The organism is Kosakonia sp. SMBL-WEM22, assembly GCF_014490785.1.
Taxonomy (GTDB): domain Bacteria; phylum Pseudomonadota; class Gammaproteobacteria; order Enterobacterales; family Enterobacteriaceae; genus Kosakonia.
This window is the reverse complement of the sequence record NZ_CP051488.1, coordinates 1,495,818-1,553,488: the sequence shown is the minus strand read 5'-3', so window position 1 is coordinate 1,553,488 and position 57,671 is coordinate 1,495,818. Positions and strand designations below refer to the sequence as shown.

At 56.2% G+C, this 57,671-nt stretch carries 51 protein-coding genes and 5 tRNA genes (2 of these 56 cut by a window edge); 14 read left to right on the top strand and 42 right to left on the bottom strand.

Features of this window, described 5'->3' with window-relative positions; all coding sequences use genetic code 11:
* Positions 1-248, top strand: partial view of a 2,3-diphosphoglycerate-dependent phosphoglycerate mutase gene (gene gpmA, locus HF650_RS07435; RefSeq protein ID WP_023479514.1) — the 3' end only. The gene continues 505 nt to the left of window position 1, outside the view; only the last 248 of its 753 coding nucleotides appear in the window; its start codon lies off the left edge, out of view; it ends in the stop codon at positions 246-248.
* Positions 249-489: 241 nt separating this feature from the next.
* Here gpmA and aroG read toward each other — a convergent pair whose 3' ends face one another.
* The gene (aroG, locus tag HF650_RS07430; protein ID WP_187801815.1) at positions 490-1,542 is read right to left on the bottom strand and encodes a 3-deoxy-7-phosphoheptulonate synthase AroG; all 1,053 of its coding nucleotides are present in this window, start codon (positions 1,540-1,542) and stop codon (positions 490-492) included.
* A 319-nt stretch (positions 1,543-1,861) separates the two neighbouring features.
* Between aroG and HF650_RS07425 the strand changes: the two genes are divergently transcribed.
* Positions 1,862-2,245: a YbgS-like family protein gene (locus HF650_RS07425; RefSeq protein ID WP_187802631.1), complete on the top strand. Its 384-nt coding sequence runs from the start codon at positions 1,862-1,864 to the stop codon at positions 2,243-2,245.
* Positions 2,246-2,359: 114 nt separating this feature from the next.
* Positions 2,360-3,292 carry a CDF family zinc transporter ZitB gene (gene zitB, locus HF650_RS07420; protein ID WP_187801814.1) on the top strand — a complete coding sequence of 311 codons (933 nt, stop codon included), beginning with the start codon at positions 2,360-2,362 and terminating at the stop codon, positions 3,290-3,292.
* Here zitB and pnuC read toward each other — a convergent pair.
* From pnuC to sdhC, 26 genes are all read right to left on the bottom strand, one after another.
* Complete coding sequence (gene pnuC, locus HF650_RS07415) at positions 3,289-4,008, bottom strand: nicotinamide riboside transporter PnuC (protein ID WP_187801813.1); 720 nt, start codon at positions 4,006-4,008, stop codon at positions 3,289-3,291. The two genes, zitB and pnuC, sit on opposite strands and share 4 nt — an antisense overlap.
* Positions 4,009-4,053: 45 nt before the next feature.
* On the bottom strand, positions 4,054-5,097 hold the full coding sequence (nadA, locus tag HF650_RS07410; RefSeq protein WP_187801812.1) for a quinolinate synthase NadA: 1,044 nt from the start codon (positions 5,095-5,097) through the stop codon (positions 4,054-4,056).
* 654 nt (positions 5,098-5,751) lie between these two features.
* Positions 5,752-5,827 (bottom strand) — tRNA-Lys (locus tag HF650_RS07405).
* A 122-nt stretch (positions 5,828-5,949) separates the two neighbouring features.
* Positions 5,950-6,025 (bottom strand) — tRNA-Lys (locus tag HF650_RS07400).
* 141 nt (positions 6,026-6,166) lie between these two features.
* Positions 6,167-6,242 (bottom strand) — tRNA-Lys (locus tag HF650_RS07395).
* Positions 6,243-6,244: 2 nt separating this feature from the next.
* A tRNA-Val gene (locus tag HF650_RS07390) sits at positions 6,245-6,320 on the bottom strand.
* 124 nt (positions 6,321-6,444) lie between these two features.
* Positions 6,445-6,520: transfer RNA gene (locus HF650_RS07385), tRNA-Lys, on the bottom strand.
* Positions 6,521-6,684: 164 nt separating this feature from the next.
* Positions 6,685-7,488: a cell division protein CpoB gene (gene cpoB / locus HF650_RS07380; protein ID WP_187801811.1), complete on the bottom strand. Its 804-nt coding sequence runs from the start codon at positions 7,486-7,488 to the stop codon at positions 6,685-6,687.
* 9 nt (positions 7,489-7,497) lie between these two features.
* Positions 7,498-8,013, bottom strand: a complete 516-nt coding sequence (gene pal / locus HF650_RS07375) for a peptidoglycan-associated lipoprotein Pal (protein WP_007373922.1) — start codon at positions 8,011-8,013, stop codon at positions 7,498-7,500.
* 33 nt (positions 8,014-8,046) lie between these two features.
* Entirely contained in the window at positions 8,047-9,339 is a 1,293-nt protein-coding gene (tolB, locus tag HF650_RS07370; RefSeq protein WP_023478234.1) for a Tol-Pal system beta propeller repeat protein TolB, read from the bottom strand.
* 130 nt (positions 9,340-9,469) lie between these two features.
* Positions 9,470-10,780, bottom strand: a complete 1,311-nt coding sequence (gene tolA / locus HF650_RS07365; protein ID WP_187801810.1) for a cell envelope integrity protein TolA — start codon at positions 10,778-10,780, stop codon at positions 9,470-9,472.
* Between the two features lie 39 nt (positions 10,781-10,819).
* Positions 10,820-11,248 carry a colicin uptake protein TolR gene (gene tolR, locus HF650_RS07360; protein WP_187801809.1) on the bottom strand — a complete coding sequence of 143 codons (429 nt, stop codon included), beginning with the start codon at positions 11,246-11,248 and terminating at the stop codon, positions 10,820-10,822.
* 3 nt (positions 11,249-11,251) lie between these two features.
* The gene (gene tolQ / locus HF650_RS07355) at positions 11,252-11,944 is read right to left on the bottom strand and encodes a Tol-Pal system protein TolQ (RefSeq protein ID WP_187801808.1); all 693 of its coding nucleotides are present in this window, start codon (positions 11,942-11,944) and stop codon (positions 11,252-11,254) included.
* Complete coding sequence (gene ybgC, locus HF650_RS07350) at positions 11,941-12,345, bottom strand: tol-pal system-associated acyl-CoA thioesterase (protein ID WP_187801807.1); 405 nt, start codon at positions 12,343-12,345, stop codon at positions 11,941-11,943. The genes tolQ and ybgC overlap by 4 nt, the downstream gene beginning before the upstream one ends.
* 148 nt (positions 12,346-12,493) lie before the next feature.
* The gene (gene ybgE / locus HF650_RS07345; RefSeq protein WP_023478215.1) at positions 12,494-12,787 is read right to left on the bottom strand and encodes a cyd operon protein YbgE; all 294 of its coding nucleotides are present in this window, start codon (positions 12,785-12,787) and stop codon (positions 12,494-12,496) included.
* A complete protein-coding gene (gene cydX / locus HF650_RS07340) occupies positions 12,787-12,900 on the bottom strand; it encodes a cytochrome bd-I oxidase subunit CydX (RefSeq protein WP_187801806.1) in 114 nt (37 codons plus the stop codon). Before cydX ends, ybgE begins: the two co-directional genes overlap by 1 nt.
* 14 nt (positions 12,901-12,914) lie before the next feature.
* Positions 12,915-14,054, bottom strand: coding sequence for a cytochrome d ubiquinol oxidase subunit II (gene cydB / locus HF650_RS07335; protein ID WP_187801805.1), 1,140 nt, complete (start codon positions 14,052-14,054; stop codon positions 12,915-12,917).
* A gap of 15 nt (positions 14,055-14,069) precedes the next feature.
* Entirely contained in the window at positions 14,070-15,638 is a 1,569-nt protein-coding gene (cydA, locus tag HF650_RS07330) for a cytochrome ubiquinol oxidase subunit I (RefSeq protein ID WP_187802630.1), read from the bottom strand.
* Positions 15,639-16,446: 808 nt separating this feature from the next.
* Positions 16,447-17,316, bottom strand: a complete 870-nt coding sequence (gene sucD, locus HF650_RS07325; protein ID WP_187801804.1) for a succinate--CoA ligase subunit alpha — start codon at positions 17,314-17,316, stop codon at positions 16,447-16,449.
* Entirely contained in the window at positions 17,316-18,482 is a 1,167-nt protein-coding gene (gene sucC, locus HF650_RS07320) for an ADP-forming succinate--CoA ligase subunit beta (RefSeq protein ID WP_034811760.1), read from the bottom strand. The genes sucD and sucC overlap by 1 nt, the downstream gene beginning before the upstream one ends.
* Before the next feature lie 123 nt (positions 18,483-18,605).
* Positions 18,606-19,832, bottom strand: a complete 1,227-nt coding sequence (gene odhB / locus HF650_RS07315) for a 2-oxoglutarate dehydrogenase complex dihydrolipoyllysine-residue succinyltransferase (protein ID WP_187801803.1) — start codon at positions 19,830-19,832, stop codon at positions 18,606-18,608.
* 14 nt (positions 19,833-19,846) lie between these two features.
* Positions 19,847-22,654, bottom strand: a complete 2,808-nt coding sequence (sucA, locus tag HF650_RS07310) for a 2-oxoglutarate dehydrogenase E1 component (protein ID WP_187801802.1) — start codon at positions 22,652-22,654, stop codon at positions 19,847-19,849.
* A 363-nt stretch (positions 22,655-23,017) separates the two neighbouring features.
* Complete coding sequence (locus HF650_RS07305; protein ID WP_187802629.1) at positions 23,018-23,734, bottom strand: succinate dehydrogenase iron-sulfur subunit; 717 nt, start codon at positions 23,732-23,734, stop codon at positions 23,018-23,020.
* Positions 23,735-23,750: 16 nt separating this feature from the next.
* Positions 23,751-25,517, bottom strand: coding sequence for a succinate dehydrogenase flavoprotein subunit (gene sdhA, locus HF650_RS07300; RefSeq protein WP_187801801.1), 1,767 nt, complete (start codon positions 25,515-25,517; stop codon positions 23,751-23,753).
* Entirely contained in the window at positions 25,517-25,864 is a 348-nt protein-coding gene (sdhD, locus tag HF650_RS07295; protein ID WP_187801800.1) for a succinate dehydrogenase membrane anchor subunit, read from the bottom strand. The genes sdhA and sdhD overlap by 1 nt, the downstream gene beginning before the upstream one ends.
* A complete protein-coding gene (gene sdhC, locus HF650_RS07290) occupies positions 25,858-26,262 on the bottom strand; it encodes a succinate dehydrogenase cytochrome b556 subunit (RefSeq protein WP_187801799.1) in 405 nt (134 codons plus the stop codon). Before sdhC ends, sdhD begins: the two co-directional genes overlap by 7 nt.
* 635 nt (positions 26,263-26,897) lie before the next feature.
* On the opposite strand from sdhC, the gene HF650_RS07285 reads away from it, so the two are divergent.
* Positions 26,898-28,184 carry a citrate synthase gene (locus tag HF650_RS07285; protein WP_187801798.1) on the top strand — a complete coding sequence of 429 codons (1,287 nt, stop codon included), beginning with the start codon at positions 26,898-26,900 and terminating at the stop codon, positions 28,182-28,184.
* 282 nt (positions 28,185-28,466) lie between these two features.
* Here the strand turns inward: HF650_RS07285 and nei are convergent, their stop codons facing one another.
* The 8 genes from nei to HF650_RS07245 all read right to left on the bottom strand — a co-directional run bounded on the left by nei (position 28,467) and on the right by HF650_RS07245 (position 35,029).
* Positions 28,467-29,258, bottom strand: a complete 792-nt coding sequence (gene nei / locus HF650_RS07280) for an endonuclease VIII (protein ID WP_187801797.1) — start codon at positions 29,256-29,258, stop codon at positions 28,467-28,469.
* Positions 29,259-29,270: 12 nt separating this feature from the next.
* Complete coding sequence (pxpA, locus tag HF650_RS07275; RefSeq protein ID WP_187801796.1) at positions 29,271-30,011, bottom strand: 5-oxoprolinase subunit PxpA; 741 nt, start codon at positions 30,009-30,011, stop codon at positions 29,271-29,273.
* Positions 30,001-30,933: a 5-oxoprolinase subunit PxpC gene (gene pxpC / locus HF650_RS07270; RefSeq protein WP_187801795.1), complete on the bottom strand. Its 933-nt coding sequence runs from the start codon at positions 30,931-30,933 to the stop codon at positions 30,001-30,003. Before pxpC ends, pxpA begins: the two co-directional genes overlap by 11 nt.
* Positions 30,927-31,583, bottom strand: a complete 657-nt coding sequence (pxpB, locus tag HF650_RS07265) for a 5-oxoprolinase subunit PxpB (RefSeq protein ID WP_187801794.1) — start codon at positions 31,581-31,583, stop codon at positions 30,927-30,929. Before pxpB ends, pxpC begins: the two co-directional genes overlap by 7 nt.
* Positions 31,584-31,594: 11 nt before the next feature.
* A complete protein-coding gene (locus tag HF650_RS07260; RefSeq protein WP_187801793.1) occupies positions 31,595-32,338 on the bottom strand; it encodes a type 2 GTP cyclohydrolase I in 744 nt (247 codons plus the stop codon).
* Positions 32,339-32,346: 8 nt separating this feature from the next.
* The gene (gene phrB, locus HF650_RS07255) at positions 32,347-33,759 is read right to left on the bottom strand and encodes a deoxyribodipyrimidine photo-lyase (protein ID WP_187801792.1); all 1,413 of its coding nucleotides are present in this window, start codon (positions 33,757-33,759) and stop codon (positions 32,347-32,349) included.
* Positions 33,760-33,766: 7 nt separating this feature from the next.
* Positions 33,767-34,720: a 2-thiouracil desulfurase family protein gene (locus HF650_RS07250; protein ID WP_034811748.1), complete on the bottom strand. Its 954-nt coding sequence runs from the start codon at positions 34,718-34,720 to the stop codon at positions 33,767-33,769.
* Positions 34,721-34,822: 102 nt separating this feature from the next.
* Complete coding sequence (locus tag HF650_RS07245) at positions 34,823-35,029, bottom strand: YbfA family protein (protein ID WP_054803727.1); 207 nt, start codon at positions 35,027-35,029, stop codon at positions 34,823-34,825.
* 875 nt (positions 35,030-35,904) lie between these two features.
* Here HF650_RS07245 and kdpF point away from each other — a divergent pair.
* The 6 genes from kdpF to kdpE are packed head-to-tail and all read left to right on the top strand — an operon-like array spanning position 35,905 to position 43,692.
* Positions 35,905-35,994 carry a K(+)-transporting ATPase subunit F gene (kdpF, locus tag HF650_RS07240; protein WP_042713160.1) on the top strand — a complete coding sequence of 30 codons (90 nt, stop codon included), beginning with the start codon at positions 35,905-35,907 and terminating at the stop codon, positions 35,992-35,994.
* Complete coding sequence (gene kdpA / locus HF650_RS07235) at positions 35,994-37,670, top strand: potassium-transporting ATPase subunit KdpA (RefSeq protein WP_187801791.1); 1,677 nt, start codon at positions 35,994-35,996, stop codon at positions 37,668-37,670. Before kdpF ends, kdpA begins: the two co-directional genes overlap by 1 nt.
* A gap of 20 nt (positions 37,671-37,690) precedes the next feature.
* The gene (gene kdpB / locus HF650_RS07230; protein ID WP_187801790.1) at positions 37,691-39,739 is read left to right on the top strand and encodes a potassium-transporting ATPase subunit KdpB; all 2,049 of its coding nucleotides are present in this window, start codon (positions 37,691-37,693) and stop codon (positions 39,737-39,739) included.
* A 12-nt stretch (positions 39,740-39,751) separates the two neighbouring features.
* On the top strand, positions 39,752-40,327 hold the full coding sequence (gene kdpC / locus HF650_RS07225) for a potassium-transporting ATPase subunit KdpC (protein WP_187801789.1): 576 nt from the start codon (positions 39,752-39,754) through the stop codon (positions 40,325-40,327).
* A 3-nt stretch (positions 40,328-40,330) separates the two neighbouring features.
* A complete protein-coding gene (kdpD, locus tag HF650_RS07220; protein ID WP_187801788.1) occupies positions 40,331-43,018 on the top strand; it encodes a two-component system sensor histidine kinase KdpD in 2,688 nt (895 codons plus the stop codon).
* Complete coding sequence (gene kdpE / locus HF650_RS07215; protein ID WP_187801787.1) at positions 43,015-43,692, top strand: two-component system response regulator KdpE; 678 nt, start codon at positions 43,015-43,017, stop codon at positions 43,690-43,692. The genes kdpD and kdpE overlap by 4 nt, the downstream gene beginning before the upstream one ends.
* A 345-nt stretch (positions 43,693-44,037) precedes the next feature.
* Here kdpE and pgm read toward each other — a convergent pair whose 3' ends face one another.
* Together pgm and seqA are read right to left on the bottom strand one after the other, a co-directional pair.
* Positions 44,038-45,678, bottom strand: coding sequence for a phosphoglucomutase (alpha-D-glucose-1,6-bisphosphate-dependent) (gene pgm / locus HF650_RS07210; RefSeq protein WP_023479953.1), 1,641 nt, complete (start codon positions 45,676-45,678; stop codon positions 44,038-44,040).
* 24 nt (positions 45,679-45,702) lie between these two features.
* Entirely contained in the window at positions 45,703-46,257 is a 555-nt protein-coding gene (seqA, locus tag HF650_RS07205; protein ID WP_187801786.1) for a replication initiation negative regulator SeqA, read from the bottom strand.
* Between the two features lie 182 nt (positions 46,258-46,439).
* Between seqA and ybfF the strand changes: the two genes are divergently transcribed.
* The 4 genes from ybfF to fur all read left to right on the top strand — a co-directional run bounded on the left by ybfF (position 46,440) and on the right by fur (position 49,053).
* Positions 46,440-47,204, top strand: coding sequence for an esterase (gene ybfF / locus HF650_RS07200; protein WP_187801785.1), 765 nt, complete (start codon positions 46,440-46,442; stop codon positions 47,202-47,204).
* Positions 47,205-47,341: 137 nt separating this feature from the next.
* Positions 47,342-47,623, top strand: coding sequence for a LexA regulated protein (gene ybfE / locus HF650_RS07195; protein WP_187801784.1), 282 nt, complete (start codon positions 47,342-47,344; stop codon positions 47,621-47,623).
* A 163-nt stretch (positions 47,624-47,786) separates the two neighbouring features.
* A complete protein-coding gene (gene fldA / locus HF650_RS07190; protein ID WP_187801783.1) occupies positions 47,787-48,317 on the top strand; it encodes a flavodoxin FldA in 531 nt (176 codons plus the stop codon).
* Positions 48,318-48,606: 289 nt separating this feature from the next.
* Positions 48,607-49,053, top strand: a complete 447-nt coding sequence (gene fur, locus HF650_RS07185) for a ferric iron uptake transcriptional regulator (protein WP_187801782.1) — start codon at positions 48,607-48,609, stop codon at positions 49,051-49,053.
* Between the two features lie 99 nt (positions 49,054-49,152).
* Here the strand turns inward: fur and HF650_RS07180 are convergent, their stop codons facing one another.
* From HF650_RS07180 to nagE, 5 genes are all read right to left on the bottom strand, one after another.
* Positions 49,153-51,810, bottom strand: coding sequence for a beta-N-acetylhexosaminidase (locus HF650_RS07180; protein WP_187801781.1), 2,658 nt, complete (start codon positions 51,808-51,810; stop codon positions 49,153-49,155).
* Between the two features lie 42 nt (positions 51,811-51,852).
* Entirely contained in the window at positions 51,853-53,250 is a 1,398-nt protein-coding gene (locus HF650_RS07175) for an OprD family outer membrane porin (RefSeq protein ID WP_187801780.1), read from the bottom strand.
* Positions 53,251-53,673: 423 nt separating this feature from the next.
* On the bottom strand, positions 53,674-55,341 hold the full coding sequence (gene glnS, locus HF650_RS07170; protein WP_187801779.1) for a glutamine--tRNA ligase: 1,668 nt from the start codon (positions 55,339-55,341) through the stop codon (positions 53,674-53,676).
* Between the two features lie 83 nt (positions 55,342-55,424).
* Complete coding sequence (locus tag HF650_RS07165) at positions 55,425-55,856, bottom strand: hypothetical protein (RefSeq protein ID WP_187801778.1); 432 nt, start codon at positions 55,854-55,856, stop codon at positions 55,425-55,427.
* Positions 55,857-55,970: 114 nt separating this feature from the next.
* A protein-coding gene (gene nagE, locus HF650_RS07160) for an N-acetylglucosamine-specific PTS transporter subunit IIBC (protein WP_187801777.1) crosses the window boundary here: on the bottom strand, positions 55,971-57,671 show its 3' portion. The gene runs 327 nt beyond the window's last position; 1,701 of the gene's 2,028 nt are visible here — the last part of the coding sequence; its start codon lies beyond the right edge, outside the window; its stop codon occupies positions 55,971-55,973.

The window sequence follows — 57,671 nt, the reverse complement described above, 5'->3', positions numbered from 1 at the left end:
TTCTGCCGCGCCTGAAAAGCGGTGAGCGCGTGATCATCGCCGCACACGGTAACTCCCTGCGCGCGCTGGTGAAATACCTCGACAACATGAGCGAAGAAGCGATCCTTGAACTGAACATTCCGACCGGCGTGCCGCTGGTGTATGAGTTCGACGAAAACTTCAAACCGATTAAGCACTACTATCTGGGTAACGCGGATGAGATCGCCGCGAAAGCTGCTGCGGTAGCAAACCAGGGTAAAGCGAAGTAATAAAAAAAAGCCGGACATCAATGATGCCCGGCTTATGATTCTCAGGCCCGGTACGCTTCGCGCTGCCGGGCTTTTTGCTGCGTGATATTGCCGGATGGCGGCTTTGCCTTATCCGGCCTACGGTAACAAACCGCTGGAACCGCGTAGGCCGGATAAGCGCTTGCGCGCCATCCGGCATTAGCACCGCTGCTCTTTTGCCGGATGGCGGCTATGCCTTATCCGGCCTACAAACAGCGCGTTGTTAACCGCGGCGTGCTTTAACGGCTTGCGCTAACTGACGCAGCACCGCGTCGGTATCTTCCCAGCCGATACAGGCATCGGTCACGCTTTTGCCATAGACCAGCGCATCGCCGCTCTCAAGGCTCTGGTTGCCTTCTACCAGGTGGCTCTCAATCATCACGCCCATAATCGCCTTGTCACCGCCCGCGATCTGCTGGCAAACATCGGCGCTCACCTCCAGCTGCTTTTTAAACTGCTTGCTTGAGTTCGCATGGCTGAAGTCGATCATCACCTGCGCAGGCAAGCCCGCTTTTTCCAGCCCTGCTTTTACTTCAGCGACATGCTTCGCGCTGTAGTTCGGCTCTTTGCCGCCTCGCAGGATGATATGGCAATCGCCATTACCCGCCGTGTTGACGATCGCAGAGTGGCCCCATTTGGTCACGGAGAGGAAGCAGTGCGGCGCGCCAGCAGCGTTGATGGCGTCAATCGCCACTTTGATAGTACCGTCGGTGCCATTTTTAAAACCGACCGGGCAAGAGAGACCAGAAGCCAGTTCACGGTGTACCTGGGATTCTGTTGTACGCGCGCCAATTGCGCCCCAGCTCATCAAATCCGCCATATATTGCGGGGTGATCATATCGAGAAACTCCCCCGCCGCCGGCAGCCCGCTATCGTTGATCTCCAGCAGCAGTTTGCGGGCAATACGCAGGCCGTCATTAATGCGGAAGCTGTTATCCATATGCGGATCGTTAATCAGTCCCTTCCAACCAACGGTAGTGCGCGGTTTTTCAAAATAGACGCGCATCACGATTTCCAGCTCGCCCTTCAGTTCGTCACGAAGCGCCAGCAGGCGCGAAGCATACTCTTTTGCCGCCGCGGGATCGTGAATAGAACAGGGACCGATCACCACTAGCAGGCGGTCATCGTTGCCGCGCAGGATTTGATGAATAGCCCGGCGAGCCTGAGAGACCGTTCTGGCAGCGGTTTCGGTAGCGGGGAATTTTTCAAGCAGCGCGACAGGAGGGAGTAATTCGTTGATCTCTTTGATGCGTAAATCGTCGTTCTGATAAGTCATGATCTTTCCAGTGTGAACACGTTTTTTAGAAGAAAAGCAATCTGACCAATCTATCTTGCTCGCGGCGAAGTGTAAACGCGATTTTACACTTCGCACGGATAATTCCTGGAATCAAGAGAAAGCGGTGGGAAAAGTAGCAAGTTGCCACATCCCTACTACACTTTTTAACTGTAAATACCTTTGTTTTACATTTTTTTCGTTATTCCATGCTGCTACTTATGGCAGACATGGCATCTTTCACCACTGAGCGTGCGATGGGTTCGTGCATATTCTGCCGATGTCCCGCGCGGCATTAGACGACCAGCACAGGAGCATCATGATGAAAATGAATAAATTAGCGACTCTTTTACTGACCACCACACTCACTCTGGCAGGCGGCGCGGCATATGCGGCGGATGCATCCTCTTCAAATGGTAGCAACGGTGATGCGAACGCAGCAGCGAACGCAGGCCAGGTTGCGCCTGACGCGAAACAGAACGTCGCGCCAAATAATGTTGATAACAGCAATATTAATACCGGTAACACAAATACTAACTCCACCTCAACGCAGATGGAGCACCAGTCTGGCCACATGAGCAAAGAAGAAGTGCACAAAAACACCATGTGTAAAGATGGTCGTTGCCCGGATGTGAATAAAAAGATTGAAACCGGTAGCGGTGACAATAGCGAAGTCAACACCAAGACTGACGGCACCACCCAGTAAGGGGTGATGCTGAAGTAAGAAGGAGAGCTGAGGCTCTCCTTTTTTTATTCCTTACGGCGCAAAATCTGCAATGATGTAGGCGTTTTCTCAACGGTTAAAAGGATAGATCCCATCATGGCGCACGCTCACTCGCATGGCTCATCGGATGCCAATGCCCGCCGTCTGTTGCTGGCCTTTACGGTCACCGCTCTATTTATGGTTATTGAAGTGGTGGGCGGGATTATTTCCGGCTCGCTGGCGCTGCTGGCCGATGCCGGACATATGTTAACGGATGCAGCGGCCCTGCTCTTCGCCCTGCTCGCGGTGTGGTTTGCCCGCCAGCCTCCGAGCGCCAAACGCACCTTCGGCTGGCTACGTCTGACGACGCTTGCTGCCTTTATCAACGCCCTTGCGCTCGTGCTGATAACAATCTGGATCGTCTGGGAAGCTATCCTGCGCTTCAACCATCCGCAGCCGGTGGCCGGGGGGACGATGATGGCGATCGCCATCGCAGGCCTTGTGGCCAATTTGCTCTCCTTCTGGCTGCTGCATCGCGGTAGCGAAGAGAAGAACCTTAACGTGCGCGCCGCTGCGCTGCATGTGCTGGGCGATCTGCTTGGCTCCGTTGGCGCCATTGTCGCGGCAGTGGTGATTATGGTGACCAACTGGACGCCCATCGACCCGATTCTGTCGGTGCTGGTTTCTGCGCTGGTGCTGAAGAGCGCGTGGCGCTTGATGAAGGAGAGCGTCAATGAACTGTTGGAGGGAGTGCCCGCTTCGCTGGATATCGGTGCGTTACAGCGCCATTTGCGCCGAGCGATTCCGGAAATCCGCGATGTGCACCATGTGCACGTCTGGCAGGTGGGTGAAAAACCGCTGATGACCCTGCATGTGCAGGTGATCCCGCCGCGCGATCACGATAAGTTGCTCGGCGAGATCCACCACTTCCTGGCGCACCATTATGAGATTGCTCATGCGACGGTGCAGATGGAGTATCAGCCCTGTAGCGGCTCAGACTGCCGTCTGGGCGACGTTACGGTCGATCACCATCACGGACATCATCACTAATGTGAAAGCGCGCGAGAGCCTCGCTCACGCGCGCTCTTAATCCACATCCGGCTGCCGTTCAGGGCAATGAAGGTAAGGATCATATATTCCAGCGACATTGCCCATACGCCCTGCAGTGCAAAAATCACCACGCTTATCACATTGATAATCACCCACAGCAGCCAGTTTTCGACATATTTGCGCGTCATCAGGATCATCGCCACGATGGAGAGGACCATCATGCAGGAGTCCCAGAACGGAAAAGCATCAGGCTGCAGCGTTGGCATCGCTACGTCCAGTCCGACTACCTGCATGAGGTTGACGGCGATACGCGTCAGGAAAGCGAACACCGGGTTGATAAACAGCGTCATCAGTCCAATTGCCACCACGCAGGCGGCAAGCCAGCCAAACGCTTTGCTGCGCGGTAACCAGCGGATTTGCAGCTCGGCCTCATTTTGCGAAGTCTGGCGTGACCATGCGTACCAGCCATATATATTGGCAGCGAAGAAAAAGAGCTGCAGCAACAGGCTGGCGTAGAGCTGGATCTGAAAGAAGATGATGGCGAAGAGCGTAACGTTAATCAGGCCAAAGGCGTAGTTGCTGATTTTCTCAAGGCTGGCGAGCCAGATACAGAGTAAACCCGCCAACGTTCCTGCGGCTTCAATCCATGAAAGGTCGTATCCCCCGGCACCGATCGGAATGTGCACGAGGATGTTTTGCGTACTAAAAAAGTCCATTCTTTCCCCAGAGCGTAGTATTACGCGTTGATATCTATGAAAACGTTAAGGTCGAAGTGTAGCTGCAAAATCAAGCATGCGGTTAAGCGGCAGCAGCGCGCGTTCACGCAGAGCGGCATCCACTTCTATTGCATGTGCCGTTCCGCCCTGCTCCAGCCCGTCGGCAATGGCTTTAAGGCCGTTCATCGCCATCCAGGGGCAGTGGGCGCAGCTGCGGCACGTTGCTCCTTCGCCAGCCGTTGGCGCCTCAATCAGCGCTTTATGCGGCACGGCCTGCTGCATCTTATAAAAGATCCCGCGGTCGGTGGCGACAATCAGTTGCGAGTGAGGCAGCGTTTTTGCGGCCTGGATCAACTGGCTGGTCGAACCGACCGCATCGGCTAACTCTACCACCGCCTGCGGTGATTCAGGATGCACCAGGATCGCGGCATCTGGATAGAGCGCTTTCATACGGCGCAGCGCCTGGGTTTTGAACTCATCATGGACGATACACGCCCCCTGCCAGCAGAGCACATCCGCGCCCGTCTGCTTCTGGACGTAATGCCCAAGATGGCGATCCGGTGCCCAGATAATTTTTTCGCCGAGGCTATCGAGGTGCTCAATTAACTCTACCGCAATGCTTGAGGTCACTACCCAGTCGGCGCGGGCTTTTACCGCTGCCGAGGTGTTGGCATAGACCACCACCGTGCGATCCGGGTGCGCATCGCAGAACGCGTTAAACGGTTCGATCGGGCAGCCGAGATCGAGGGAGCATTCAGCCTCAAGGGTGGGCATCAGGATCGTTTTTTCCGGGCTGAGGATTTTCGCCGTTTCTCCCATAAAACGCACGCCCGCGACCAGCAGCGTCGAGGCAGCATGACGAGCACCAAAGCGCGCCATATCCAGCGAGTCGGAGATGCAGCCGCCGGTCTCTTCCGCCAGTTGCTGGATCTCCGGGTCGGTGTAGTAGTGGGCGACCATCACCGCATTGCGCTCTTTCAGCAAACGTTTGATTTTATCGCGGTAAAAGGCTTTTTCCGCAGGATTCAGCGGCGCGGGTTTGGCAGGAAAGGGATAGATTGCGGCTTCAGGATCAAACATTACGCTCATGATGCTCACTCGTTTTGCGTGCTTAACATGATAACCCCAACAGCGCCTGGATAGAGTTCTTTAAGCGGCTGTTGTTTTATATACTAAACAAGATAACCGATTGCAGAGATATTGTCGCGGTGAATTTGTACATCGTGGGGGAATGGATAGCGTGGATAATTGCCCGCTGGCGCTGCGCTTAGCAGGCCTACGAAAACCAGGCACGGAGAGGTGTTGTAGGCCGGATAAGGCAAAGCCGCCATCCGGCAGTGCGCTCAGGGGCAACACAGAATGCCTGCTGGCGCTGCGCTTAGCAGGCCTACGAAAACCAGGCACGGAGAGATGTTGTAGGCCGGATAAGGCAAAGCCGCCATCCGGCAGTGCGCTCAGGGGCAACACAGAACGCCTGCTGGCGCTGCGCTTAGCAGGCCTACGAAAACCAGGCACGGAGAGATGTTGTAGGCCGGATAAGGCAAAGCCGCCATCCGGCAGTGCGCTCAGGGGCAACACAGAACGCCTGCTGGCGCTGCGCTTAGCAGGCCTACGAAAACCAGGCACGGAGAGATGTTGTAGGCCGGATAAGGCAAAGCCGCCATCCGGCAAGAAGAGCGCACGGAATTTTCAAATCGCAGATAGCAGATAGCAAAAAAGCGCCTTTAGGGCGCTTTTTTACATTGGTGGGTCGTGCAGGATTCGAACCTGCGACCAATTGATTAAAAGTCAACTGCTCTACCAACTGAGCTAACGACCCTTTGCAGGGATTCTTCGAAGTGGTGGGTCGTGCAGGATGACTCGGCTCTCGCCTCGCCCGTCTGGGCCGTTGCTGACGCAACGTTATCCTTCACGCTTAACACCTTCACCAATTATCAAAATTGGTGGGTCGTGCAGGATTCGAACCTGCGACCAATTGATTAAAAGTCAACTGCTCTACCAACTGAGCTAACGACCCATACAGGGTAGCGACTTCGAAGATAAATCTTTGGAACCACGTAATGCGTGGCAATTGTGCAGGATGAGTCGGCTTTCGCCGGCGGGCTGTTGCTGACGCAACGCTATCCTTCACGTTAAAACTCTTCACCACACTTAATAGTGGTGGGTCGTGCAGGATTCGAACCTGCGACCAATTGATTAAAAGTCAACTGCTCTACCAACTGAGCTAACGACCCGGTGGTGGGTGATGACGGGATCGAACCGCCGACCCCCTCCTTGTAAGGGAGGTGCTCTCCCAGCTGAGCTAATCACCCGATACTGCGCTGGATACTGCTAAGTGGTGGGTCGTGCAGGATGACTCGGCTTTCGCTTCGCCCTACGGGCCGTTGCTGACGCAACGTTATCCTTCACGTTAAAACTCTTCACCAGACTTAATAGTGGTGGGTCGTGCAGGATTCGAACCTGCGACCAATTGATTAAAAGTCAACTGCTCTACCAACTGAGCTAACGACCCACTTTTGTGCTGCGTCCGGGCTAAGAGATATCCCGTGGCAACGGCGGCATATATTACTGATTTAAGAACTCAGCGCAACAACAATTTCGACGCGTACTGTTTAACTGCTTATGATTCATGCGACAAGACCAGAAAAACCGCGTTTTCTGGTCATGCACTATGCATTACAGCGAAGCAAGCCGTTTTTGCGCCTGTTTCGCACCGTCGGTACCAGGATATTTGCTGACCACCTGCTGGTAAACCGCTTTGGCTTTCGCAGTGTCACCCTTGTCTTGCATAATCACACCAACTTTAAACATCGCGTCTGGCGCTTTCGGCGACTTCGGGAAGTTTTTCACTACCGAGGCGAAGTAATAAGCCGCGTCGTCTTTCTTACCCTTATTGTAATTCAACTGACCGAGCCAGTAATTGGCGTTCGGTATATAGGTTGAGTCCGGGTACTTTTTGACGAAGTTCTGAAACGCGGCAAGCGCATCATCCTGGCGGGATTTATCCTGCACCAGGGCGATAGCCGCGTTGTAATCAGTATTAGCATCGCCGCTTTGCACCGGTGCGCCTGAAGCCGCCGCACCGTTATTTGCGCCCGCGTCTGCGGCCGGAGCCTGCGCTGCCGCACCGCTCTGATCGCCGGAAGGCTGCTGCGCCTGCCCTGCTACACCGCTGCTCAGATTGCCGATCTGCTGCAGAATTTGCTGCTGGCGTTCAACGACCTGATTGAGCTGATACTGGCTTTCCTGGATCTGCCCACGCAGGGAGTCAATATCGGCCTGATTATCAGAGAGCTGCTGCTGAAGTTGGGTTAAAAGCTGGCTGTGAGCGTTGGAAATACGCTCGAGTTGAGTGACGCGGTCTTCGACCGAGCCTGAGCCGACACTACTGATTGGCGCCTGAGCATTAGCGGCCCAGGGGGCCGCTATGCCAACCAGTAACGACAGACTCAACAGATGATGTCTGAAGTTACTGCTCATGCAATTCTCTTAGTAAACCAGTACGGCGCGACGGTTTTTAGCGTAAGCCGCTTCGTCGTGACCCAGTACTGCAGGTTTTTCTTTACCGTAAGAAACGATGGAGATCTGGTCAGCGGAAACGCCTTTACCCTGCAGGTACATTTTAACGGCGTTAGCACGACGTTCGCCCAGGGAAATGTTGTACTCCGGGGTACCGCGTTCGTCAGCATGACCTTCTACGGTTACTTTGTAGGACGGGTTGCTACGCAGGAAGTTAGCGTGAGCATCCAGCATCGCTGCAAAGTCAGAACGGATGTCGTACTTGTCCAGATCGAAGTAAACGATGTTGTTCTGCTGCAGCTGCTGCATCTGCAGACGCGCCTGCTCTTCAGAGGACATGTTGCCGCTACCGTTCATGCCAGTGCCGGCACCCATCATGCCTTCGCCGCTCTGGTCGCTGGTGTTGTTCTTATGAGAAGAACATGCAGCGATTGCCATAACAGGCAGAGCAAGCATCAGGCCTTTCAGCACTTTGTTCAGTTGCATTTCTTTGATTCCTTTATAAATATTTATTTATTATCACAGATACGGAGACCAGGCAGGGAATTTAACCTGTCCATCAGTCGCCGGAATACGCGCTTTGAAACGCCCATCTGTAGAAACCAGGTTCAGCACGGAGCCCATCCCCTGAGAAGAGCTGTAGATGACCATAGTGCCGTTAGGTGCCAGACTTGGCGTTTCATCCAGGAACGTTGACGACAAAACTTGCACGCCACCCGCTTCCAGATCTTGTTTAGCAATGTGCTGCTGACCACCGTCAGAGCTAACCATCACCATAAATTTACCGTCGCTGCTGACATCCGCATCCTGGTTCTGAGAACCCTGCCAGGAGATACGCTGCGCTGCGCCGCCGTTGATATTGATTTTGTAAACCTGCGGACGACCGGCCTGGTCAGAGGTAAAGGCCAGGTTCTGGCTGTCCGGGAACCAGGTGGGTTCGGTATTGTTGCTGCGACCGTCGGTAACCTGACGGATCTGGCCGGAACCGATATCCATCACATAGATGTTCAGGCTGCCGGTTTTTGACAGGGCAAACGCCAGCTTGGTGCCATCCGGCGAGAAAGCCGGTGCGCCGTTGTGGCGCGGGAACGAAGCCACCTGACGAATGCTGGCGTTAGCCAGAGTCTGGATAACCAGCGCGGAACGACCGCTCTCAAAGGTCACATACGCGACTTTTGAACCGTCCGGCGACCAGGCCGGGGACATCAGCGGCTGCGGCGATTTGTGGACGAGGAACTGGTTGTAGCCGTCGTAATCAGAGACGCGCAGTTCGTACGGGAACTGAGTATTCGCGGTCTGCACGACATAAGCGATACGGGTACGGAACGCGCCTTTAATACCGGTCAGCTTTTCAAAGACTTCGTCACTGGCGGCATGGGCAGCATAACGCAGCCACTGCTTGTTCACTTTGAAGGAGTTTTGCGCCAGCACGGTACCCGGCGCGCCGCCGGTGTCGACCAGCTGGTAAGCGACGTTGTAGCTGCCATCGGGATTCGGTGTCACCTGACCAACGATGACCGCATCAATACCGAGCGCGGACCATGCAGCGGGCTGCACTTCCTGCGCGGTGCCCGGCTGCTGCGGTAAACGGGAGCGATCCAGCGGGTTGAATTTACCGCTGTTGCGCAGATCCGCCGCAACGATACCGCCAGCGTCCTCAGGTGCAGCGCCCGGGCCTGCCCACTGGAACGGCACAACGCCAATCGGGCGTGCCGAGTCCACCCCCTGGGTGATCTCGATACGTACTTCTGCATGCAGCACCGCTGCCCACAGCATCAAAAAACCAAATGCAACACGTAATGCCTGCTTCATCATATCTCCCTTATCCGGGCAAAAAACCCGCGATAATTTAGCAGAATTTTAACAAACCAATAAGACAAAACTACCCGCGTTGGAACCGCCTTCGCATACTTTCCTCACGGGCTCGCGAGGAAAGTGTACCTCAAGGTTTGAAGTCCAGCGGCGCATTTTTGAACACTTCATACACAGCCTGACTTGGTGGCTTCGGCATTTTCGCCTGTCGTGCCGCCGCCAGCGCGGCCTGACAGAGCGCCGGATCGCCCCCTTCAGACTGAATATCTAACAGCGTCCCATCAGGAGCCAGTTTGATACGTAACGTACAGGTCTTCCCGGTATAAGAAGATGCATCATAGAAGCGGCTCTCAATCGCCGTTTTAATCTGCCCTGCGTAGTTACTGATATCGGCTCCGGATGCACCGTTGTTCTTAGTGTTACCCGAACCCGCCGGCGCTGCATTGTTGCCTTTCGCTCCGCCGCCCGTTTTCGGTGCATTCTTACCGGAGCTGAGATCGCCAAACAGATTGTCGACACCTTCAGCGGCAGCGGCTTTCTCTGCCGCCGCTTTCTTAGCAGCCGCTTTCTTATCGGCGGCAGCTTTCTCGGCAGCAGCGGCTTTTTCAGCTGCGGCTTTCTTCTCGGCTGCCGCTTTTTCCGCAGCAGCGGCTTTCTTCTCCGCTGCGGCTTTTTCTGCGGCAGCAGCTTTTTCAGCGGCAGCTTTTTCAGCTGCGGCGGCCTTCTCTGCAGCGGCTTTTTCAGCAGCAGCCTGTTTAGCCGCTTCCGCCTGCGCCTTCTTCTTCGCATCGGCTGCCGCTTTCGCGGCTTCTGCTTCCGCTTTCTTCTGTGCGTCGGCGGCGGCTTTCGCGGCCTCCGCTTCGGCTTTCTTCTGTGCATCGGCGGCGGCTTTGGCTGCATCCGCCTGCGCTTTCTTCTGCGCGTCCGCTGCGGCTTTCTTCGCCGCCTCTTCCGCCGCTTTTGCCTGCGCATCCGCTTTAGCTTTCGTGTCAGCCGCGGCTTTCGCTGCCGCTTCTTCAGCCTGTTTCTGCTGCTGTTGCGCCTGCTTTGCCGCCTCTTCCGCCTGCTTCTGCTGTTCGGCCTGCGCGCGCGCGGCTTCCTGCGCCTGCAAACGCTCTTTCTCGACCTGCTTCAGACGCTCCTGCTCGGCGGCCTGCTTTTCACGCATCTCCTCCGCCTGCTGCTGCGCCTGCTTTTCACGCTGCTCTTCCGCGCGTTTGGCGCTCGATTGCTGGTGCTGTTGGCGGTTGTAGTTCTCCACTACCGCGCCGGGATCGACCATCACGGCGTCGATCGACGAGCCGCCACCGCCGCCCGCTGACGCTTCAATATGCTCATCGAACGAACTCCAGATCAGCAGCGCCACCAGAATAACGTGCAGCACGGCTGAAATGAGTATCGCTCGCTTAAGCTTGTCGTTTTGTACGGTTGCCTTTGACACTCTCGGTTCCCAAAAACTGTCCGCCTGTTAAGCCGGTGATCAGATAGGCTGCGTCATCAAGCCAACGGATTTCACACCCGCGCTATGTAACAGGTTCAGCGCTTTAATGATTTCGTCGTACGGCACATCCTTCGCCCCGCCGATTAAGAACACGGTTTTCGGATTGGTTTGCAGGCGACGCTGCGCCTCCGCAATAACCTGCTCCGGCGGCAGCTGATCCATACGATCTTTCTCTACCACCACGCTGTATTGCCCGATACCGGAAACTTCAATAATCACCGGAGGATCGTCATTGGTACTGACGGTCTGAGAATCCGTCGCATCCGGCAGATCGACCTCGACACTCTGGGTGATGATGGGTGCCGTTGCCATAAAGATCAGCAGCAGCACCAGCAGCACGTCGAGCAGCGGCACAATATTGATTTCGGACTTCAGGGCACGCTTGCTCCGCCCACGGGATCTGGCCATGGCTTACTCCTTATTGCTGTCGCTGCTGGCAAACGCCTGGCGATGCAGAATAGCCGTGAACTCTTCCATAAAGTTGTCGTAATTCTGTTCCAGTTTGTTAACGCGCTGGTTCAGGCGGTTGTAGGCCATTACCGCCGGAATTGCCGCAAACAGGCCGATAGCCGTCGCGATCAGCGCTTCGGCGATACCCGGTGCAACCATTTGCAGCGTCGCCTGTTTTACCGCGCCCAGCGCGATAAAAGCGTGCATGATCCCCCAGACGGTACCAAACAGACCGATATAGGGACTGATAGAACCGACGGTACCGAGGAAAGGAATGTGGTTTTCGAGGCTTTCCAGCTCGCGATTCATCGAGATACGCATCGCCCTGGAGGCACCTTCAACAATCGCTTCCGGCGCGTGGCTGTTGGCGCGATGCAGACGGGCAAACTCTTTAAAACCGCTATAGAAAATCTGTTCAGAGCCGCTCAGATTATCGCGACGGCCCTGGCTTTCCTGATAGAGAAGAGAGAGTTCAATGCCGGACCAGAACTTATCTTCGAACGCTTCCGCTTCACGCCCTGCGGCGTTAAGGATGCGGGTTCTCTGGATAATGATTGCCCAGGATGCGATTGAAAAACCAATCAAAATCAACATGATAAGTTTGACCAGAAGGCTCGCCTTCAGGAACAAATCAAGGATGTTCATGTCAGTCACTGCTTAAACTCCGCGACAATAGACTTGGGAAGCGCACGAGGCTTCATTAAGAGTGGATCAACACAGACAACCAGCACTTCAGCTTCGTTCAGCACTTTGTTCTCTGCGTTGACGATCCGCTGCGAGAACACCATAGACGTTCCACGCATTGATGTTATTTCCGTTTGGACGTCGAGCATGTCGTCGAGTCGGGCGGGTGCAAAATACTCCAGCGTCATTTTGCGCACCACGAACGCGACCTGCTCTGCCAGCAGAGCCTGTTGGCTAAAGTGATGATGGCGCAGCATCTCGGTGCGGGCTCTTTCATAAAAAGCAACATAGCTGGCGTGGTAAACCACACCACCGGCATCAGTATCTTCGTAATAGACACGCACCGGCCATCGAAACAGCGTTGTATTCACTTTACATCCCGGTAATGCAAAAAAGGTTAGAGCTTTTAAACTTCGCTACTATACGCGCGGGCAAGGTGCTTTGGAATGGGTTGTGGTAAACGGAGAGTAAAAATTTATGGGCTTTTGCAAGCCCATCGGGATAGCGGATATTTCTTATTCAAAAGAAGAAGAAAAGCAGGCCTGCAAGCAGCACAACATCAGCAATTAGTGGGCAAAACAGCCCCTGCCAGTGCAGTGCGCGAGGACGAAAACCGACGCCGTGGATCACCCCAGCACAAACGGCCCACATCAACAGCAGACCATGCCAGATCTCAAGCTCGCTGGTTTTCGCCGCAAAGCGCGACGGGTCCCAGAAAATGCACCCTGCCAACAGCAGCGCCATGATTAAGGAAAGGGCCCGTAACGGGCCCTTATCCATTACCGCATAAAGCTTTGCGATAACCTTATCCATCAATATTCTTCTTGACCCGCTTTGGTCGCTTCAACGTGTTCCAGCGCCAGCGCGGTGATCACACCAAAAGCACAGGCAAGAAGCGTTCCTAAAATCCAGGCGAAATACCACATATTCAGCTCCTTACTTAGTACATAGAGTGGGTGTTGCTTTCAATCTGCTCTTTGGTGATACGACCGAACATTTTCCAGTAACACCAGGTGGTGTAGAGCAGAATGATCGGTACGAATACCGCAGCAACCCAGGTCATCAGGTTCAGCGTGCGCTGCGTCGAGGTCGCATCCCACATTGTCAGGCTGGCGTTCAGCATGGTGCTGGAAGGCATGACGAACGGGAACATCGCGATGCCTGCGGTCAGGATGATGCACGCCAGCGTCAGAGATGAGAAGACGAAGGCGAAGGCTGATTTATCCAGACGCGCGGTCAGGATAGTCAGCAGCGGCAGCGCCACGCCCAGAGCCGGGATTGCCCACAATACCGGAGTATTGTTGAAATTGGTCAGCCAGGCGCCTGCCTGTACGGCAACTTCTTTCGTCAGCGGGTTCGAAGCCGCATGGTGATCTATTGCCGAAGTGATGACATACCCATCAATGCCGTACACTACCCAGACACCGGCCAGTGCGAAGCCGACCAGCGTCACCAGTGCAGCAATCTGTACGGTGGCACGAGCGCGCAGGTGCAGTTCGCCGACGGTACGCATTTGCAGATAGGTCGCGCCCTGGGTCAGAATCATCGCCACGCTCACCACACCGGCCAGCAGACCAAACGGGTTCAGCAGCTGGAAGAAGTTACCGGTATAGAAGAGGCGCATGTCGCCATCCAGATGGAACGGAACGCCCTGCAACAGGTTACCGAACGCTACGCCAATTACCAGCGGCGGCACGAAGCTACCGATAAAGATGCCCCAGTCCCACATGCCGCGCCAGCGCACATCTTCGATCTTCGAGCGGTAGTCGAACCCGACCGGACGGAAGAAGAGCGAGGCCAGCACGAGGATCATCGCGACATAGAAGCCGGAGAAGGCTGCCGCGTAGACCATCGGCCAGGCAGCGAACAGCGCGCCACCGGCAGTGATCAGCCATACCTGGTTGCCATCCCAGTGCGGCGCGATGGAGTTGATCATCACGCGGCGCTCGGTGTCGCTACGCCCCAACACGCGGGTCAGCATGCCGACGCCCATGTCGAAGCCATCGGTGACGGCAAAACCGATCAGCAGAATGCCCACCAGCAGCCACCAGATAAAACGTAATACTTCATAATCGATCATTTCACGACTCCTGTCTTAGCGTGCCGGCTGAGTAGTCACGGTGGACTGCTCGTAGTGATAGCGACCTGTTTTCAGGCTGCTCGGCCCAAGGCGAGCAAATTTGAACATCAGGAACACTTCGGCCACCATAAACAGCGTATAAAGGCCGCAAATAAGAATCATTGAGAACAGCAGATCGCCGACGGTCAATGAGGAGTTGGCAACGGCAGTCGGCAGCACTTCGCCAATCGCCCACGGCTGACGGCCGTATTCCGCCACAAACCAGCCTGCTTCGATCGCAATCCACGGCAGCGGAATGCCATACAGCGCGGCGCGCAGCAGCCATTTCTTCTCACCGATGCGGTTACGGATCACCGTCCAGAAGGAGATGCCGATAATCAGCAGCATCAGCACGCCACTGGCCACCATCAGACGGAAGGCGAAGTAGAGCGGCGCAACGCGTGGAATGGAGTCCTGAGTTGCTTTCTGGATCTGCGCTTCCGTCGCGTCGGTAACATTCGGGGTATAGCGTTTCAGCAGCAGGCCGTAACCAAGATCTTTCTTCACGTTGTTGAACTGCTCACGCACTGCCGGGTCCGCAGAGCCGGAGCGCAGCTGTTCAAGCAGCTGGTATGCCTTCATGCCGTTACGGATACGCTCTTCGTGCTGCGCCATCAGGTCTTTCAGACCAATAACCGGCGTGTCGACGGAGCGGGTAGCGATGATGCCGAGCGCAAACGGGATCTGGATAGCGAATTTGTTCTCTTGTTTATCCTGATCCGGAATACCAAACAGGGTAAACGCTGCCGGAGCCGGTTGGGTTTCCCACTCCGCTTCGATAGCCGCCAGTTTGGTTTTCTGCACGTCACCCATTTCGTAACCAGATTCATCACCCAGCACGATAACGGAGAGGATAGCCGCCATACCGAAGCTGGCCGCGATAGCAAAGGAGCGTTTCGCAAAGGCAACGTCGCGACCGCGCAGCAGATAGTAGGAGCTGATACCGAGAATGAAGATCGCGCCACAGGTGTAGCCGGAAGCCACAGTGTGCACAAATTTCACCTGCGCAACCGGGTTAAGCACCAGCTCAGAGAAGCTCACCATCTCCATACGCATGGTTTCGAAGTTGAAATCAGAGGCGATGGGGTTCTGCATCCAGCCGTTGGCGACGAGGATCCAGAGCGCGGACAAGTTGGAGCCCAAAGCAACGAGCCAGGTAACCGCCATGTGCTGAACTTTGCCCAGACGATCCCAACCGAAGAAGAACAGACCCACGAATGTGGATTCGAGGAAGAAGGCCATCAGACCTTCAATGGCCAGCGGCGCACCGAAAATATCCCCAACGTAGTGAGAATAGTAAGACCAGTTAGTCCCGAACTGGAACTCCATGGTCAGACCGGTCGCCACGCCCAGCGCAAAGTTGATCCCAAACAACTTGCCCCAGAACTTGGTCATATCTTTGTAGATCTGTTTGCCGGAGAGGACGTAGACCGTTTCCATAATCGCCAGCAGGAACGCCATACCAAGCGTCAGCGGCACAAACAGAAAGTGGTACATCGCGGTCAAGGCAAACTGTAAGCGTGACAGTTCGACTATATCTAACATCATGACTCCTTGCTCATCGCATGAAGACTCCGAGAGTAAACCCCCGTTTGCGAAGGTTCACACGCATGCCCCAATACAAATTTGCTGCACTGTTTTATTCACTCTCCCATTTGTCGGGACAATGAATAAAAAAAGTTACAACCAGGTTAATAAAAAATTCGAATTGATCTCGCGAATATATTACTCCGCAAAACCCTAACAATAAAAAGCATTTATTGATTATGTTTTACGTTTTACGACGGCGATCAATTAATCCCTAACTTATCACTTCGCGGTCAATTTGATCCGCGACAATTTAACGATTTTTGACCGCTTTTCCAAGCTTTAAAATATTGATTTAAATCATTTGCTATTGACGGTGTTAATTTTGTATTTAAGGTGTCCGGTGGGTAAAAACGGTGTTAATAATATGTTTAGCTTAACGCAATTTATGGTTACCAATTGGCGAATAAAGCGAAGAAAGGCAGGTTACTTTGCGCGGTAAGTTAAAAACAGAAAAGTGAGCAATCCTTAAGTGAAACAGCTCAACTTTTTCCAGATTGATTTTACAATTATTTCACTTATCCAATTAATATAATTAACACCGCTTCGTTATTATAAAAATAAGCATCTTTAAAATGCGATGTGTATCGCTATTATTTATAACTTTTATAATCTGCTTTCAGGCCACAGGATAATGCTGCAAGCACCCTCCTCTGCCTGCCCCTTTTTTACGGTGCATAGATTCGGGCAATAAAAAAGGCCGCTTCAGGAGCGGCCAAACCATGTCGAATTGCGCTGCTCCCCTGCATGGGGGAGCGATGGTTTTTTATTTAATTACGGTTTTCAGTGCGTCGCCGATATCAGCCAGGCTGCGTACGGTTTTCACGCCAGCGGCTTCCAGTGCGGCGAACTTCTCATCTGCCGTACCTTTACCGCCTGCGATAATGGCGCCTGCGTGGCCCATACGCTTGCCTTTCGGCGCGGTTACACCGGCGATATAGCCAACAACCGGTTTGGTGACGTGATCTTTGATGTAGGCAGCGGCTTCTTCTTCAGCGCTACCGCCGATCTCACCGATCATGACGATCGCTTCGGTCTGCGGATCTTCCTGGAACAGTTTCAGGATGTCGATAAAGTTAGAGCCCGGGATCGGGTCGCCACCGATGCCCACACAGGTGGACTGACCGAAACCGTAATCCGTGGTCTGCTTCACCGCTTCATAGGTCAGGGTACCGGAGCGCGATACGATGCCAACTTTACCCGGCTGATGGATGTGGCCCGGCATAATGCCGATTTTGCACTCGCCTGGGGTGATCACGCCCGGGCAGTTCGGCCCGATCATGCGCACACCCGCTTCATCCAGCTTCACTTTCACCGTCAGCATATCCAGCGTCGGAATACCTTCGGTAATGGTGATAATCAGTTTGATGCCTGCGTCGATCGCTTCCAGGATGGAGTCTTTGCAGAACGGAGCCGGAACGTAGATAACCGTTGCGGTCGCACCGGTCGCTTCTACCGCTTCACGCACGGTGTTGAAGACTGGCAGGCCGAGATGCGTGGTGCCGCCTTTACCTGGGGTCACGCCGCCAACCATCTGCGTACCGTAGGCAATCGCCTGCTCGGAGTGGAATGTACCCTGGCTTCCGGTGAAGCCCTGGCAGATAACTTTGGTGTTCTTATCGATCAAAACAGACATTATTTCCCCTCCACTGCGGCAACAACCTGCTGTGCTGCATCCGTCAGACTTTTCGCTGCGATAATATTCAGGCCGCTGTCAGCCAGGCGCTTGGCACCCAGTTCAGCGTTGTTGCCTTCCAGGCGTACAACCACCGGCACGTTCACGCCCACTTCTTCTACTGCACCGATGATGCCATCTGCGATCAGGTCGCAGCGCACGATGCCGCCGAAGATGTTAACCAGAACGGCTTTCACATTCTCATCGGAGAGAATGATTTTGAAAGCTTCGGTTACGCGCTCTTTGGTCGCACCGCCGCCAACGTCGAGGAAGTTAGCCGGTTCGCCGCCATGCAGTTTAACGATGTCCATGGTGCCCATCGCCAGACCTGCGCCGTTAACCATGCAGCCGATGTTGCCGTCGAGCGCGACGTAGTTCAGCTCCCACTGCGCAGCCTGTGCTTCGCGCGGGTCTTCCTGAGACTGATCGCGCATTTCGCGCAGATCCGGCTGGCGGAAGAGTGCGTTGCCGTCCGCGCCCAGTTTGCCGTCGAGGCAGATCAGGTCGCCCTGCTTAGTGATCACCAGCGGGTTGATTTCGATCAGCGCCAGGTCGCGCTCAAGGAAAATGGTCGCCAGACCCATAAAGATCTTGGTGAACTGCTGAACCTGCTTACCTTCCAGACCCAGTTTGAATGCCAGGTCGCGACCCTGATACGGCATCGGGCCGGTCAGCGGATCGATAGTGGTTTTGTGGATCAGGTGCGGGGTCTCTTCCGCCACTTTCTCAATCTCAACACCGCCTTCGGTGGAGGCCATGAACACCACGCGACGCGAGCTACGGTCAACCACTGCGCCCAGGTAGAGCTCTTTGTCGATATCGGTCGCCGCTTCAACCAGGATCTGGTTAACCGGCTGGCCGTTAGCGTCTGTTTGGTAGGTTACCAGGCGTTTACCCAGCCAGTGCTCCGCGAATGCGCGGATCTCTTCTTTGCTGTTCACCACTTTTACGCCGCCCGCTTTACCGCGGCCGCCTGCGTGAACCTGGCATTTTACAACCCACGGGCCTGCACCAATTTTCGATGCCGCTTCTTCGGCTTCACGCGGGGTAGTACAGGCGTATCCAACCGGAGTCGGCAGACCTGACCGGGCAAAAAGCTGTTTCGCCTGATACTCATGTAAGTTCATCTGTTCTATCCATCCTTCAGGTAATCATTATCAGGGTGTCTGCGGGTCGGGGTGCCCTGTTTGCCGGATCCACCCGCAGTCAGGTGATGATTTCAGGCCCGGCATCCGCCGGGCCCTGGCCGACTACACGTCCAGCAGCAGACGGGTCGGATCTTCCAGCAGCTCTTTGATGGCGACCAGATAGCCCACAGACTCACGGCCGTCGATCAGACGGTGATCGTAAGAGAGCGCCAGGTACATCATCGGCAGGATCTCAACCTTGCCATCAACCGCCATCGGGCGATCTTTGATGGCGTGCATGCCGAGGATCGCGCTCTGCGGCGGGTTGATGATCGGGGTGGACATCAGCGAGCCGAAGACGCCGCCGTTGGTAATAGTGAAGTTACCGCCGGTCAGATCTTCCACGGTCAGCTTGCCGTCGCGCCCTTTAAGCGCCAGCTCTTTAATTTTCTTCTCAATATCTGCCATGCCGAGGGTGTCGACATCGCGCAGCACCGGGGTCACCAGGCCACGCGGCGTGGAGACAGCCATGCTGACATCGAAGTAGTTGTGGTAAACCACATCATCGCCATCGATAGACGCGTTCACTTCCGGGTAGCGTTTCAGCGCTTCAACTACCGCTTTCACGTAGAAGGACATAAAGCCCAGACGGATGCCGTGACGCTTCTCGAACGCCTCGCCGTACTGCTTACGCAGATCCATAATCGGCTTCATGTTGACTTCATTGAAGGTCGTCAGCATGGCGGTGGAGTTTTTCGCTTCCAGCAGACGCTCGGCTACGCGTTTGCGCAGGCGGGTCATCGGTACGCGTTTTTCCGTGCGGCCAGCCGGGGCCGGAGCCGGGGTGCTGGCAGCAGCCGGAGCTGCCGATGGTGCAGCGCTCTGCGCCGGGCCTTTCGCCAGATGCTTCTCAACATCTTCACGGGTCAGACGCCCACCAACACCGGTACCTTTGATGTCGCTGGCTTCCAGGTTGTGCTCGGCCAGCAGGCGACGGATCGCCGGGCTCAGGGCATCATTGTTTTGTTCTTCCAGCGAGGCCTGCTGGCGCTGCGCCGGTGTAGACTCTTTCTCTTCAGATTTAGCACTGCTCTCTTTGCCTGCGCTGTTGCCCTCTTTCAGACGGCCCAGAATCTGGCGGGAGGTAACGGTTGTGCCTTCCTCTTCCAGCACGGCATCAAGGATGCCGTCCGCTGACGCCGGCACTTCCAGTACCACTTTGTCAGTTTCGATTTCTACCAGCACTTCATCACGTTTAACGCTATCGCCTGGTTTTTTGTGCCAGGTTGCAACGGTCGCGTCAGCAACGGACTCAGGCAGATCGGGAACAAGAATATCTACGCTACTCATTATTTATCCTTTAATTAATTGACGTTCAGCGCGTCATTTACCAGATCTTGTTGCTGTTTCTGGTGAACGGAGAGGTATCCCACCGCCGGAGAGGCGGAGGCCGGGCGACCTGCGTAACGCAGACCAGCCCCAAATGGAATCACATCACGGAAATGATGCTGGCTGCAGTACCATGCGCCCTGGTTCAGCGGCTCTTCCTGGCACCAGACAAAATCATGCACGTGCGCGTACGGCTTCAGCGCTTCCTGCACCGCCTGGTGCGGGAACGGATAGAGCTGTTCAATGCGGACAATCGCGACATCTTTCTGATCGTTCTTACGACGCTGTTCCAGCAAATCGTAATAAACCTTACCAGAACAGAGGATAACGCGTTTCACGCCCTGCGGATCGAGATCGTCCACTTCGCCAATCGCTGGCATAAAGGTGCCATTCGCCAGCTCATCCAGCGTTGAGACCGCCTGCGGATGACGCAGCAGTGATTTCGGTGACATCACAATCAGCGGACGACGCATACCGCGCAGCGCCTGACGACGCAGCATGTGGTAAACCTGCGCCGGGGTCGACGGTACGCAAACCTGCATGTTCTGCTCGGCGCAGAGTTGCAGATAGCGCTCAAGACGCGCGGAGGAGTGCTCCGGGCCCTGCCCTTCATAGCCGTGCGGCAGCAGCATCACCAGGCCACACATACGGCCCCACTTCTGCTCGCCGGAGCTGATGAACTGATCGATAACCACCTGCGCGCCGTTGGCGAAGTCGCCGAACTGCGCTTCCCAGATGGTGAGCGTGCGCGGCTCGGCGGTGGCATAGCCATACTCAAAGGCCAGTACCGCTTCTTCCGACAGCACGGAGTCCCAGACGCGGAACGCGCCCTGGCTGTTATGCACGTGTGCCAGCGGGGTGTAAGTCGAGCCGTTAGACTGGTTATGCACCACCGCATGGCGATGGAAGAAGGTGCCGCGCCCGGAGTCTTCCCCGGAGAGACGCACCGGAATGCCCTCATCTACCAGCGTGGCATAGGCCAGCGTTTCCGCGCCGCCCCAGTCGAACAGCTTCTCGCCGTTCGCCATCAGCTGACGGTCAGCGTAGATTTTCGCGACGCGGGACTGCATCTCAATGGCATCCGGCACGGTACTGATACGCTTCGCCAGCTCTTGCAGACGCTTCATCTCCACCTTGTTCGGGTAGCTCTCATCCCACTCGTGGTTGAGGTACGGCGACCAGGTAAAGGAGTGCATATTCATCGGGCGCCATTCAGCGACCACGCACTCACCGGCGTCGAGGGCATCACGATAGACGTTAGCCATCTCGGTGGCGTCTTCAGCGGCGATGGTGGTTTCCTGCTCCAGACGGCTGGCGTAAATCTGACGTGGCGTCGGGTGCTTTTTGATTTTCTGGTACATCAGCGGCTGGGTTGCGCTCGGCTCGTCGGCTTCGTTATGGCCATGACGGCGGTAGCACACCAGGTCGATAAAGACATCGCGTTTGAAGGTATTACGGAAATCGAGCGCCAGGCGGGTCACAAATGCGACAGCTTCCGGATCGTCCGCGTTAACGTGGAAAATCGGTGCCTGCACCATTTTACCGATATCGGTACAGTACGGCGTTGAGCGCGCATCCAGCGGGTTCGAGGTAGTGAAGCCCACCTGGTTGTTGATGACGATACGTACAGTGCCGCCCACTTCGTAGCCGCGGGCTTTGGACATGTTGAGGGTTTCCTGCACCACGCCCTGGCCTGCGACCGCCGCGTCACCGTGAATAGTGATCGGCAACACTTTGTTGCTGCTCGGCTCGTCGAGGCGATCGAGACGGGCGCGCACGGAACCGATAACCACCGGGCTTACGATCTCAAGGTGCGACGGGTTAAAGGCCAGCGCCAGGTGAACCAGGCCGCCTTCGGTTTCAACATCGGACGAGAAGCCCATGTGGTATTTCACGTCGCCGGTGCCGAGATGCTCTTTGTGCTTACCGGCGAACTCGTCGAAGAGATCCTGCGGCTTTTTACCCAGCACGTTAACCAGTACGTTCAGACGACCGCGGTGTGCCATGCCCAGCACCACTTCACGGGTGCCACTTTTACCGGCATGGCGGATCATCTCTTTCAGCATCGGTACCAGTGCATCGCCACCCTCAAGGGAGAAGCGTTTTGCGCCCGGGAATTTCGCGCCCAGATAGCGCTCAAGCCCTTCGGCGGCGGTCAGCTCGCTTAAGAAGCGCTTTTTCTCTTCTGTCGAGAAGCTGGATTTACCGGTGGCCGACTCAATGCGCTGCTGGATCCAGCGTTTCTCTTCGGTACTGGTAATGTGCATGTACTCCGCGCCGATGGAGCCACAATAGGTCTCTTTCAGCGCATGGAGCAGCTCGCCCAGCGGCATGGTGTCTTTGCCGATAGCAAAAGACCCGACATTGAAGCTGTTCTGGAAATCGGCTTCGGTCAGGTCATGGAATGCGGGATCGAGATCGGCGACCCTCTCCTGCTGCCATAATCCCAGCGGATCGAGATTCGCATGCTGGTGACCACGGAAGCGGTAGGCGTTAATCAGCTGCAGGACTTTAACCTGCTTAACGTTGGTATCGGGGTCGGAAATCGAGGGGGAGTAACGTGAAGCGTCCTTCGCCAGCTGGCGGAAGTAATCACGCGTTTTGGAGTGGAACTGATCCGGTTTGACTCCGGTACCTGGTAACTGCTGGAACATAGATCGCCAGTTCGCATCTACCGAGTCAGGATCGGTTAAGAAGTCTTCATAGAGCTGTTCTATCCAGCTCTGGTTAGACCCAGAGAGGTAAGAAGAGTCCAGCCAGGCTTTCATTGCGCCGTTCTGCATCGTGATCCCTTAAGCATTGTTATGCTTACTTCGCCGTGGATAACTTCGACGTACACCGGAGCGCACGTCCCAGGGTTCACCTGCGAGTTCTTTGACCCGCGAAGGAACCTTTAAAAACAGCCTAATCTGCGATGTTCGGGCTACGACGGCGTTGGCTGCCTTCACTCACCCAGGTCACATAGTTCACTATGCTGCCCGGAATGCGCTCAATTGCTGCCTTGTCTCGCGCCAAACACCTCGATTATGTTTCAGTGGCGGTTTTTAGAGGTTTCTGCTGCTTTTACTCGCCCGGTGCGCATGCGCGTGCCGGGCGTATCAATACTGTAGGCCGGATAAGCGCAAGCGCCATCCGGCTTTACCTTTTTATGCACTGCGTTGCAGTAACATTGACTTAATGTGGCCAATGGCGCGCGTCGGGTTGAGCCCTTTCGGACATACACTGACGCAGTTCATGATGCTATGGCAGCGGAATACGCTGAAAGCATCGCTCAGGCCATCGAGGCGTTTATCCGTTTCCGTATCGCGGCTATCGATCAGGAAGCGGTACGCCGCCAGCAGGCCTGCCGGGCCGATGAACTTCTCCGGGTTCCACCAGAACGACGGGCAAGAGGTCGAACAGCAGGCACAGAGAATACACTCATAGAGACCGTCGAGTTTCTCACGCTGCTCCGGTGCCTGCAGATGCTCACGCGCCGGCGGATTTTGCCCATTATTCAACAGGTAAGGCTTAATTTTTTCATATTGGGCATAGAACTGCCCCATGTCCACCACCAAATCGCGGATCACCGGCAGACCCGGCAGCGGGCGGATGACAATCTTCTTCTTGCCGTTACCGAGTGCGGAGATCGGGGTGATACAGGCCAGCCCATTCTTGCCGTTCATGTTCAGACCATCGGAACCACACACCCCTTCACGGCAGGAGCGGCGGAACGACAGCGTGGAGTCGGTCTCTTTTATCTGCATTAAGGCATCAAGCAGCATCATGTCGCGACCCTCTTCCGCTTCCAGGGTGTAATCCTGCATGCGCGGCGCGTCGTCGACGTCCGGGTTATAGCGATAAATCGAGAATTCGAGTTTCATCAATCCTGTCTCCGCATTAGTAAGTACGAATCTTCGGCGGGAACGCCGGACGCAGTTTCGGTTCCATATTGACGCTGCGACGCGTCATAGATTCCGTCTCTGGCAGGTACAGGGAGTGACACAACCAGTTCTCATCGTCACGATCCGGATAGTCGAAGCGGCTATGCGCGCCACGGCTTTCGGTTCGGAAGTTGGCAGAAACCGCCGTTGCATAGGCCGTTTCCATCAGGTTATCCAGCTCCAGACACTCAACGCGCTGGGTGTTGAACTCGCTGGAGGTATCGTCCAGACGGGCGTTTTTCAGACGCTCGCGGATCACTTTCAGCTGCTCCAGCCCCTTCGCCATCGCATCGCCTTCACGGAAGACCGAGAAGTTATGCTGCATACACTCTTGCAGCGCTTTACGAATGGTGACCGGATCTTCGCCATCGCGGTTGTTATTCCAGCGGTTAAGGCGCTCAAGGGAAGCCTCAATGTCAGACTCGCTGGCATCACGCAGTGCGCCCTGCTCGGCGATGGACTCCTGCAGATGCAGGCCCGCCGCGCGACCAAACACCACCAGGTCGAGCAGCGAGTTGCCGCCCAGACGGTTCGCGCCGTGTACCGATACGCAGGCAATTTCGCCTACTGCGAACAGACCCGGGATCACCACATCTTCGCCCTGGGCGTTAACGGTCAGCGCCTGGCCGGTCACTTTGGTCGGAATACCGCCCATCATGTAGTGGCAGGTCGGGATAACCGGGATCGGCTCTTTCACCGGATCGACGTGGGCAAAGGTGCGCGACAGCTCAAGGATCCCCGGCAGGCGCGATTCCAGTACCTCTTTACCGAGGTGATCGAGTTTCAGTTTAGCGTGCGGGCCCCACGGGCCATCGCAACCGCGGCCTTCGCGAATTTCGATCATGATCGAGCGCGCAACCACGTCGCGGCCGGCCAGATCTTTCGCATTTGGCGCATAACGCTCCATAAAGCGCTCGCCATGTTTGTTCAGCAGATAACCGCCTTCACCACGGCACCCTTCGGTGACCAGTACACCTGCGCCGGCGATACCGGTCGGGTGGAACTGCCACATCTCCATATCCTGTACCGGTACGCCGGCACGCAGCGCCATACCAACACCATCACCAGTGTTAATGTGTGCGTTGGTGGTGGACTGATAAATACGCCCCGCCCCGCCGGTTGCCAATACGGTGGCGCGCGCTTTGAAGTAGACTACTTCACCGGTTTCGATGCAGAGCGCCGTACAGCCAACCACCGCGCCATCCTGGTTTTTCACCAGATCGAGCGCATACCATTCGGAGAAGATGGTGGTGTGGTTTTTCAGGTTCTGCTGATAAAGGGTGTGCAGCAGCGCGTGACCGGTACGGTCAGCCGCGGCCGCCGTACGTGCCGCCTGCTCGCCGCCGAAATCTTTCGACTGGCCACCAAACGGACGCTGATAGATACGGCCATCTTCCAGACGGGAAAACGGCAGACCCATATGTTCCAGCTCAAGAATCGCTTCCGGGCCGGTTTTACACATATATTCAATGGCATCCTGGTCACCGATATAGTCAGAGCCTTTTACCGTGTCATACATGTGCCATTCCCAGTTATCTTCATGGGTATTGCCCAGCGCAACGGTGATACCGCCCTGCGCAGAGACAGTGTGGGAACGGGTTGGAAAAACTTTAGAGAGCAGCGCACAGGTTTGCCCGCTCTGGGAAATTTGTAACGCCGCGCGCATACCTGCGCCACCTGCGCCAATTACAACAGCATCAAATTCTCTGACTGGCAGTTTCATTACACACCCCACACCACAACGAATCCATAAATGACATACGCGACCAGCGCAACAACGATCACCAGCTGCAGCAGCAGGCGAGTTGCAACGTGCTTAACGTAGTCGGTCAATACCTGCCACATGCCGATCCACGTGTGGATCAGGGTGGAAAAGAGCGCCAGCAGGGTAAAGACTTTCGTGAAGGAGGAGGAGAAGAAGCCCGTCCAGACAACCCAGGTCAGTTCGCGGTGCAGCGCGAAAAAGCCCACCATGTAGATGATGTATAACGTCAGGACAATAGCGGTAGCACGAACAAGAATAAAATCATGTACGCCGTTGCGTCCTAATGCGGAGGCGTTGCTTACCATACGAGGACTCCTGCGAGAATTGAAAGCACGACAGTGATCACAAAAGCAATATTGGCGGAACGTTTTCCTGCGGCGAAGTTCTCTTCCAGCCAGCCAAAATCCATAAACATGTGGCGAATGCCGCCGACAGCGTGATACGCCAGCGCGGTGAGGATGCCCCAGAAGATGAATTTAGCGAAGAAACTGCCCATGATGGCAGAAGCGGCCTGGAAGCCCTCTTCAGATGACAGCGACAAGCCCAGTATCCACAACAGAATGCCGATCGCCACAAACGTGATGACGCCGGAAACGCGGTGGAGAATGGAAGCTATAGCCGTAACAGGAAACTGGATCGTTGTTAAATCCAGATTGACAGGTCTTTGTTTTTTCACATTTTTTATCATGAATAACGCCCACATGCTATTCTTATAGTTTCCTTCCTCCGGTCTGCGTGCGGGTCAGACAGCGTCCTTTCTATAACTGCTCGTCATGCAAAAAATGTGCTTCCAGATGCTAAACGACAGGTTACAACGCTGGGTGGCTCGGGATGGCAGGGTATTCCGGAGACCTGGCGGCAGTATAGGTCGTTCACAAAATCATTACAATTAACCTACATATAGTTTGTCGGGTTTTATGCAGAACAGTGACCAAGGTCACGATAACAACATTATTTTAAAATTTAATCATCTGATTTGACAAAAGTTAAACATTCTTGTTACAAACTACGCCAGAAAGAACTTATAATGCTTAAAAGTTATGGGGTCTTGCTTTCACCTGAGAATAAGTTATGTAACAGTGTGATGGTATTGACCGATTTAATTAGGACAGTTATTAGTGATATACAGGTTTGATAAATTCGGACTGCTAAGACGCTGATTTGCTGTTTTTTCACTGTATTTTCAATGTGTATCTGCACGCGCCTATCGCTCTGTACCCTGGTATCTCCTCTTCGCAGAGCAGCGAGCTATATAACAATTCGTTAACATTGACGGTCAAGTGAAGGCAAACCCGGTGGCTGGCGGTCTTAAGCAATAAGGCGCTAAGGAGACCGTAAATGGCTGATAAGAAAGCAACCATCACCTACAATGGTGACGATGCTATTGAACTGGATGTGCTACAAGGCACGCTCGGTCAGGATGTTATTGATATCCGTAGTCTCGGTTCAAAAGGGGTTTTCACTTTTGACCCAGGTTTTACCTCAACCGCATCATGCGAATCGAAAATCACCTTTATCGACGGCGATGAAGGAATTTTACTGCACCGTGGCTTCCCCATCGATCAACTGGCGACTGAGTCCAACTATCTTGAAGTGTGCTACATCCTGCTGTACGGCGAAAAACCGACTCAGGAGCAGTTCGACGAGTTCACGCTGACGGTTACACGCCACACGATGATTCATGAGCAGATCACCCGTCTGTTCCACGGTTTCCGTCGCGACTCGCACCCGATGGCGGTGCTGTGCGGTGTGACCGGCGCGCTGGCGGCGTTCTATCACGACTCGCTGGATGTGAACAATCCGCGCCATCGTGAAATCGCCGCCTTCCGCCTGCTTTCGAAAATGCCGACCGTGGCCGCGATGTGCTACAAGTACTCTATCGGCCAGCCCTTTGTTTACCCGCGTAACGACCTCTCCTATGCAGGTAACTTCCTGCATATGATGTTCTCCACGCCGTGCGAACCCTATGAAGTGAACCCGGTTCTGGAACGCGCCATGGATCGTATTCTGATCCTGCACGCTGACCATGAGCAGAATGCGTCCACCTCTACCGTGCGTACCGCAGGCTCGTCGGGCGCGAACCCGTTTGCCTGTATCGCGGCCGGTATCGCCTCCCTGTGGGGACCGGCACACGGCGGTGCGAACGAAGCTGCACTGAAGATGCTGGAAGAGATCAGCACCGTTAAACACATTCCGGAATTCCTGCGTCGCGCCAAAGATAAGAACGATTCGTTCCGTCTGATGGGCTTTGGTCACCGTGTCTATAAGAACTATGACCCGCGCGCTACCGTAATGCGTGAAACCTGCCATGAAGTGCTGCGCGAGCTGGGCACCAAAGACGATCTGCTGGAAGTGGCGATGGAGCTGGAACACATTGCGCTCAACGACCCGTACTTCATCGAACGCAAACTCTACCCGAACGTCGATTTTTACTCTGGCATTATTCTGAAAGCGATGGGTATTCCGTCCTCTATGTTTACGGTGATCTTCGCGATGGCGCGTACCGTAGGCTGGATTGCGCACTGGAACGAGATGCACGATGACGGCATTAAGATTGCCCGCCCGCGTCAGCTCTATACCGGTTACGAAAAACGCGAGTTTTCGTCAGATCTGAAAAAAGATTAATCCCCGCTGATGCCCGGTGGCGCTGCGCTTACCGGGCCTGCAACAGCCTCACCCCGTAATATTGCCCGATGGCGCTTTGCTTATCGGGCCTACGAATGCACTTCTCCGCTCAATTACACGATGACGCTGCGCTTATCGGGCCTACGATTGCACTGGCATGCACCGGAACAAATTGCCCGATGGCGCTGCGCTTATCGGGCCTACGATGGTTGAAATGGCTCGGTCCGTAGGCCGGATAAGGCGTAGACGCCATCGGGCACGTTCTCGTTTACACTGACTTGTTTACCGCTGACACCCCGGGCACCAATAAAAGGGTCGTGATGAGAGCGTTGTCTTCTCAATAATCCCACCACAGCGCTCACACGTCTTCCCGGCGCGGTGAAACACCTTAAAGCGAAACAGCGCCCCGTGATGCTTCTTCTCATCGACGCGCCCACGGGTCTGATACGAGAGACGCGGGATCGCCAGCAACGCTTCTGCCAGCAGATCCAACTCGCTCTCGCTAAGCTGCTCGGCTTTGCGCTGCCCGGTCAGCCCGCTGTGCCAGAGAATTTCGACGCGCAAATAGTTACCTAATCCGGCGAGAAAGGCCTGGTCGAGCAACAACCCGGCAAACTGTCGACGGCGGAAGCGCGGCGAGAGCAGACGCGCCTTCACCTCCTCTACCGTCAGGCGCATATCCAGCACATCCGGGCCTACGCGCAGCAAAAAAGGGTGCTGCACCAGCTGCTCTGGCGTCAGTAGCGCAATCTCTGAGGCGCTGTAGAGCAAAATCGCCTTATCTGCCGCCTGCAGGCGTACGCGCAGTACGCGATTGGTCTCCGGCAGCTCGCCCGCTTTTACCACGCGCCAAACTCCGTAGAGTTGATTGTGGCTATAAAGCGTTAACCCGCCGGAAAAGTGCGTTAACAGCGCTTTGCCGCGTGTCTCAATGGCATCGATCTGCTGCCCCACCAGCCCGGCGGCATAATCCGCAAGATGTGGCTGGGCAAACCAGACGTCGGTCAGCGGTTTGCCCTTAATCGCGGCTTCCAGTGTGTCCGCCGCGCGGCGAATCTCCGGTCCTTCCGGCATGAAAACTCCTGATCAGCGTGATGAAACGGTAATGCCTTTGGCAATAAACGCGGCACGTAAATAACGGGCAAAGGCGAGCGCATGGGCGCCATCCCCATGCAGACAGACCGTCTGCGCGTTAACGGGTGCATAGTCACCCTCAACGCTTTTGACGCGCCCACGCTGCACCATCTCCAGCGTCTGTGCCAGCGCCAGTTGCTCATCCTCAATCAGTGCGCCCGGCTCACCGCGTGGCACAAGCTGGCCGTTGCGCTGATAACCGCGATCGGCGAACACCTCTTCACGCGTCGCCAACCCCAGCCGTGCGCCTGCGCGGATCAGCTCGCTGCCCGCCAGTCCGACCAGTATCAGACCGGGATCGAGATCCCGTACCGCGCGGGCGATAGCCTCCGCAAGCGCTGTATCTTGCGCTGCCTGGTTGTAGAGCATGCCGTGGGGTTTCACGTGCGAAAGGGCCGCGCCGCGGGATTTCGCCAGCGCCGCCAGCGCGCCGCACTGATAGAGCACTTCGCTGTAGACCACGTCCGGCGGGGTAGACATTCTTTTGCGGCCAAAATTTTCGCGATCGAGAAACGACGGGTGCGCGCCGATAGCGACATCGTTCGCCAATGCCAGCTCAATGCAGGTGAGCATGGTGGCGGCATCGCCGGCATGAAAGCCGCAGGCGATATTCACCGAACTCACTACCTGCATCAGTTCGCGGTCGTTTTCGGCAAAGCCTTCGCCGATATCGGCGTTGAGATCAATCCGCATCGCGCAACCGCCACGCCAGCTGATCAAGAAACAGGCGCTGTTCGCGCCGCGCCTGCAGCGCTTCGTCGAGGGAGCACTGCACAAAGTGAACGGGCTGACCAAGGCGAATTTGCGCCAGACGGTAGAGATCGGCTTCGATAATACAGGCAATGCGCGGGTAACCGCCGGTGGTTTGGCAATCATTCATCAACACAATCGGCTGGCCATTTGCGGGCACCTGGATAACGCCGGGCAGCAGCCCGTGGGAGAGCAGATCCCGCTCCGTCGTGCGTACCAGCGGCTGCCCCTGCAGACGGTAGCCCATGCGGTTGCTCTGCGGGTTGATATGCCACGGTAGACGCCAGAACGCCTCCTGCGAGGCGGCGTCAAATTCGTGATACTCCGGCCCCGGCAGGGCGCGGATCCGGTTCGTCCACAATAACTGTTTTACGCCCTGCTGCGCGCCGAAGTCCCGCGCAGGTGTGCCGAGCGGCAGCATATCGCCATCGCGCAGCAAACGCCCCTCCAGCCCGCCGATGGCGGTTTGCAGATCGGTACTGCCCGATCCCATCACCTCCGGTAGATCGAAACCGCCCGCGACGGCGAGATAGCTGCGCACGCCAAAGCGCGGGCGATTCAGCACCAGCCGCTGCCCGGCCTTCGCCGCAAATCGCCAGCCGGTCCAGACATCAGTGCCATCAAGTGTCGCATCGCAGCCTGCGCCGGTGAGAGCAAACCAGCAGTCGCGGGCGAACTCCACTTCACACTGGCCGAGCGTAATCTCAAGTGCGGCAGCATCCGGTGCGTTGCCGACCAGCGCATTGGCAATCTCCAGCGCCGGGCCATCGAGCGCGCCGCAGTAGCTGACACCGGACTGACGCAGGCCGATGCGCTTACCGCCCTGCAATGAGGTATACATCCCCGCGCGAAGAATTTTTAACATACGCCCTCCTTGCGCGGGATAAAGCGCAGCGTATCGCCCGGCCGCAGCAGCGACGGCTCCGCTAAGCGCGAGTTAAACAGCGCCAGATCGGTGCGCCCAATCAGGTTCCAGCCACCGGGGCTCTCCAGCGGGTAAATTCCCGTTTGCGAGCCCCCAATGCCGACCGATCCGGCAGGCACGCTAATGCGCGGCTCCGCCCGACGTGGCGTCGTGAGCGCCTCCGGCATGCCGCCGAGATAGGGGAAACCGGGCTGAAAACCGATAAACCACACCCGGTATTCGATAGAGGCGTGCAGCTCAACGACCTGCTTTTCGCTCATGCCGCAGTGGTCGGCAACCCGTCCCAGATCGGGCCCCGCCTCGCCGCCATAGAGCACCGGGATCTCAATGGCCCGTGACTCTGGCTCCAGCGCCTCGCTCTCTTCCCACCAGCGTTGCAGATGCTCAATCGCATCCAGCGCCAGGGTGGTCGGATCGCGCAGCACAACGGTGACGTTATTCATCCCCGGGATCGCTTCTACCACCTCCGGGAACGTCGCCAGCCGCTGCGTCAGCCGCCAGATACGCTTTTGCGTCGCCAGCTGCACCGGCGGCTCCAGCTCCAGCACGACGGCGGTTTCGCCTAACAGATAACAACGCGCTCGCTGCACTTGCCTGCTCCTTACGCCGGGTTAGGGATATCGATAAAGGTCACATCCAGATCGGTATTGGCGGTCAGCCACTCGCCGAGGGCGCGAATGCCACCGCGCTCGGTGGCGTGGTGCCCGGCAGCGAAGAAGTGCAGCCCCTGCTCGCGCGCGGAGTGAATAGTCTGCTCAGATACTTCGCCGGTGATAAAGGCATCGACACCGAAGGCCGCGGCTTTATCAATAAAGCCCTGACCGCCGCCGGTGCACCACGCCACGCGCTTGATGGTGGCAGGCCCGGTATCACCACACCACAGCGGTTTACGCCCAAGACGTGCTTCAATCCACGATGCCAGCTCGAGGCCGGGAACCGGCATCGACAGCTCGCCCCACGGCACCAGCGGTTCAATCTCCCCCTGCACCGTGATGCCGAGCAGTGCAGCAAGCTGCACGTTATTCCCCAGCTCCGGGTGAGCGTCGAGCGGCAGATGCCAGCCGTAGAGGTTGATATCGTTCGCCAACAGGGTTTTCAGGCGGTTGCGCTTCATGCCACGAATAACCGGCGCTTCGTTTTTCCAGAAGTAACCGTGATGCACGATCACCGCATCAGCTTCAAGGCGCACGGCTTCATCCAGCAGCGCCTGGCTTGCGGTAACGCCGGTGACGATCTTGCGTACCTCGTCTCGCCCCTCAACCTGCAGGCCGTTCGGGCCATAATCGCTGAACGCCGTACTGTTGAGTTTTTCGTTAATCAATTTTTCCAGTTCGCTATTTTTCATGCTCACTCTTACCCTTTTCGCGCGGCTTCATAGGCCGCCAGCGTGGCGCTTCGCGCCTGTTTATGATCGACAATTGGGCGCGGATAATCGAGCTTAACGCCCTGCTTATCTGCCCAGACCCAGGGTTGATGAATCGCCTTTGGCGGTACGGTTTTTAGCTCCGGCAGCCAGCGGCGGATAAACTCGCCCTCTGCATCGAAGCGCTCCCCCTGGGTGGTCGGGTTGAAGATACGGAAGTAGGGCGCGGCATCGGTGCCGGTTGAGGCCGCCCACTGCCAGCCGCCGTTGTTCGCCGCGTAATCGCCATCCACCAGTTGCGCCATAAAATAGCGCTCTCCCACCCGCCAGTCGACAAGCAGGTCTTTGATCAGGAAGCTGGCGGTAATCATACGCAGACGATTATGCATCCAACCGGTCTCATTCATCTGGCGCATCGCCGCATCGACAATCGGATAACCGGTCATCCCCTTTTTCCACGCTTCCAGATGCTGCGGGTTATCCTGCCACTGCACCTTCTCCGTCCATGCAATAAATGGGCGATGCTTGCACAACGCCGGATGGTAGGTGATGAGATGGCGATAAAATTCACGCCAGATTAACTCGCTCAGCCATACCGCGCCCGGCCCACCCTCCAGCACATCTGGCTGTTCAGCGAGCAAGCGGTGCAGACACTGGCGCGGAGAGAGCGCGCCGATGGCGAGGCTGGCGGAGAGACGGCTAGTACCCTCAATAGAGGGGAAATCACGCTGCTGCTCATACTCTGCCACCTGGTGCTGGCAGAAGTGGCGCAGGCGGGCAATGGCCTGCTTCTCATCAGGCGGGAAAAGCTTTTCGTCAAAGGGCTGTTGCAGGTAGTTGAGCGACAGCGGTTCCACCTTCAGCGCCCCGCCCTCGCGCGGCTGCGGCGCAGCGACGCACTCGGGCAGATCCTCTTTCAGACGGCGCAAAAAGGCATTTTTAAAGGGGGTGAAGACTTTAAACATCTCGCGATTGCCGGTCATCACGCTGCCCGGTGCCAGCATCACGCTGTCATCAAACCCCTGGCAGGCGACGTCGGGGATCGCTTTCTCCACCGCCGCATCGCGCTGGCGCTCATTGAGCTCGTACTGATAGTTATAAAAAAGGTGGCTCACCTGCTCCTGCTGGCAGACCTCAGCGATTGCCTGCACGCTGGCGGCAAAGTCATCCACTTCGCGGTAGATAAGCTCAATGCCGCGCTCGGCGAGTGACTGCTGAAGTGCATTAAGATGGGCCTCAATCAGTGCAGCCTGGCGCGGCGCCATCAGGTGCTGCTGCCACTGCTTCGGCGTGGCGATAAAGAGGGCTTTTACTGTTGCCTTCGCGCTACGGCAGGCCGCCGCCAGCGCGAGGTTATCATGCACGCGCAAATCCGTGCGAAACCAGACCAGATGGGTGGTCATAATGCTCCTAATGTCCGTAACGTAAGCGCAGCGCTTCCGGCCAGGGATCAAAATAGCGCTGTCCGGAGAGATAAGCGTCCGGGAACTCAGCCATATAGTGTTTCAGTAAGGTAACAGGTGCCAGCAGCGGCTGAATGCCCTGCCGGTAGCTGTCGATAAGCTTCGACAGCTCCTCGCGCTGGCGGGCATTGAGCTGCTTGCGGAAGTAGCCCTGCACATGCATCAGCACGTTGGTGTGATTGCGGCGAGTAGCCTGGTGTGAGAGCAGATCCATCAAACGCTGGCGATACTCCACAAACCACTCGTCGAGAGAGGCCCACTCATGGATGGCGGCGACGAAACGCCCGAGTTCGCGGTACTTCGGCTGGGAGTGTGCCAGCAGCAGTAGCTTGTAGCGGCTGTGGTAGGCGATCAGCTCCCCGCGCGTCAGGCCGCGCTCGCGCACGCTGTTAAGTTCATGCAGGGCGTAGATACGTTCAACAAAGTTCTCGCGGATATGGGGATCGTGCAGGCGACCATCCTCTTCCACCGGCAGCCACGGATGGGTCTCCATTAGAATGTCGGTAAAGATGCCACGCCCGGCTTTGCGGTTGTTTTTGCCATCCGCATCGTAGACGCGCACCCGTTCCATGCCGCATGAGGGGGATTTGGCGCAGACGATGTAGCCGCACAAATGGTCGAGACGGCTGACGCGCTCACGGGAGAAGTGCGCCATCTGCTCGGTTAAATCACCTTCCCGTTTGTCGCTAAAGCGCAGCGAAACACCGCTCTCCTCTTTCACCAACCGCAGCGCCGGACGTGGTACCGGCAGGCCAATGGCCATCTCCGGGCAGACCGGCTCAAAACGCATCCACGGTGATAGCTCTTCAACTGCGAAGGCAAGCCGCTTATGGCCGCCGTCAAAACGGACTTGTTCCCCTAACAAACAGGCACTGATGCCGACAGGGATTTTCTCACTCATAGCGACTCCTTGATTAGACATAATCATTGTAGTCAAAGGCCGCAGGTAAAAAAAAGCCACCGCAAGTGCGGTGGCGCGATCGGGTTGCTGTGTGTAGCCCGATTAATAAAAGTCGCAGGTTGCTTTTTCGGCTTGATCCATCCATACCGGTTTTTCGCTGGTTTTCGCCCAGACGCGGTGCAGATAGCTGTAGAACCGTGCGCGATCCTTCCAGAACAACATTACCGGCAGTGCCAGCAGACCCGCCGCAACGGCGAAAGCACGACGCATCAGCACAATGTGCGCTGGAAACATTTTATATGTATTCATAAAACTCTCCCCTTTGTCAGGCCGGTATCGTTCACCGGAAAAAAGTTACCGCAGCGGTAAGTGAATAACGAAAAAACGCTGCGAGACTGAAATCTGCTCAAAATAATACCGGTTTGTTTGTAATTTTACTACTCATCCGACCACTATTTTTACCTGATTCGCGTTTATTTATACGCAATCCGTAAATAAGTTACAAAACGGTTAAATTAATAATAACCATTGGTTAAAGCATGGTTTTAAATGTTGCATTTTCGAAACGGAGAAGCTGGAACCGCGTAGGCCGGATAAGCGGTACGCGCCATCCGGCATTATTATCGCGGCACCGATTGCCGGATGGCGGCTTCGCCTTATCCGGCCTACGCGGTTCCAGCAGCGACTGTTTTTCATTGGGCGTCCATCTTACAGCGGTGGTGTTGACCCCGCTGAAATCGGCGAACCGGAGCGTGAATGACAAGGTCTGGACGCCATGGATGGCGGACAGAGGCGAACCGAGACAGGGACTCGTTCCAGAATGGAACGAGTAAGTCGAGTCGAGCCGGCCGCAGTCAGGCACGCGGGAGGTGAGCGCAGTGCGCAGCACCGATTTCCTCGCGGGGCCGCGGGGATTGATAAGGGGAGCGCGGCCGCTCCCCTTATCCCGTTCACCGCACCGGTGAGAAAAATATTCCTCCGCACGCCTGGTGAACGGAACCATTCCACCGTGGTAAACCCATTGCCGGATGGCGCTGCGCTTATCAGGCCTACAACGGCAAAAACTGCTTATTTGTTCATCATTTTTATACTTTTTTTACACCCTGACCGCCGATTTTTGCGAAATCTTTGCGCCTGAAAAATTAGCCTCTCTGTACATCCTTAAATCACCCCGGAGGTGAACTGTGAGTGCAGGCGTGCTAATCGGCATCGTGCTGGTTTTCCTGTTATTGGGCTACCTGATTTACGCCCTGATAAACGCGGAGGCATTTTAATGGCCGCTCAAGCGTTTCTTCTGGTTGCCGGCTTTCTGCTGGTACTGTTCCTGCTGGCGCGCCCGCTTGGCTCGCTACTGGCGAAGCTGATTGCCGGGCAGCCCTTGCCGGGCGTGTGTGCTATGGAAAACCTGCTCTGGCGCGGGTTAGGCATCGACACCCGTGAAATGAACTGGCGGCACTATCTGCTGGCGATCCTGGGGCTTAACCTGTTGGGCCTCGCCCTGCTGTTTGCCCTGCTACTGCTGCAAGGCATTCTGCCGCTGAACCCGCAGAACCTGCCTGGCCTCTCCTGGCACCTGGCGCTTAACACCGCCGTCAGCTTTGTCACCAATACCAACTGGCAATCCTACGCTGGTGAAAGCACACTGAGTTACTTCAGCCAGATGGTCGGCCTGACGGTGCAGAACTTCCTCTCTGCTGCCACCGGCATCGCGGTGGTGTTTGCACTGATCCGCGCCTTCGCCCGCCGTAGCATGGAGACGCTGGGCAACGCGTGGGTCGATCTGACGCGCATTACGCTCTGGGTGCTGCTGCCGCTGGCGCTGCTGATCGCCCTCTTTTTTATCCAGCAAGGGACGCTGCAAAACCTGCTCCCCTACCAGCCCTACACCTCCCTTGAAGGGGTTCAACACCTGATGCCGATGGGTCCGGTCGCCTCGCAGGAAGCGATTAAGATGCTTGGCACCAACGGCGGCGGCTTCTTTAACGCCAACTCATCCCATCCGTTTGAAAACCCTACCGCACTGACCAACTTTGTGCAGATGCTGGCGATCTTCCTGATCCCTGCTGCGCTCTGTTTCGCCTTTGGTGAAGCGGTAAGCGATCGCCGTCAGGGGCAGATGTTGCTATGGGCGATGTCGATAATCTTTGTCGTCTGCGTGGCGATTGTGATGCGGGCCGAGTGGCTAGGTAACCCGCACTTCCTGGCGCTCGGCGGCGACAGCACCATCAACATGGAAGGTAAAGAGAGCCGCTTCGGCATCCTCGCCAGCAGCCTCTACGCCGTAGTCACCACCGCCGCCTCCTGCGGTGCGGTCAACGCCATGCACGACTCCTTTACCGCACTGGGCGGCATGATCCCGATGTGGTTAATGCAGATTGGTGAAGTGGTGTTTGGCGGCGTCGGCTCAGGCCTCTACGGCATGCTGCTGTTTGTCCTGCTGGCGGTGTTTATCGCCGGGTTGATGATTGGCCGCACGCCGGAGTTCCTTGGTAAAAAAATTGATGTCCGCGAAATGAAAATGACCGCGCTGGCAATCCTTGTCACCCCGGCGCTGGTGCTGATCGGCACGGCGCTGGCGATCATGACCGACGCCGGGCGCAGCGGCATGTTCAACCCCGGCATTCATGGCTTCAGTGAAGTGTTGTACGCCGTCTCCTCCGCCGCCAACAACAACGGCAGCGCCTTTGGTGGCCTAAGCGCCAACACGCCTTTCTGGAACTGTCTGCTCGCCTTCTGCATGTTTGTCGGCCGCTTCGGCGTGATTGTGCCGGTGCTGGCGATCGCTGGCTCGCTGGTGAGCAAAAAAATTCAGCCCACCAGCTCCGGCACCCTGCCGACCCACGGCCCGCTCTTTATCGGCCTTCTGATCGGCACCGTGCTGCTGGTTGGCGCATTGACCTTTATTCCTGCCCTGGCCCTTGGCCCGGTGGCGGAATACCTTCAGTTTTGAGTCTGGCGGAGACCACTATTATGAGTCGCAAACAACTGGCCCTGTTTGACGCGAACCTTGTTCGCCAGGCGCTGATGGGTTCGTTCACTAAATTAAGCCCGCAGGTGCAGTGGCGAAACCCGGTGATGTTTATCGTCTGGATCGGCAGCTTGCTGACTACCCTGCTGGCGATCGCCATGGCAACCGGCCATCTGGTCGGTAACGCGTGGTTTACCGGCGCGATCAGCCTCTGGCTATGGGTGACGGTGCTATTTGCCAACTTCGCCGAAGCGCTGGCGGAGGGGCGCAGTAAAGCGCAGGCCAACAGCCTGAAAGGGGTGAAAAAGACGGTCTTTGCCCGCAAACTGCGCGCACCACAGCACGATGCACCGATGGATCATGTTCCGGCAGATGAGCTACGCAAAGGCGACGTGGTGCTGGTTGAAGCGGGGGATATTATTCCCTGCGACGGCGAGGTGATCGAAGGCGGCGCGTCGGTGGATGAGAGCGCCATTACCGGTGAATCCGCGCCGGTGATCCGCGAGTCCGGCGGCGACTTTGCCTCTGTGACCGGCGGCACGCGCATTCTTTCTGACTGGCTGGTGATCCAGTGCAGCGTTAACCCAGGCGAAACCTTTCTCGATCGCATGATCGCCATGGTTGAAGGTGCCCAGCGCCGCAAAACGCCTAACGAGATCGCGCTGACCATTCTGCTGGTGGCGCTGACCATTGTCTTCCTGCTGGCGACCGCCACGCTGTGGCCCTTCTCGGTCTATGGCGGCACGGCGGTCAGCGTCACGGTGCTGGTTGCGCTGCTGGTCTGCCTGATCCCAACCACTATCGGCGGCCTGCTGTCGGCAATAGGCGTGGCCGGGATGAGCCGCATGCTCGGCGCGAACGTGATCGCCACCAGCGGCCGCGCCGTCGAGGCGGCGGGTGATGTCGATGTGCTGCTGCTGGATAAAACCGGCACCATCACCCTCGGCAACCGCCAGGCATCAGACTTTTTGCCCGCGCGCGGCGTCGATGAGAAGACGCTGGCCGATGCTGCCCAGCTCTCTTCATTAGCCGATGAGACCCCGGAAGGGCGCAGCATTGTGATCCTCGCCAAGCAGCGCTTTAACCTGCGCGAGCGCGATATGCAGAGCCTGCAAGCGACCTTCGTCCCTTTTACCGCGCAAACCCGCATGAGCGGGATTAATGTGCAGGATCGCATGATCCGTAAAGGCTCGGTGGATGCGATTCGCCGCCATATCGAGGCCAATGGCGGCACCTTCCCGGCGGACGTTGAGACCATCGTGGAAAATGTCGCCCGCCAGGGCGCGACGCCGCTGGTAGTGGCGGAAGGGGCCAGCGTGCTGGGCGTTATTGCGCTGAAAGATATCGTTAAAGGCGGCATAAAAGAGCGTTTCGCCCAGTTGCGTAAGATGGGCATCAAAACGGTGATGATCACCGGCGATAACCGCTTAACCGCCGCGGCGATTGCCGCCGAAGCGGGCGTGGATGACTTCCTCGCTGAAGCGACGCCGGAAGCGAAGCTGGCGCTTATCCGTCAATACCAGGCTGAAGGTCGGCTGGTGGCGATGACTGGCGACGGCACTAACGATGCGCCAGCGCTGGCGCAGGCGGATGTTGCGGTAGCAATGAACTCCGGTACCCAGGCGGCAAAAGAGGCGGGGAACATGGTCGATCTCGACTCGAACCCGACTAAGCTGATTGAAGTGGTGCATATCGGCAAACAGATGCTGATGACGCGCGGCTCGCTCACCACCTTTAGTATTGCCAATGATGTGGCGAAATATTTCGCCATTATCCCTGCGGCGTTTGCCGCCACCTATCCGCAGCTCAACGCCCTGAACGTGATGCAGCTGCACTCCCCCTCTTCGGCAATTTTAAGTGCGGTGATCTTTAACGCGCTGGTGATTGTGTTCCTCATCCCGCTAGCGCTTAAAGGCGTGAGCTACAAGCCGCTGACCGCCTCGGCGATGCTGCGCCGCAACCTGTGGATTTACGGTCTGGGCGGTCTGCTGGTGCCGTTTATCGGTATCAAAGCAATCGATCTGCTGCTCACGCTGTTCGGTCTGGTTTAAGGAGTGAAAAAGATGGCTTTATTACGTCCCGCCTTTCTGCTTTTAATACTGCTGACGTTTATCACCGGCGGGCTCTACCCGCTGCTGACCACCGCCCTGGGGCAGTGGTGGTTTCACGACCAGGCGAACGGCTCGCTGATCCAGCAAGGCGACACGGTGCGCGGCTCCCGTCTGCTGGGCCAGGATTTCACCGCGCCGGGCTATTTTCACGGCCGCCCTTCCGCAACCGCCGATGCGCCCTATAATCCGCTGGCTTCGGGCGGCAGCAATCTGGCGGGCAGCAACCCGGAGCTGGATAAGCAAGTTGCTGAACGCGTGGCGCAGCTGCGTGCGGCAAACCCGCACTCACCCAAAGCGATTCCGGTGGAGCTGTTAACCACCTCCGCCAGCGGACTGGATGGTCAGCTTTCGCCGCAGGCGGCCAGCTGGCAGATCCCACGCGTGGCGCAAGCGCGCGGCTTGTCGGTGCAGACGGTCAATGAGTTGGTTAATAGATACACCGAAACACCGCTGGTTAATTTCCTCGGTCAGCCGGTGGTGAATGTGGTTGAACTTAATCTGGCGCTGGATGCGCTGAAGGATAAATAACGCATGAGTGATGAGCCGTTGCGTCCCGACCCGGACCGCCTGCTGGAGCATGCTGCTACGGCACACCGGGGCAAACTGAAGATCTTTTTCGGGGCCTGTGCCGGGGTGGGTAAAACCTATGCCATGCTGCAGGAGGCGCAGCGGCTGCGGGCACAGGGGCTGGATGTGCTGCCAGGCGTGGTCGAGACGCACGGGCGCAAAGAGACCGCCGCGCTGATGGCGGGTTTACCGCTGCAACCCGTGCGACGTATCGCCCATCGCGGGCGCGTGGTGCATGAGTTTGATCTGGACGCCGCCCTTGCGCGGCGTCCAGCGCTGATTCTGATGGATGAGCTGGCGCACAGTAACGCGCCCGGTTCACGGCATCCGAAACGCTGGCAGGATGTGGAGGAGCTGCTGGAAGCCGGCATCGACGTCTTTACCACCGTCAATGTGCAGCATCTGGAGAGCCTGAATGATGTGGTCAGCGGCGTGACCGGCATTCAGGTACGCGAAACGGTGCCCGATCCCTTTTTTGATAGTGCTGATGAGATTGTGCTGGTCGATTTGCCGCCGGACGATCTGCGTCAGCGGCTGCATGAGGGCAAAGTCTATATTGGCGGCCAGGCGGAGCGCGCCATTGAGCACTTCTTTCGCAAAGGCAATCTGATTGCGCTGCGCGAGCTGGCGCTGCGGCGTACCGCTGACCGGGTCGATGATCAGATGCGCGCCTGGCGCGATCGCCTCGGCGAAGAGAAGGTGTGGCATACGCGCGATGCCATTCTGCTCTGCGTCGGTCACGGCGCGGGTAATGAGAAGCTGATCCGCACCGCTGCGAGGCTGGCGGCAAAACTCGGCAGCGCCTGGCATGCGGTCTATGTTGAAACCCCTACCCTGCACAAATTACCGGAGTCACAGCGCCGGGCGATCTTAAGCGCCCTGCGGCTGGCCCAAGAGCTGGGTGCCGAGACCGCGACGCTCGCCGACCCGGCGGAAGATCGCGCGATACTGCGCTACGCCCGCGAACATAACCTCGGCAAAATCCTGATTGGCCGCCGCGACAACCGCCACTGGTGGCACCGCGAATCCTTCGCCGACCGCCTGGCGCGCCGTGCGCCGGATCTCGATCTGGTAATTATCGCTCTGCAGGAGAGCAGCCAGCCGCTGCCGGTGCGCAGCGGCGACTCCCGCCCCTTCTTTGACCGCTGGCGCGTGCAGCTCACCGGCTGCGCAGTCGCACTGGCGCTTTGCGCGGCGATCACCTTTATCGCCTTGCAGTGGCTGACGGCGTTTGAGCCAACCAACCTGGTAATGATCTACCTGCTTGGCGTGGTGCTGGTGGCACTCTTCTATGGCCGCTGGCCATCGGCTTTCGCCACGGTGATTAACGTCATCAGCTTCGATCTCTTTTTTATCTCGCCGCGCGGCACGCTGGCGGTGTCGGATGTGCAGTATCTGCTCACCTTCGGCGTGATGATGACCGTCGGGCTGGTGATTGGCAACCTCACCGCAGGCGTGCGTTACCAGGCGAGAGTGGCGCGTTACCGCGAGCGGCGCACGCGCCATCTCTATGAGATGTCGAAAGCGCTTGCGGCGGGACGCAATAATCAGGATATCGCCGCCACCAGCGAAACCTTTATTCACTCCACCTTTGAGGCACGCAGCAAACTGCTGCTGCCGAATAGCGAGGGCAAACTGGCGGCAGTCACTGAAAACCAGGGCATGACACCGTGGGATGATGCCATCGCCCGCTGGAGCTTTGATAAGGGCCAGCCTGCGGGTGCGGGCACCGATACGCTACCCGGCGTGCCCTATCAAATCTTGCCGCTGAAAAATGACGATACGGTCTATGGCTTGCTGATTGTCGAGCCAGCGAATCTGCGCCAACTGATGATCCCCGAGCAGCAGCGTTTGCTGGAGACCTTCACCCTGCTGGTAGCGAATGCGCTGGAGCGCCAGGCGCTGGCAACGCGTGAAGAGCAGGCAAGGCTTGCCAGCGAGCGCGAGAGCCTGCGCAACTCCCTGCTGGCCGCCCTCTCCCACGATCTGCGCACCCCGCTGACGGTACTGTTTGGTCAGGCGGAGATCCTGACGCTCGATCTTGCCAGCGAAGGGTCGAAACATGCCCCACAGGCCAATGAGATCCGCCAGCATGTGCTTAACACCACCCGGCTGGTGAATAATCTGCTCGATATGGCGCGTATCCAGTCTGGCGGCTTTAATTTAAAACGTGAGTGGCTGACGCTGGAAGAGGTCGTCGGCAGCGCGCTGCGCACCCTTGAGCCAGTGATGGGCGGGCGGCACATTGCGCTGTCGCTGCCCGACCCGCTGATGCTGGTGCATGTTGATGGCCCGCTGTTCGAGCGGGTGTTGATCAATCTGCTGGAGAACGCGGTGAAATATGCCGGCTCCGGTGCGCAGATTGGTATTGCATCGCACAGCACACCGAGCGACTGGACGCTGGAGGTGTGGGATAACGGGCCAGGGATCCCGCCGGGCCAGGAGCACGCCATTTTTGAAAAATTTGCGCGCGGCACCAAGGAGTCAGCCATTCCCGGCGTTGGCCTGGGGCTGGCGATTTGCCAGGCGATTGTCGAGGTGCATGGCGGCACTATCGACGCGCAAAACCGTCCGCAGGGAGGCGCGCGCTTTTATGTTACACTCGCGCGGGAAACGCCCCCGCAACTGGATGAATTACCCGAGGATCTGTGATTAACGTTCTGATTGTCGAAGATGAACAGGCCATCCGCCGCTTTCTGCGCACCGCGCTGGAAGCAGAGGGGTTGCGCGTACACGAAGCGGAGACGCTGCAGCGCGGGTTAATTGAAGCGGCAACGCGTAAGCCGGATCTGACCATCCTCGACCTCGGTTTGCCGGACGGCGACGGTCTCGATTTTATCCGCGATGTGCGCCAGTGGAGCCAGATGCCGATTATCGTTCTGTCGGCGCGTATCGAAGAGAGCGACAAGATCGCCGCGCTGGATGCCGGGGCGGATGATTATCTCAGTAAACCTTTCGGCATTGGTGAGTTGCAGGCGCGGCTGCGGGTTGCGCTGCGCCGCCATGCCGCCAGCACGCCGGGAGAACCGGTGATGACCTTTGGCGATATCCGCGTTGATCTCGCCAGCCGCCGCATTCAGCGCGGCGCTGAGGAGATCCACCTGACGCCGATTGAGTTTCGCCTGCTGGCGGTGCTGCTCAATAACCACGGCAAAGTGCTGACCCAGCGCCAGTTGTTAAGCCAGGTGTGGGGGCCGAATGCCGTTGAGCATAGCCACTATCTGCGGATTTATATGGGGCATTTGCGCCAGAAGCTGGAGAGCGATCCGGCGCGCCCGCGGCATCTGTTGACCGAGACCGGGATTGGGTACCGGTTTATGTTGTAAGGCAGGCGAGAGAGTAGCCGTTGGATTGCCGGATGGCGCTGCGCTTATCCGGCCTACGGGTTACGTGTCCTGTGCGGTTTGATTGCCGGATGGCGCTACGCTTATCCGGCCTACGGGTTACGTATCCTGTGCGGTTTGATTGCCGGATGGCGCTACGCTTATCCGGCCTACGGGTACGTGTCCTACGCGGTTTGATTGCCGGATGGCGCTACGCTTATCCGACCTACGGGTTTAGTGTTTAGTGTTTAGTGTTTAGTGTTTGATGCAGTTGTAGGTCGGATAAGGCGTCAGCCGCCATCCGACACAAAAAAGGCTCCCGAGGGAGCCTTTTTACTGTGCCGCGATTTACGCGTTTTTCAGCACTTCGCTGACAATTTCCACCGCTTCTTTCTCAATCAGCTTACGGTGTTCGTCGCCGAGGAAGCTTTCGCAATAAATTTTGTAAGCGTCTTCGGTACCGGACGGACGCGCGGCAAACCAGCCGTTGTCGGTCATCACTTTCAGGCCGCCAATCGACGCGCCGTTACCCGGTGCCGCAGTCAGGCGAGCGGTGATCGCATCCCCTGCCAGCGTGCTGGCGCTCACCATCTCAGGCGAGAGCTTAGAGAGCGCCGCTTTCTGTGCAGAAGAGGCCGCAGCCTGCAGACGGTTGTAGCTCGGCGCGCCAAAGCGGGCAGCCAGTTCGTCATAGTGCTGCTGCGGGTTTTTACCGGTTACCGCCGTGATCTCCGCCGCCAGCAGGCACATGATGATGCCGTCTTTATCCGTGGACCACGGCGTGCCGTCGAAGCGCAGGAAGGACGCGCCCGCGCTCTCTTCACCGCCGAAGCCGAAGCTGCCGTCGTGCAGGCCATCCACAAACCACTTAAAGCCGACCGGCACTTCCACCAGCTTACGGCCAAGGTCGTTAACCACGCGGTCGATCATCGCCGAGGAGACCAGCGTCTTACCAACTGCGACATCTTTGCCCCACTGCGGACGATGCTGGAACAGATAGTTGATCGCGACCGCCAGGTAGTGGTTCGGGTTCATCAGGCCAGCCGGCGTGACGATGCCGTGGCGGTCGTAATCCGGGTCGTTGGCAAACGCCAGGTCAAACTTATCGCGCAGCGCCAGCAGACCAGCCATTGCACACTCGGAGGAGCAGTCCATGCGGATCGCGCCATCTTTATCGAGATGCATAAAGCGGAAAGTCTGGTCGACTTCATCATTAACGATGGTGAGATCGAGCTTGTAGTGCTCGGCGATACGTTTCCAGTACTCAATACCAGAGCCGCCCAGCGGATCGACGCCCAGTTTCAGGCCCGCTTTCTGGATCGCCGCCATATCGACGATCTCCGCCAGCCCTTCAATAAATGGCTGAACCAGATCTTTTTCAGTGACGTGACCGGAAGCCATCGCCGCATCCAGAGAGATGCGTTTTACGCCTTTCAGACCGTCAGCCAGCAGCGCGTTAGCGCGATCTTCCACCACTTTGGTGACGTTGGTGTCTGCCGGGCCGCCGTTTGGCGGGTTGTATTTGATGCCGCCATCTTCCGGCGGGTTGTGGGACGGCGTAATCACGATGCCATCCGCCTGCGCGCCGCCATTTTTGTTGTGCACAAGGATGGCGTTGGAGATAGCAGGCGTCGGCGTAAAGCCGTTATTTTCCTGCACGATGATATCGACGCCGTTGGCAGCCAACACTTCCAGCACGGAGATAAACGCCGGCTCAGAGAGAGCATGGGTGTCTTTACCAACATAGCACGGCCCGGTGATGCCGTTTTTCGCACGCTCTTCGGCGATCGCTTGGGCGATAGCGAGAATATGTGGTTCGTTAAAGCTGTGGCGCCATGCGCTACCACGGTGACCTGAGGTACCAAATTTCACCGCATGGTCAGCATTGCCAACTTCCGGTTTCAACACGTAGTACTGCGCAGTCAGCTGCGCGACGTTAATCAAATCGCCCTGTTGCGCAGGCTGGCCCGCGCGCGGATGGTTTGCCATTGCTTCGTCCTTTTAATGCAAGGATTAAATTGTGCCGCAAACTTTCTCAATCAGCTCCGCCGGGAACTGCATTGATTGCATGATGTGCTCGATCATGCTGCATTTACGGCCCGTATTCGTGTTAGTGATGACCCAGTAAGGGGTGTTCGGCACTTGCTTCGGCTTGGTCTGGTTGCCGTTCTGCAGCAGGGTGCGCTCATCAGCGGCAAAGTATACGCGTGTGCGACCGTGCAGAGATTCAGTGGATTCCGTAAACCCTTTCTCATCGAGTGAATAGAGTGTAGACAGGATTAGCAGAAAGCGATTAACCGCTTTTTTCTGCTCGGCGTATTCGTCGGAGAGCAGAAGCTCGCGAACAGCGCGGACCTTATCCCGTGTGGTGTTGGCCGGTTTGACCTCTTCGACAACGCTTGCGGCGCGTGTCTCTTTCACCGGCGCGGCGGGCGCTGCAGAGGGAGACGATGATGCGGCGGAGAACTTCAGCATACGCCGTAAAATCTCGGATGCGCTCTCGCCAATGTGCTTAGTATGGCTGGCAATGTAACTGTAGAGCTCATCATCAACTTCAATCGTTTTCATCTTAATCCAGTGCTATATAAAATCTGAATACAAGTATTGGGATTATAAAGTGAAATCCCAACAGCGGATAGGTACACCCCAGGATGGCGGCAAAACTCAGAGTAATGCTTAGCCTTGCAGCCGGGCGGCAGAATGTTCACCATAATAACCTAACCCGTTGGAGTGAAAAAAAGAACTTTGCCATGAAATTGAACACGCGCGCGCAAACTGCACAACATCCGCACAACAATTCTCCGATTGTGCTGGTTCACGGCCTTTTCGGCAGCCTCGATAACCTTGGCGTGCTCGCCCGTGACCTCGTGCAGGATCACGATGTGCTGCAGGTGGATATGCGCAACCACGGCGCATCGCCCCGCTCGCCCGAGATGACCTATCCGGCGATGGCGCAGGATCTGCTTGATACGCTGGATGCCCATCAAATTGAAAAAGCGACCTTTATCGGCCACTCCATGGGCGGCAAAGCGGTGATGGCGCTCACGGCACTGGCGCCGGAACGCATCGATCGCCTGGTGGCGATTGATATGGCGCCTGTGGATTATAAGGTGCGCCGTCACGATGAGATCTTTGCCGCCATCAATGCGGTGAGCGAAGCGAACGTTTCGTCGCGCCAGCAGGCGGCGGCGCTGATGCGCGAGCAGCTTGATGAAGAAGGCGTGGTTCAGTTTTTATTGAAATCCTTCGTTGACGGCGAGTGGCGCTTTAACGTGCCGGTGCTGTGGGATCAATACGCCAATATCGTTGGCTGGGAGACCATTCCGGCGTGGGATAAACCCGCCCTCTTCGTCTGCGGCGGCAACTCCTCTTACGTAACCGATACTTACCGCGATGCGCTGCTGGCGCAATTTCCAAAGGCGCGAGCGTATGTCATTGCCGGTGCCGGGCATTGGGTGCATGCAGAAAAACCTGACGCGGTGCTGCGGGCTATCCGCCGCTATCTGGCCGAATAGCCTAACTGTTTAAAAAGGCGGCGACCGGTCGTTTCAACGCGCCCGGTCGTTGGCGTGCTGGTGCAGGTGTTGTATGATGGCGCGCTATTCAGCCCGGGCAGCGGCCCGATTGCGTGTTTTCCCGTAGTATTCATATCATGGCTAAAGAACAAACGGACCGTACGACACTAGATCTCTTCGCGAATGAGCGTCGCCCGGGACGGCCGAAGACCAACCCGCTCTCGCGCGATGAACAGTTGCGCATTAATAAACGCAACCAGCTCAAACGCGATAAGGTTCGTGGGCTTAAGCGCGTCGAACTGAAACTGAATGCGGATGCGGTGGAAGCGCTGAACGAACTGGCCGATGTGCGCGAGATCAGCCGCAGCGAACTTATTGAAGAGATGCTGCTGACGCAGCTTAAAGCTCTGCGCGGATAGCGAATCTTCTGAATCCTGATTAAATACCCCTTTTCATGTGGCATACAGTGCAGTCCGCGGCAATAGCAGTTTCCGCGTTCTTCTCTGTTCTGCTATGATTGCCCTTATCTGTGGGCTTAGCGCTCCCCCTATACTCATTAAGATTCAAGAGGTTATTTTACTCATGGCAATTACAGGCATTTTCTTCGGCAGCGACACCGGTAACACCGAAAACATCGCCAAAATGATCCAGAGCCAGCTTGGTAAAGACGTCGCCGATGTTCATGACATTGCCAAGAGCAGTAAGGAAGATATCGAAGGGTATGACATCCTGTTGCTCGGCATTCCGACCTGGTATTACGGTGAAGCGCAGTGCGACTGGGATGACTTTTTCCCGACGCTGGAAGAGATTGATTTTAATGGTAAGTTAGTGGCGCTGTTCGGCTGCGGCGACCAGGAGGATTACGCTGAGTACTTCTGTGATGCGCTGGGCACCATTCGCGACATTATTGAACCGCGCGGCGCAACAATCGTGGGTCACTGGCCAACTGCCGGCTACCATTTCGAAGCCTCAAAAGGTCTGGCCGATGACGATCATTTTGTTGGTCTGGCAATTGATGAAGACCGCCAGCCGGAACTGACCGCCGAGCGCGTGCAAAACTGGGTGAAGCAGGTTTCTGAAGAGCTGCATCTGGATGAAATCCTGAATGCCTGATTTTTATGGCGCAATCTGCCGGTTGCGCCGTATCAATAGGTAAAAGCAATCGAAATAATTGCTACATTTTTTTAACTTTCCTACTCATCCCTGTACAATAAGCCCTGCTTAACGCGGTACGCCTGGACGGGAGTTGTCGGCGATACCACGTTTTAAAAGCTTACTTTACTTGAGGGCTTGCAGTTTTCATTTATACATGGCAGTTCTATAATGATACGCATTCGCCCGGGTGCATTCCTTATAACTTCCGCGAAGGAAGTGAATCGTATAGCAACAGGACAGATTCCGCATGACTGACAACAATACCGCATTAAAGAAGGCCGGCCTGAAAGTCACGCTTCCACGTTTAAAGATTCTGGAAGTGCTTCAGGAGCCGGATAACCATCATGTCAGTGCGGAAGATCTTTATAAGCGTCTGATCGACATGGGTGAAGAGATTGGTCTGGCAACGGTATACCGTGTGCTGAACCAGTTTGATGACGCCGGGATCGTCACCCGTCACAATTTCGAAGGCGGCAAGTCTGTTTTCGAACTGACGCAGCAGCATCACCACGATCACCTTATCTGCCTCGACTGCGGTAAAGTTATCGAATTCAGTGATGATTCCATCGAATTACGCCAGCGCGAAATTGCCGCTCAACACGGTATTCGCCTGACGAACCACAGCCTCTATCTTTACGGTCACTGCGCTGAAGGCGACTGCCGTGAAGATGAACATGCGCACGACGCTAAATAAGCTCTTCTAACGTTAAAAGCCAACCGCCAGGTTGGCTTTTTTTATGCCTGCAGGATGAGCGGCGCATCAAATGGCTGCACCGCTCGGGCAGAAAAGCAATCAGCCTTTCAGCATATCGACACGGCTGACGCGCTTGCCATCCGGGCTTGCGGTACGCACCTGAATTTCTCCTTTAAGCTGTGGACGGGAAGCTGTTTCGTAGCGCTGCCATGTTTTGCCGCGATCGAGGGAGTACTCTACCACCAGCCCCGGGAAGCGGGTGTTCACCTCCAGCACACCGTCAACAATTCGCGCCCCTGGTACCGGCAGACGATACTGGATGCCAGCTTTATCCAGCTTCGCCAGCTCGCGATGTCCCAGCAGATTGGCAAAACGCTGCCAGTCAGCCATAAGCGCCTTCTGATCGACCCACTGCGTCTCGCCGCCTTTATATTCGCGGCTGGCCTGATAATCCTGCTCCCAGCTTGCGCGATGCCATGCCCGCTCCGCAACGGCAACCAGACGGGGATAGATCATATACTCCATCTGCTCATCCGTGCGCACCACTTCGCTCCACAGCTCGGCGGAAAGCCCGTAGGCACCCGGCCACGGCTTGTCTGATTTGGCGCTGAAAGTGTTGCCATCACGATCGACCGACGTTTCTGCATTCTGCGGCATGTTGTCCGGCGCAAAGCTGAAGATCTTGCGCTCGTCGCTAAAACGCGTTCCCCAGTAGTAGCCGCTTTCCGCCGGGTGAACTTCGCTCGGGAAGTCGAGATAGAGATAGTCCGGATTGGAAACTACCACGCGGAAACCCTTATTCGCCCAGTCGTTAACGGAGTCGAAACCGCCCCAGTAAAGCGCATCCCAGAAGTTAACATTGACGTTTTTGGTGGCAAACCCCGAGGCGTCTTTGGCATCTTTCAGCCCATCCTGCCAGGCCTGCATCACATCAATGCCGTGCGCCTTAACCAGCTTGCTCACCTCTGCGCCAAAGTAGCTGGAGAGGTGTTCAACATCGCTCACTTTCCCGGCTTTGATCATCGCCTGGCAGGCCCCGGACTTGGCCCACGGCTTATCCTGCTTGCTCTGATCGATAATGCCTTTACCCGGCTGCGGATCTTTTACATCCGTATAGCCTGCGCCAAGATAGATATTTTTCGCCTCATCGCCACCAAAGTGCCATGTGTGCAACGGCAGACCTGCTTCCCGGTGCATCTGCTGAATTTCGCCCATCACCTTATCGACAAAGTTGCGCGAGGAGTCCAGGCACGGATTGAGGTAGCCGGTGCGGTCATAGAACTGTACGCCAGCGGTAACAGAGGTATCAGTCGGATCCAGCAGGCGGTAGCGGCTCGCCTCACGCTCCTCTTTGCCCTCTTTTATCAGGCGATGGTAACGCGCCTCCATTGAGATGACCGCTGCGCGCGCATGCGCCGGCATGTCGATCTCCGGGATCACCTCAATATGACGAGCTTTGGCGTATTTAAGGATCTCGATATAGTCAGCGCGGGTAAAGAAACCACTGCCGTTATTATCACGATTAGGCCCGGATCCCAGCTGCGGCAGCAGGCACTGCTTCTCGCTCAAATCGTGGCAGCGCTGGCTGCCAATATCGGTCAGCTCCGGCAGCCCCGGGATTTCAATGCGCCACCCTTCATCGTCCGTCAGATGGAAGTGGAATTTATTCAGTTTGTAAGCCGCCATCTGATCCAGCAGGCGCAGCACCGCCGCTTTGCTGTGGAAGTTGCGTCCAACATCCAGATGAATACCGCGGTAGTCGAAGCGCGGTGCATCTTTTGCTGTCAGCGCAGGGAGCGTTATCGGCCCCTGGGCGGGAAGAAGAGAAAGCAGAGATTGCAGGCCATAGAACACGCCGCTCTGATCAAAACCGATCACCACCGCCTCTTTGTCGCTGATACGCAGCTGATAGGCACCGTTGATCGCCTCCTCACCCTTGAACGCTTTGCGGATAATTTCTGTACGTAGCGGATAACGCCCCTCTTCCACGCCGAGCATGCCGAAGCGCGCCTTGATAGCGTTTTGCGCATCGGGCAGTAGCGCGGAGAGGTCGAGTTTCACCCCCTGGCTGAGATCGATATCCCGAGTGTAAACTTTTACCTCGCGCGGCGTCGGCACAATCTGCCCACGTAGCGAGGCGAGATTCATGGCTTTGATATCGCTGTTTTGCGCAAAGCGCGCTTCGGCGGTCATCAGGATATTGTTATCGTCCGGTGTCCGCTTCCATTGCTCGCCGAGCGGCGTCACGAACTGAGCGAGATCTTCCGTATTGGTATTGGCGATGGTTTTCGGCGATGCTTCCGCTCCGGTGACATACCAGCGTGGCAGCACATCGGTAATAAAGAGTTGCCAGTACTCATTTACAATCGGGATCTCGATGGACTGCTTCGCCGGAAAACCGGTAAATTGCTCGGTAGGCTCGAGCTTATGCAGGTCGCCCATGATATGGGTTACTTTGAACTGCGGATTGGCGACTTGCAGAATGGGGCGAATGCTGTGGAAGTAGATCGTCCATGCATTATCGGTTACCGCATCACCTTTGTTAGTCAGCGTGATCACTGCTGTGTTGCAGGAAGCCCAGTCTGCGCCGAGCTTCGCACAATCAACGCCATGCTGTGCGGCAAAGTTATCTTTTACGGCGTAATTCAGATTGAACTGGCTGATGGCATCAACCGTGCTCTGGCTTGCCAGTGCCGCGCCGCTGCCGAGCAGCGCGGTAATTACGCCCGCCAGCAGGCTTAAACGTGCTGTATGCATTCTCTGTTCCTTAAGGGTTGCCACTGCCCGGCAACAAATTAATTAGAAAAGGGTAAACGGTGCGATGACCATAAATTTCACGTCGCGCTCATCCTGGAAAATGTTGCCGTAACCACCGGCATAGCTCGGAATAGTGGAGTGGTTGTCATACTGGGTAACGTGCAGCTTAAACATCGTCCCTTTCGCGCGCCCCTCTTGCAGGGTATAGATGGCGTCCAGGCTGTAAGCGGACTCTTTCAGGCGATAATCGGCGTTGTACCACGCATCCGGCATGACCATTTCAGCCGGTTTTGCTCCCCAGGCGTAGGCGTAAGAAGCGCCGATTTGCCAGCCGGGCAAATTGCAGCTCTTGAGATCGTACATCGCGCCGAGGAAGAGCGCTTTTTCGCCATTGGCGTTGAAGTCGGAGCGGTTATCCCACCAGATATCAAGACGACCATTGGAGGAGGCGTAGGTTGGCGTCATGCGCTGCAAAAAATAGCCCTGCCGGCCTTCCGCTTTTACCCACGTTCCTTCAAGGCGCAGCGCAAGTGGCCCGACCGCGTAACCGAAGGTGAGCGCCTGCAGCCAGGCGGTACCGTCGTAGAGATCGTTGATGCTGCGATCGCTGACTTTATCGCGGGCGCCATAAAATTGATAACTGGTGCTGAGTGACTGATTTGCCACATCAAACCGGTAGCTGGCTTTAGCAAAATACTGATCGACATAGCCCTGCGCCTGGCCAAACGCAGCCTCCAGCACGAGGTTATTTTTGAAATCGTACTTTGCGCCGAGCGAATGGAGATAATCGACCCGGCGTTGTCTGTCGTTTTGCCAGAACTTATCCATCTCGATATGCCAGGGCGCTTTATATCCGTTGGCCCACATATAGGAGAGGCTTAACGCGCCGGCATCGCCATAATCGTTATTAATGCCCGCTTCCGCGCCCTGATAGGTGCCCGGCATAAAACTCCAGTGCGGTGCTAATAGCGTCTGCCCGGAGGGCTGAATATAACCTGCCCGTGCCCAGAGCGATCCATATTTAAATTTTGCCGCGGCTTTATAGAGGCTGACACCGCTCTTATCGCCGGACCAGCGCTCTTTATAGGCTTTATTGCTGGCAGAGAATGCGATTTCATTTGGATGGGCGCTATCACCGTTTTCCGCCATTTCAATTGCCGTGAAAGCGGCAATATCCAGGCCAAACATATCTGCCGCATACCCTGATTGAAAATCCAGATTTGCATTCCACGTGGCGTGAGAGAGGTTAGTTTTATATTTATTATCGGGAATATCTTTACGGTCGCGCTCACGCTGCCAGTAGTAGATCCCGCCGGTGAGTGTTGAGTCCTCAATAAAACCGCTCTCCTGCGCCTGCGCGGGAAGCGCCAGGCCTGACATGGCGGTGACTGCAGCAATAGCTAGCGAAAGCGCACTCCGTTTACCTGCAAACGCACGCATACATTGATTCCTTTTAAATGTAAAAATCGCCGCGCTACGGCGATAAAAAAATTAACAATGGGGGCCGCTACGAATATTCCCTTAGTGAACAACAGCACAAAGCCTATTTTTCAGCTTGGGAATTATCAATGTGTTTTTAAGCAAAAAAGGTGGATTTTGATGGAGTGCACAGATTTAAATGCGAATTAAACACCGTTTCATAAAGCACGAAAATAAATAAAGAAAGCGTATTCAAAAGATATTTAATTCTTAATCAAGACAATGATTCTCTCACTATTCTCAACAAGAATTTTACCAACCATTAGAAATACAAAAGTGAATATAAATTCGCGGCCTGAATATTTATTAATTGTAATGCGCCAGTTAACAAATAAAAAACGCCGCAAGAAGCGGCGTTAACATAGAGGCCTCTGATTAATGCAATCAGTCGCCGATTTTTGCCCAGGTATCACGCAGGCCTACCGTGCGGTTAAACACAAGTTTGTCCGCGGTGGCATAGCGGCTGTCGAGACAGAAGTAACCTTCACGCTCAAACTGATACGCTTTGCCCGCCTGCGCCTCTTTCAGCGACGGCTCGGCAAAGCCCTGCTTAATGACCAGCGATTCCGGGTTGATGGTGGCGAGGAAATCCTCGGCTGCACCCGGGTTCGGTACGCTGAACAGACGATCGTAAAGACGGATTTCAACCGGCAGCGCGTGCTGCGCGCTGACCCAGTGGATCACGCCTTTAACCTTGCGGCCATCAGCCGGATCTTTACTCAGCGTCTCGGCGTCGTAAGAGCAGAAGATGGTGGTGATATGGCCTTCGGCATCTTTCTCAACGCGTTCTGCTTTGATCACATAAGCGTTGCGCAGACGCACCTCTTTGCCGAGCACCAGACGCTTGTACTGTTTGTTGGCTTCTTCGCGGAAATCAGCACGATCGATCCAGATCTCACCGCTGAACGGCACTTCGCGGGTGCCCATCTCCGGCTTGTTCGGATGATTCGGCATGGTGACGATTTCGCTGCTGCCCTGCGGGTAGTTTTCGATAACCAGTTTCACCGGATCGATCACCGCCATCGCGCGCGGGGCGTTTTCGTTGAGATCTTCACGGATGCAGGATTCCAGCGATGCCATTTCAATGGTGTTGTCCTGCTTGGTCACGCCGATGCGTTTGCAGAATTCACGAATAGAAGCAGCGGTATAGCCACGGCGGCGCAGACCAGAGATGGTCGGCATACGCGGATCGTCCCAGCCCTCGACGTGCTTGTCCGTTACCAGCAGGTTCAGTTTGCGCTTGGACATCACGGTGTATTCGAGATTCAGACGCGAGAATTCGTACTGGCGCGGGTGAACCGGAATGGAGATGTTATCCAGTACCCAGTCATACAGGCGACGGTTGTCCTGAAACTCCAGCGTACAGAGTGAGTGAGTGATCCCTTCCAGCGCATCGCTGATGCAGTGGGTAAAGTCGTACATCGGGTAGATGCACCACTTGTTGCCGGTCTGATGGTGTTCAGCAAATTTGATGCGGTAGATAACCGGATCGCGCATCACGATGAACGGCGAGGCCATATCGATTTTTGCACGCAGGCAGGCTTTACCCTCTTCAAAACCACCCGCCCGCATCTTTTCAAACAGCGCCAGGTTCTCTTCTACGCTGCGATCGCGGTAGGGGCTATTTTTACCCGGCTGCGTCAGCGTACCGCGATATTCGCGGATCTCGTCGCCGGTCAGCTCGTCAACATAAGCCAGGCCTTTGTTGATAAGCTCAACCGCATAGCTATAGAGCTTATCGAAGTAGTCTGAGGAGTAGCAGATGTCGCCAGACCAGTGAAAGCCCAACCACTGCACGTCGTTTTTGATTGACTCAACGTATTCGATATCTTCTTTTGCCGGGTTGGTATCATCGAAGCGCAGATTGCACTGGCCGTTGTAGTCCTGGGCGATGCCGAAGTTCAGGCAGATCGATTTCGCGTGGCCGATATGCAGGTAGCCATTCGGCTCCGGCGGAAAACGGGTATGGACGGTGGTGTGTTTACCACTGGCCAGATCCTCATCAATGATCTGGCGGATAAAGTTAGTCGGGCGGGCTTCAGCCTCACTCATCACAGGTTCCTCAAGACGTAAACAACGTATAACGGCATATGATCTAATAAGAGGACGCAGGAAACAACCTTTACTTATACAAATCACTGATGCTCAGGGGAAAGGTACTCTTCCGCATAGTGTGCCTGCCGACAGCGAAGATCCTGCGAGGTTGGCGTGAGGATCACAGGGCTGACGATCTCATCACCTCTTCCACTGCGCGGGAGATAACCCGGCGCTTCAATACACCAGCCCCACGAGTAGAAATTGGTCCCGTGTAGAAAGAAGATCATATTTTCCCACTGGGATTTTTTCTCGACATCAATATGGCCCTGCCTGTCGGCGCGGAACTCCTCCGGTGCGGGATAGTATCCCGGTGGGAAACGCCCGGTGCTGACCCACATCATCGCTGTTGGCAGCGGCTCTCCGGCCGGATTACGTACATCCACTTCATAGTGCGGACGTATGGTTGCATAACGGGGAATACAGCCGTTGAGGGCGGTCATCATCACTATCGCGTATAAAATCCTTTTCATTATTCACCTCTGTAAAATAGCGGCATCAGTATGGCACTGATTAAACGCGGGGTAAAAAAAAGCGGCGGAGGAGATCCGCCGCCGCTTAAGGCTAATGTGCCGACTCAGGAGCAATCAGCCTCTAACCTCGTATAGCGCTGTCTGGCCCGCAACGACATGGCCTTGCGCCTTAATAACAAGACCGCTGAAATCATCAATATTGCTGACGACAACTGGGCTAATCATTGAGCGGGCGTTTGCATTGAGATAAGCCAGATCCATTTCGAGGATCGGCTGACCAGCAACCACTTCCGCACCCTCTTCCACCAGACGGGTAAAGCCCTGACCGCCCAGCGCAACCGTATCAATGCCCATATGGACAACAATTTCTGCGCCTTTTTCCGTCTCCAGACAGAAAGCGTGGTTGGTATTAAAGATTTTTACGATCGTGCCGGCCGCGGGGGAAACCACGATTTTGTCGGTCGGTTTTACCGCCACGCCGTCGCCTACCGCTTTGCTGGCAAAGGCTTCGTCCGGCACCTGCTCCAGCGCCACCACCTCACCGGTTACCGGCGACAGAAGTTCGGCCACAATCGCCGTGTTCGGTACTGCCTGCGGTTTTGCCGCGGCGACTGGTGCTGCCTGGGTAGACGCTGCGCTGCTGCTTGCCGCGGCCGGGACATCGCCTGCCGTTTTCATTGCGTTGGCAATTTTCTCAGCCACAAAGCCGACGATAATCTGCACGCTGGTTTTATTGAGACGAATCACGCCGGTTGCGCCAAGACGTTTCGCCATCGTTTCATTGACCAGGGAAGAGTCATTCACGTTAAGACGCAGACGGGTGATGCAGGCATCAATACCGGTCAGGTTCGCCGAGCCGCCGACAGCAGCGATATACTGACGCGCCAGACCACTCACATCCTGCTCGCTATCAGCGCTGACGTTGACATCTTGCCCATCGGTTTCATCACCGGCAACTGCCAGCTCACGGCCCGGGGTCAGCATATTGAATTTGGTGATGGTGAAGCGGAATACCACGTAGTAGATAACAAAGAACACCAGACCCTGCGGGATCAGCATCCACCACTGGGTCGCCAGCGGGTTACGCGACGAGAGCACCATATCCACCAGCCCGGCGCTGAAGCCAAAACCGGCAATCCAGTGCATGCTGGCTGCGATATAGACGGAGATACCGGTCAGGATGGCGTGAATGACATACAGCACCGGCGCCACGAACATAAAGGAGAATTCCAGCGGCTCGGTGATGCCGGTAAAGAAGGCGGCGAAGGCACCCGCCATCATAATCCCCAGCACTTTGGCTTTATTCTCAGGACGCGAGCAGTGATAAATCGCCAGCGCAGCACCCGGCAAGCCGAACATCATGATCGGGAAGAAGCCCGCCTGATAACGCCCCGTGATCCCGACTGTTGCCTTACCAGCTTCGATAGACTGCGCGCCGCCGAGGAAATTAGGAATATCGTTAATGCCCGCGACGTCAAACCAGAAGACCGAGTTCAGGGCATGGTGCAGACCGACCGGGATCAGCAGACGGTTGAAGAAGGCATAGAGACCCGCGCCTGCGGAGCCGAGCTTCTGAATATGCTCACCGAAGCTGACCAGGCCGCTGAAGACGACTGGCCAGATAAACATCATGATAAAGGCGACAGCAATCATCACAAATGAGGTAATGATCGGTACCAAACGGCGACCACTAAAGAAGGAGAGCGCTTTCGGCAGTTCGACGTTGCTGAAGCGGTTGTAGAGTTCAGCGGATATGATCCCCACCATAATGCCGACGAATTGGTTTTGAATCTTACCGAAGGCAGCAGGGACTTG

Coding starts and splice junctions, on each gene's coding strand:
- aroG (WP_187801815.1), bottom strand. CDS start 1,542: ATGACTTATCAGAACGACGATTTACGCATCAAAGAGATCAACGAATTA.
- HF650_RS07425 (WP_187802631.1), top strand. CDS start 1,862: ATGAAAATGAATAAATTAGCGACTCTTTTACTGACCACCACACTCACT.
- zitB (WP_187801814.1), top strand. CDS start 2,360: ATGGCGCACGCTCACTCGCATGGCTCATCGGATGCCAATGCCCGCCGT.
- pnuC (WP_187801813.1), bottom strand. CDS start 4,008: ATGGACTTTTTTAGTACGCAAAACATCCTCGTGCACATTCCGATCGGT.
- nadA (WP_187801812.1), bottom strand. CDS start 5,097: ATGAGCGTAATGTTTGATCCTGAAGCCGCAATCTATCCCTTTCCTGCC.
- cpoB (WP_187801811.1), bottom strand. CDS start 7,488: ATGAGCAGTAACTTCAGACATCATCTGTTGAGTCTGTCGTTACTGGTT.
- pal (WP_007373922.1), bottom strand. CDS start 8,013: ATGCAACTGAACAAAGTGCTGAAAGGCCTGATGCTTGCTCTGCCTGTT.
- tolB (WP_023478234.1), bottom strand. CDS start 9,339: ATGAAGCAGGCATTACGTGTTGCATTTGGTTTTTTGATGCTGTGGGCA.
- tolR (WP_187801809.1), bottom strand. CDS start 11,248: ATGGCCAGATCCCGTGGGCGGAGCAAGCGTGCCCTGAAGTCCGAAATC.
- ybgE (WP_023478215.1), bottom strand. CDS start 12,787: ATGGATAAGGTTATCGCAAAGCTTTATGCGGTAATGGATAAGGGCCCG.
- cydX (WP_187801806.1), bottom strand. CDS start 12,900: ATGTGGTATTTCGCCTGGATTTTAGGAACGCTTCTTGCCTGTGCTTTT.
- cydB (WP_187801805.1), bottom strand. CDS start 14,054: ATGATCGATTATGAAGTATTACGTTTTATCTGGTGGCTGCTGGTGGGC.
- cydA (WP_187802630.1), bottom strand. CDS start 15,638: ATGTTAGATATAGTCGAACTGTCACGCTTACAGTTTGCCTTGACCGCG.
- sucD (WP_187801804.1), bottom strand. CDS start 17,316: ATGTCTGTTTTGATCGATAAGAACACCAAAGTTATCTGCCAGGGCTTC.
- sucC (WP_034811760.1), bottom strand. CDS start 18,482: ATGAACTTACATGAGTATCAGGCGAAACAGCTTTTTGCCCGGTCAGGT.
- odhB (WP_187801803.1), bottom strand. CDS start 19,832: ATGAGTAGCGTAGATATTCTTGTTCCCGATCTGCCTGAGTCCGTTGCT.
- sucA (WP_187801802.1), bottom strand. CDS start 22,654: ATGCAGAACGGCGCAATGAAAGCCTGGCTGGACTCTTCTTACCTCTCT.
- HF650_RS07305 (WP_187802629.1), bottom strand. CDS start 23,734: ATGAAACTCGAATTCTCGATTTATCGCTATAACCCGGACGTCGACGAC.
- sdhA (WP_187801801.1), bottom strand. CDS start 25,517: ATGAAACTGCCAGTCAGAGAATTTGATGCTGTTGTAATTGGCGCAGGT.
- sdhD (WP_187801800.1), bottom strand. CDS start 25,864: ATGGTAAGCAACGCCTCCGCATTAGGACGCAACGGCGTACATGATTTT.
- sdhC (WP_187801799.1), bottom strand. CDS start 26,262: ATGTGGGCGTTATTCATGATAAAAAATGTGAAAAAACAAAGACCTGTC.
- HF650_RS07285 (WP_187801798.1), top strand. CDS start 26,898: ATGGCTGATAAGAAAGCAACCATCACCTACAATGGTGACGATGCTATT.
- nei (WP_187801797.1), bottom strand. CDS start 29,258: ATGCCGGAAGGACCGGAGATTCGCCGCGCGGCGGACACACTGGAAGCC.
- pxpA (WP_187801796.1), bottom strand. CDS start 30,011: ATGCGGATTGATCTCAACGCCGATATCGGCGAAGGCTTTGCCGAAAAC.
- pxpC (WP_187801795.1), bottom strand. CDS start 30,933: ATGTTAAAAATTCTTCGCGCGGGGATGTATACCTCATTGCAGGGCGGT.
- HF650_RS07260 (WP_187801793.1), bottom strand. CDS start 32,338: ATGAAAAATAGCGAACTGGAAAAATTGATTAACGAAAAACTCAACAGT.
- phrB (WP_187801792.1), bottom strand. CDS start 33,759: ATGACCACCCATCTGGTCTGGTTTCGCACGGATTTGCGCGTGCATGAT.
- HF650_RS07250 (WP_034811748.1), bottom strand. CDS start 34,720: ATGAGTGAGAAAATCCCTGTCGGCATCAGTGCCTGTTTGTTAGGGGAA.
- HF650_RS07245 (WP_054803727.1), bottom strand. CDS start 35,029: ATGAATACATATAAAATGTTTCCAGCGCACATTGTGCTGATGCGTCGT.
- kdpA (WP_187801791.1), top strand. CDS start 35,994: ATGGCCGCTCAAGCGTTTCTTCTGGTTGCCGGCTTTCTGCTGGTACTG.
- kdpB (WP_187801790.1), top strand. CDS start 37,691: ATGAGTCGCAAACAACTGGCCCTGTTTGACGCGAACCTTGTTCGCCAG.
- kdpC (WP_187801789.1), top strand. CDS start 39,752: ATGGCTTTATTACGTCCCGCCTTTCTGCTTTTAATACTGCTGACGTTT.
- kdpD (WP_187801788.1), top strand. CDS start 40,331: ATGAGTGATGAGCCGTTGCGTCCCGACCCGGACCGCCTGCTGGAGCAT.
- pgm (WP_023479953.1), bottom strand. CDS start 45,678: ATGGCAAACCATCCGCGCGCGGGCCAGCCTGCGCAACAGGGCGATTTG.
- seqA (WP_187801786.1), bottom strand. CDS start 46,257: ATGAAAACGATTGAAGTTGATGATGAGCTCTACAGTTACATTGCCAGC.
- ybfF (WP_187801785.1), top strand. CDS start 46,440: ATGAAATTGAACACGCGCGCGCAAACTGCACAACATCCGCACAACAAT.
- ybfE (WP_187801784.1), top strand. CDS start 47,342: ATGGCTAAAGAACAAACGGACCGTACGACACTAGATCTCTTCGCGAAT.
- fldA (WP_187801783.1), top strand. CDS start 47,787: ATGGCAATTACAGGCATTTTCTTCGGCAGCGACACCGGTAACACCGAA.
- fur (WP_187801782.1), top strand. CDS start 48,607: ATGACTGACAACAATACCGCATTAAAGAAGGCCGGCCTGAAAGTCACG.
- HF650_RS07180 (WP_187801781.1), bottom strand. CDS start 51,810: ATGCATACAGCACGTTTAAGCCTGCTGGCGGGCGTAATTACCGCGCTG.
- HF650_RS07175 (WP_187801780.1), bottom strand. CDS start 53,250: ATGCGTGCGTTTGCAGGTAAACGGAGTGCGCTTTCGCTAGCTATTGCT.
- glnS (WP_187801779.1), bottom strand. CDS start 55,341: ATGAGTGAGGCTGAAGCCCGCCCGACTAACTTTATCCGCCAGATCATT.
- HF650_RS07165 (WP_187801778.1), bottom strand. CDS start 55,856: ATGAAAAGGATTTTATACGCGATAGTGATGATGACCGCCCTCAACGGC.